At 63.7% G+C, this 57113-nt stretch carries 52 protein-coding genes, 1 tRNA gene and 1 pseudogene (1 of these 54 only partly in view); 29 read left to right on the forward strand and 25 right to left on the reverse strand.

The window, feature by feature from the left end:
* Positions 1-254: 254 nt before the first annotated feature.
* Positions 255-2690: a TonB-dependent receptor gene (locus tag HL653_RS21360; protein WP_171746284.1), complete on the reverse strand. Its 2436-nt coding sequence runs from the start codon at positions 2688-2690 to the stop codon at positions 255-257.
* Between the two features lie 189 nt (positions 2691-2879).
* On the opposite strand from HL653_RS21360, the gene HL653_RS21365 reads away from it, so the two are divergent.
* Both HL653_RS21365 and HL653_RS21370 read left to right on the forward strand, forming a co-directional pair.
* Positions 2880-3707 carry a glycerophosphodiester phosphodiesterase family protein gene (locus HL653_RS21365; RefSeq protein WP_171746285.1) on the forward strand — a complete coding sequence of 276 codons (828 nt, stop codon included), beginning with the start codon at positions 2880-2882 and terminating at the stop codon, positions 3705-3707.
* Between the two features lie 23 nt (positions 3708-3730).
* Entirely contained in the window at positions 3731-4852 is a 1122-nt protein-coding gene (locus HL653_RS21370) for an ROK family transcriptional regulator (protein ID WP_171746286.1), read from the forward strand.
* Here the strand turns inward: HL653_RS21370 and HL653_RS21375 are convergent.
* The gene (locus HL653_RS21375) at positions 4826-6094 is read right to left on the reverse strand and encodes a hypothetical protein (protein WP_171746287.1); all 1269 of its coding nucleotides are present in this window, start codon (positions 6092-6094) and stop codon (positions 4826-4828) included. The genes HL653_RS21370 and HL653_RS21375 overlap by 27 nt on opposite strands.
* 526 nt (positions 6095-6620) lie before the next feature.
* Here HL653_RS21375 and HL653_RS21380 point away from each other — a divergent pair.
* The 4 genes from HL653_RS21380 to HL653_RS21395 all read left to right on the forward strand — a co-directional run bounded on the left by HL653_RS21380 (position 6621) and on the right by HL653_RS21395 (position 11304).
* The gene (locus tag HL653_RS21380) at positions 6621-7556 is read left to right on the forward strand and encodes a LysR family transcriptional regulator (protein WP_171746288.1); all 936 of its coding nucleotides are present in this window, start codon (positions 6621-6623) and stop codon (positions 7554-7556) included.
* 107 nt (positions 7557-7663) lie between these two features.
* A complete protein-coding gene (locus tag HL653_RS21385; protein WP_171746289.1) occupies positions 7664-8287 on the forward strand; it encodes a sugar dehydrogenase complex small subunit in 624 nt (207 codons plus the stop codon).
* 1 nt (position 8288) lies between these two features.
* Complete coding sequence (locus HL653_RS21390; RefSeq protein ID WP_171746290.1) at positions 8289-9878, forward strand: GMC family oxidoreductase; 1590 nt, start codon at positions 8289-8291, stop codon at positions 9876-9878.
* Positions 9879-9882: 4 nt separating this feature from the next.
* Positions 9883-11304, forward strand: coding sequence for a cytochrome c (locus HL653_RS21395; RefSeq protein WP_171746291.1), 1422 nt, complete (start codon positions 9883-9885; stop codon positions 11302-11304).
* 322 nt (positions 11305-11626) lie between these two features.
* Here HL653_RS21395 and HL653_RS21400 read toward each other — a convergent pair whose 3' ends face one another.
* The 3 genes from HL653_RS21400 to HL653_RS21410 form a co-directional block, all read right to left on the reverse strand.
* Positions 11627-12376, reverse strand: coding sequence for an enoyl-CoA hydratase/isomerase family protein (locus HL653_RS21400; RefSeq protein ID WP_253717234.1), 750 nt, complete (start codon positions 12374-12376; stop codon positions 11627-11629).
* A gap of 100 nt (positions 12377-12476) precedes the next feature.
* The gene (locus HL653_RS21405; protein ID WP_171746293.1) at positions 12477-13292 is read right to left on the reverse strand and encodes an alpha/beta fold hydrolase; all 816 of its coding nucleotides are present in this window, start codon (positions 13290-13292) and stop codon (positions 12477-12479) included.
* A gap of 24 nt (positions 13293-13316) precedes the next feature.
* Positions 13317-13997, reverse strand: coding sequence for an alpha/beta hydrolase (locus HL653_RS21410; protein ID WP_171746294.1), 681 nt, complete (start codon positions 13995-13997; stop codon positions 13317-13319).
* A gap of 117 nt (positions 13998-14114) precedes the next feature.
* Here HL653_RS21410 and HL653_RS21415 point away from each other — a divergent pair, with 117 nt between their 5' ends.
* A complete protein-coding gene (locus HL653_RS21415; protein ID WP_171746295.1) occupies positions 14115-15074 on the forward strand; it encodes a GlxA family transcriptional regulator in 960 nt (319 codons plus the stop codon).
* 398 nt (positions 15075-15472) lie between these two features.
* Positions 15473-15928 carry a hypothetical protein gene (locus HL653_RS21420; protein ID WP_171746296.1) on the forward strand — a complete coding sequence of 152 codons (456 nt, stop codon included), beginning with the start codon at positions 15473-15475 and terminating at the stop codon, positions 15926-15928.
* 490 nt (positions 15929-16418) lie between these two features.
* Here HL653_RS21420 and HL653_RS21425 read toward each other — a convergent pair whose 3' ends face one another.
* Entirely contained in the window at positions 16419-17165 is a 747-nt protein-coding gene (locus tag HL653_RS21425; protein ID WP_171746297.1) for an SDR family NAD(P)-dependent oxidoreductase, read from the reverse strand.
* A 98-nt stretch (positions 17166-17263) separates the two neighbouring features.
* Here HL653_RS21425 and HL653_RS21430 point away from each other — a divergent pair, with 98 nt between their 5' ends.
* Positions 17264-17713 (forward strand): MarR family winged helix-turn-helix transcriptional regulator, encoded by a 450-nt coding sequence (locus tag HL653_RS21430; protein ID WP_171746298.1) that lies wholly within the window; start codon positions 17264-17266, stop codon positions 17711-17713.
* 441 nt (positions 17714-18154) lie between these two features.
* Here HL653_RS21430 and HL653_RS21435 read toward each other — a convergent pair whose 3' ends face one another.
* The 9 genes from HL653_RS21435 to HL653_RS21475 all read right to left on the reverse strand — a co-directional run bounded on the left by HL653_RS21435 (position 18155) and on the right by HL653_RS21475 (position 25769).
* Positions 18155-18493, reverse strand: coding sequence for a hypothetical protein (locus HL653_RS21435; RefSeq protein WP_171746299.1), 339 nt, complete (start codon positions 18491-18493; stop codon positions 18155-18157).
* 72 nt (positions 18494-18565) lie between these two features.
* Positions 18566-20470, reverse strand: coding sequence for a rhamnogalacturonan lyase (locus HL653_RS21440; RefSeq protein WP_171746300.1), 1905 nt, complete (start codon positions 20468-20470; stop codon positions 18566-18568).
* 156 nt (positions 20471-20626) lie between these two features.
* Positions 20627-21253 carry a PEPxxWA-CTERM sorting domain-containing protein gene (locus tag HL653_RS21445; RefSeq protein WP_171746301.1) on the reverse strand — a complete coding sequence of 209 codons (627 nt, stop codon included), beginning with the start codon at positions 21251-21253 and terminating at the stop codon, positions 20627-20629.
* A gap of 43 nt (positions 21254-21296) precedes the next feature.
* The gene (locus HL653_RS21450) at positions 21297-21761 is read right to left on the reverse strand and encodes a hypothetical protein (protein WP_171746302.1); all 465 of its coding nucleotides are present in this window, start codon (positions 21759-21761) and stop codon (positions 21297-21299) included.
* A gap of 390 nt (positions 21762-22151) precedes the next feature.
* Entirely contained in the window at positions 22152-22490 is a 339-nt protein-coding gene (locus tag HL653_RS21455; protein ID WP_171746303.1) for a hypothetical protein, read from the reverse strand.
* 146 nt (positions 22491-22636) lie between these two features.
* Positions 22637-23365, reverse strand: coding sequence for a TorF family putative porin (locus tag HL653_RS21460; RefSeq protein WP_171746304.1), 729 nt, complete (start codon positions 23363-23365; stop codon positions 22637-22639).
* Positions 23337-24545: a S8 family serine peptidase gene (locus HL653_RS21465; protein ID WP_171746305.1), complete on the reverse strand. Its 1209-nt coding sequence runs from the start codon at positions 24543-24545 to the stop codon at positions 23337-23339. The genes HL653_RS21460 and HL653_RS21465 overlap by 29 nt, the downstream gene beginning before the upstream one ends.
* Positions 24542-25135: a zf-HC2 domain-containing protein gene (locus tag HL653_RS21470; protein ID WP_171746306.1), complete on the reverse strand. Its 594-nt coding sequence runs from the start codon at positions 25133-25135 to the stop codon at positions 24542-24544. The genes HL653_RS21465 and HL653_RS21470 overlap by 4 nt, the downstream gene beginning before the upstream one ends.
* Before the next feature lie 19 nt (positions 25136-25154).
* Entirely contained in the window at positions 25155-25769 is a 615-nt protein-coding gene (locus HL653_RS21475; RefSeq protein ID WP_253717236.1) for an RNA polymerase sigma factor, read from the reverse strand.
* Between HL653_RS21475 and HL653_RS24390 the strand changes: the two genes are divergently transcribed.
* On the forward strand, positions 25751-26593 hold the full coding sequence (locus HL653_RS24390) for a PEPxxWA-CTERM sorting domain-containing protein (protein ID WP_253717238.1): 843 nt from the start codon (positions 25751-25753) through the stop codon (positions 26591-26593). The two genes, HL653_RS21475 and HL653_RS24390, sit on opposite strands and share 19 nt — an antisense overlap.
* 147 nt (positions 26594-26740) lie before the next feature.
* Here the strand turns inward: HL653_RS24390 and HL653_RS21485 are convergent, their stop codons facing one another.
* Positions 26741-26881, reverse strand: coding sequence for a hypothetical protein (locus tag HL653_RS21485; RefSeq protein ID WP_253717240.1), 141 nt, complete (start codon positions 26879-26881; stop codon positions 26741-26743).
* Positions 26878-27807, reverse strand: a complete 930-nt coding sequence (locus HL653_RS21490; protein ID WP_171742675.1) for a hypothetical protein — start codon at positions 27805-27807, stop codon at positions 26878-26880. Before HL653_RS21490 ends, HL653_RS21485 begins: the two co-directional genes overlap by 4 nt.
* Between HL653_RS21490 and HL653_RS21495 the strand changes: the two genes are divergently transcribed.
* The 6 genes and pseudogenes from HL653_RS21495 to HL653_RS21520 all read left to right on the forward strand — a co-directional run bounded on the left by HL653_RS21495 (position 27712) and on the right by HL653_RS21520 (position 33092).
* Positions 27712-27915, forward strand: coding sequence for a helix-turn-helix domain-containing protein (locus HL653_RS21495; RefSeq protein ID WP_171746307.1), 204 nt, complete (start codon positions 27712-27714; stop codon positions 27913-27915). The genes HL653_RS21490 and HL653_RS21495 overlap by 96 nt on opposite strands.
* A 579-nt stretch (positions 27916-28494) precedes the next feature.
* A complete protein-coding gene (locus HL653_RS21500) occupies positions 28495-29532 on the forward strand; it encodes an acyltransferase (protein WP_253717242.1) in 1038 nt (345 codons plus the stop codon).
* 868 nt (positions 29533-30400) lie between these two features.
* A pseudogene (locus HL653_RS24705) lies at positions 30401-30754 on the forward strand (recombinase family protein); the annotation flags it as partial.
* 238 nt (positions 30755-30992) lie between these two features.
* The gene (locus HL653_RS21510) at positions 30993-31892 is read left to right on the forward strand and encodes a protein-disulfide reductase DsbD (RefSeq protein ID WP_171746309.1); all 900 of its coding nucleotides are present in this window, start codon (positions 30993-30995) and stop codon (positions 31890-31892) included.
* Between the two features lie 53 nt (positions 31893-31945).
* Positions 31946-32470, forward strand: a complete 525-nt coding sequence (locus HL653_RS21515; protein ID WP_216599912.1) for a sigma-70 family RNA polymerase sigma factor — start codon at positions 31946-31948, stop codon at positions 32468-32470.
* The gene (locus tag HL653_RS21520; RefSeq protein WP_171746311.1) at positions 32463-33092 is read left to right on the forward strand and encodes a DUF1109 domain-containing protein; all 630 of its coding nucleotides are present in this window, start codon (positions 32463-32465) and stop codon (positions 33090-33092) included. The genes HL653_RS21515 and HL653_RS21520 overlap by 8 nt, the downstream gene beginning before the upstream one ends.
* Here HL653_RS21520 and HL653_RS21525 read toward each other — a convergent pair.
* Both HL653_RS21525 and HL653_RS21530 read right to left on the reverse strand, forming a co-directional pair.
* The gene (locus HL653_RS21525; RefSeq protein WP_216599913.1) at positions 33089-34450 is read right to left on the reverse strand and encodes an ATP-binding protein; all 1362 of its coding nucleotides are present in this window, start codon (positions 34448-34450) and stop codon (positions 33089-33091) included. The two genes, HL653_RS21520 and HL653_RS21525, sit on opposite strands and share 4 nt — an antisense overlap.
* Positions 34451-34503: 53 nt before the next feature.
* Positions 34504-35217: a response regulator gene (locus HL653_RS21530; protein ID WP_171746313.1), complete on the reverse strand. Its 714-nt coding sequence runs from the start codon at positions 35215-35217 to the stop codon at positions 34504-34506.
* A gap of 140 nt (positions 35218-35357) precedes the next feature.
* On the opposite strand from HL653_RS21530, the gene HL653_RS21535 reads away from it, so the two are divergent.
* Both HL653_RS21535 and HL653_RS21540 read left to right on the forward strand, forming a co-directional pair.
* Positions 35358-37625 carry a TonB-dependent siderophore receptor gene (locus HL653_RS21535; RefSeq protein ID WP_216599914.1) on the forward strand — a complete coding sequence of 756 codons (2268 nt, stop codon included), beginning with the start codon at positions 35358-35360 and terminating at the stop codon, positions 37623-37625.
* A gap of 52 nt (positions 37626-37677) precedes the next feature.
* Positions 37678-40221 carry a sulfite reductase flavoprotein subunit alpha gene (locus tag HL653_RS21540; RefSeq protein ID WP_253717248.1) on the forward strand — a complete coding sequence of 848 codons (2544 nt, stop codon included), beginning with the start codon at positions 37678-37680 and terminating at the stop codon, positions 40219-40221.
* 360 nt (positions 40222-40581) lie between these two features.
* Here the strand turns inward: HL653_RS21540 and HL653_RS21545 are convergent, their stop codons facing one another.
* The gene (locus HL653_RS21545; RefSeq protein WP_171745610.1) at positions 40582-41604 is read right to left on the reverse strand and encodes an IS110 family transposase; all 1023 of its coding nucleotides are present in this window, start codon (positions 41602-41604) and stop codon (positions 40582-40584) included.
* Between the two features lie 285 nt (positions 41605-41889).
* Here HL653_RS21545 and HL653_RS21550 point away from each other — a divergent pair, with 285 nt between their 5' ends.
* From HL653_RS21550 to HL653_RS21575, 6 genes are all read left to right on the forward strand, one after another.
* Complete coding sequence (locus HL653_RS21550; protein ID WP_171746314.1) at positions 41890-45771, forward strand: hypothetical protein; 3882 nt, start codon at positions 41890-41892, stop codon at positions 45769-45771.
* A 569-nt stretch (positions 45772-46340) separates the two neighbouring features.
* Entirely contained in the window at positions 46341-46487 is a 147-nt protein-coding gene (gene yhhA, locus HL653_RS21555; RefSeq protein WP_171746315.1) for a YhhA family cyclophane-containing RiPP, read from the forward strand.
* The gene (gene yhhB, locus HL653_RS21560) at positions 46484-47638 is read left to right on the forward strand and encodes a cyclophane-forming radical SAM/SPASM peptide maturase YhhB (protein ID WP_253717250.1); all 1155 of its coding nucleotides are present in this window, start codon (positions 46484-46486) and stop codon (positions 47636-47638) included. The genes yhhA (HL653_RS21555) and yhhB overlap by 4 nt, the downstream gene beginning before the upstream one ends.
* 14 nt (positions 47639-47652) lie before the next feature.
* Positions 47653-47826, forward strand: a complete 174-nt coding sequence (gene yhhA, locus HL653_RS21565; protein WP_171746316.1) for a YhhA family cyclophane-containing RiPP — start codon at positions 47653-47655, stop codon at positions 47824-47826.
* Between the two features lie 25 nt (positions 47827-47851).
* The gene (gene yhhC / locus HL653_RS21570; RefSeq protein WP_253717251.1) at positions 47852-48424 is read left to right on the forward strand and encodes a cyclophane-containing peptide 2OG-Fe(II) oxygenase YhhC; all 573 of its coding nucleotides are present in this window, start codon (positions 47852-47854) and stop codon (positions 48422-48424) included.
* A gap of 76 nt (positions 48425-48500) precedes the next feature.
* The gene (locus tag HL653_RS21575) at positions 48501-49220 is read left to right on the forward strand and encodes an HEXXH motif-containing putative peptide modification protein (protein WP_171746317.1); all 720 of its coding nucleotides are present in this window, start codon (positions 48501-48503) and stop codon (positions 49218-49220) included.
* A 21-nt stretch (positions 49221-49241) separates the two neighbouring features.
* Here the strand turns inward: HL653_RS21575 and HL653_RS21580 are convergent, their stop codons facing one another.
* The 3 genes from HL653_RS21580 to HL653_RS21590 form a co-directional block, all read right to left on the reverse strand.
* The gene (locus tag HL653_RS21580; protein ID WP_171746318.1) at positions 49242-49994 is read right to left on the reverse strand and encodes a hypothetical protein; all 753 of its coding nucleotides are present in this window, start codon (positions 49992-49994) and stop codon (positions 49242-49244) included.
* Entirely contained in the window at positions 49991-51313 is a 1323-nt protein-coding gene (locus HL653_RS21585) for an AAA family ATPase (protein ID WP_171746319.1), read from the reverse strand. The genes HL653_RS21580 and HL653_RS21585 overlap by 4 nt, the downstream gene beginning before the upstream one ends.
* A gap of 431 nt (positions 51314-51744) precedes the next feature.
* The gene (locus HL653_RS21590; protein WP_171746320.1) at positions 51745-51951 is read right to left on the reverse strand and encodes a hypothetical protein; all 207 of its coding nucleotides are present in this window, start codon (positions 51949-51951) and stop codon (positions 51745-51747) included.
* A gap of 234 nt (positions 51952-52185) precedes the next feature.
* Between HL653_RS21590 and HL653_RS21595 the strand changes: the two genes are divergently transcribed.
* Genes HL653_RS21595 through HL653_RS21605 form a run of 3 tightly spaced genes read left to right on the forward strand, consistent with a single transcriptional unit; the run spans position 52186 to position 54786 of the window.
* Positions 52186-52704, forward strand: coding sequence for a DUF3489 domain-containing protein (locus HL653_RS21595; protein ID WP_171746321.1), 519 nt, complete (start codon positions 52186-52188; stop codon positions 52702-52704).
* Positions 52704-53123: a DUF2924 domain-containing protein gene (locus tag HL653_RS21600; RefSeq protein ID WP_171746322.1), complete on the forward strand. Its 420-nt coding sequence runs from the start codon at positions 52704-52706 to the stop codon at positions 53121-53123. The genes HL653_RS21595 and HL653_RS21600 overlap by 1 nt, the downstream gene beginning before the upstream one ends.
* Entirely contained in the window at positions 53116-54786 is a 1671-nt protein-coding gene (locus HL653_RS21605) for a recombinase family protein (RefSeq protein WP_171746323.1), read from the forward strand. Before HL653_RS21600 ends, HL653_RS21605 begins: the two co-directional genes overlap by 8 nt.
* A 292-nt stretch (positions 54787-55078) precedes the next feature.
* On the opposite strand, the gene HL653_RS21610 is transcribed toward HL653_RS21605, so the two are convergent.
* Both HL653_RS21610 and HL653_RS21615 read right to left on the reverse strand, forming a co-directional pair.
* Positions 55079-55165: transfer RNA gene (locus HL653_RS21610), tRNA-Leu, on the reverse strand.
* A 139-nt stretch (positions 55166-55304) separates the two neighbouring features.
* Positions 55305-56006, reverse strand: a complete 702-nt coding sequence (locus HL653_RS21615; protein WP_171746324.1) for a zinc-ribbon domain-containing protein — start codon at positions 56004-56006, stop codon at positions 55305-55307.
* A 167-nt stretch (positions 56007-56173) separates the two neighbouring features.
* On the opposite strand from HL653_RS21615, the gene ftsE reads away from it, so the two are divergent.
* Positions 56174-56887, forward strand: a complete 714-nt coding sequence (gene ftsE, locus HL653_RS21620; RefSeq protein ID WP_171747189.1) for a cell division ATP-binding protein FtsE — start codon at positions 56174-56176, stop codon at positions 56885-56887.
* A protein-coding gene (locus HL653_RS21625; protein WP_171746325.1) for a cell division protein crosses the window boundary here: on the forward strand, positions 56884-57113 show its 5' portion. Its footprint extends 625 nt past the window's final position; only the first 230 of its 855 coding nucleotides appear in the window; its start codon is at positions 56884-56886; its stop codon lies beyond the right edge, outside the window. The genes ftsE and HL653_RS21625 overlap by 4 nt, the downstream gene beginning before the upstream one ends.

Here is a 57113-nt window from a genome sequence, read left to right on the forward strand (position 1 = left end):
CTGAGAGATTCCTGAGTGGGCGAACTGGAAACTGTCGGGGCGGCGGAGCCCGTAAGCACCGAGCAATAGATGACGAGGAGGACCCATTTGCGGCCGTTCATGGGCATCCGCCCGTCGCCCGGAAGCGGACACTTGCTCACTCACTCCTGGGCGTGAGACGGCGCGCCGCATCGGGCTCGGCCGAGCATCCACGCCAAGGGAGAAACGCGAGGGGGACCGCCTTCGAGCGGCGGTCCCCCTCGCGTCCGCCATTCTCAGTAGTCGACGCGGATCCGCACCGAGGTGAAGCGGGGCGCGCCCTGAAAATAGGTCGGTCCGTTCGCGGCAATGCCGTTCACCGCCACCGCGTTGCGCCCATAGTTGATCGCACCGAGATAGCGCTTGTCGAACAGGTTGGAGACGTTGACGCTGACGCCCACTTTCGCGCGCCCGGTCCATTCCTGTGGCAGGTTGTAGCCTGCAGCGAGATCGACCGTGGTATAGCCCGGCACCTTCTCGTCGTTGGTCAGCGTCGCATAGCGAAGGCCGTTATACTTGAGCTGGGACTGCAGGAAGATGCGCCCCGTGTCGTAGCGAACGAAGCCGCCGATCGTGAACTTGGGCACGTCGGTAAGCGTCTTGCCCTCGGTGGGGAGCAGGGCGTTGGTCGTCTGGCCGGCAATGCCGACCGGCAGATTATCGAGCAGCTTCGATTCGTTGTACGATCCCGAGGCGTAGACCGAGACGTGATGGAACGGCTTGGTGCCGAGTTCCGCTTCCACGCCCTGCAGGCGAACGTCGCCGATATTGCGGGCGACCGTATTCGAAACGGCCACGTCATACACGGACTGCTGCCGGTTGCGGTAATCGATGTGATAGTAGGTCACCGAGCCGTTCAGGAACGGGCCCGAATAGCGATAGCCCGCCTCCACATCGATCGCGGTTTCCGGCTTCAGCGTGTCGAAATTCGTGCCCGGCTGGAACAGCGGCGCATTGTCGGTGGCGCGGAAGGTCTTGGCGACCGACGCGAACAGCGAGTGTTCCGGCGCCACGTGCCAGACCACGCCGGCATTGGGCAGAAACTTCTTCTGCTCGGTCCGCACCGATTCCGGCGCGATGAGACCACCCGAGGTACGGAGCGCGAGCGGCAGATAGTTGGTGCCGTGCCGCTTCACGATCGGGAACTGCGCGCCAATGGTGACGAGCAGCTTATCATTGGCGAGATGGATCACGTCCTGCGCGAACGGGCGGATGGTGGTAGTGATCGTCCGCTGGTCCTGGTTGCGGACGATACTGCCGTCGGCGCGATGCAGCGTCTCATATTGCTCGCTGGCCCAGGTGCTGGTGGGAAAGCCATTGGCATCCACTTCGATGAACGGACGCCACTCGTGCAGGTTCGCGCGCTCGAAATGGAAGCCGGCGATTAGTTCGTGCACGCCGGTGGTCAGCTTCGCGCGGGTGATCACGCCAGGGCGATACTGCTTCTGGTCGAACGGGTTCGAATAGAGGCGGGTGTCGAGCGTGTCGCCGTCACCGTTGATGTCGCGTGCGCTGCCGAGCAAAGCAGCGTTGGTTTCCGACAGATAGGTGCCGACGCCGCCTCCAGGGCCGCGCCCGAACCAGAGGTAAGGCTGGATATCGACGTGCAGATTATCGGCAACGTTGAGGTTCGCCTTGGTCGAGACGATCACATTCTCGAACACCGAGCGCTGAAGGCCCCAGAAATTGGAACGCTGCAGCTGGCCGGCGGTGGCGCTGTTATTGTCGTTCTGTACCGTGCCGCTCTGCGCGGCGGCGGTTGCGGCGTAGGTTGGCGAGCTGTTGAAATAATAGCCGAGCTGCGAAATCTGGTCCTTCGTCATCGCCTGATACGGGGGCATGTTCTGGCGGTTGTAGAAGACCGACGCCGAGAGCGTGCTGCCACCGCCAATGTCATGTTCGAACGAGGCGTCGACATGATCGCGGCGGTTGGATCCGACGCCGCGCCACTGGCCCGCAGTGCTGTGCGAATAAGCGATGAAGGCGCGGTTACCGCCGAAATCACCGGTATCGACGCGCAGGAAACTGCGCTTGAAGTCGGTTTCGCCGATCGCGAAGCTGGCCGACGCGTGGAAGTCGGCCGAAGGCTTGCGCACCGTCATGCCGATCACACCGCCGGTCGCACCGATATTGGGCGTCTCGGCATCGCCGGCCCCCTGTAGCACGAAGATCTGGCTGAGGTTCTCCGCATCGACATATTCGTGCGGGAAGGTGTTGAACGTGCCGCTGTCATTGATCGGCACGCCATCCAGCGACAGGCCCAACTGGTTGCTCTGGAAACCGCGGATCGAGATCTGGCCGCGATCCAGACCGGTCGCACCGCGACCGTTGGTGTTGATGCCAGGCGCCAGGGACAGGAGGCCGAACGGATTGGCGCCAGCCGGCTGATCCTTGATGAACGCATCCGAGATGATCGATACGGACTTGGGCAGATCCACAGGGCTCATCGCGCCGCCGCCAAGCGCTGTCCTGCGCCCCGAAACCACCAGTTCGGGGTTGGTGCTGGAGAAGGCCCGGCCCGAGCCCTGATCGTCCGCGTCTTTCTCGGTAGCGGCCGGAGGCGATGCGTTCTGGGCAGCGGCAGCGGTCGCCGCGCTTATCGCTATCGTTGCTGCCGTCACCAGCAGCATCCGTCGGCCTTCATTCTCGCGGCGGGGAAACCACTTCATCATAGCGCCCTTTTCCTGTGCGACGTCCCGGCAGCTAGCCGGGCAATAAATTACGTATGGAAGGATAAATTTGACTCGATGCGACCTATCAGGGTCATTCTCGTTAGACGGATGATCTAAGCCGCCTCGTCACAAAAGGGGCATTAAACTACTTTATGTAGCGAAATGATGACAGCCAGTATGAGGATTGGAATGAAGCATATGCTCTCGGCTCTGGCGACGATGCAGGTGGCGGTGATAGGGGCAGCCATGGCCGCCGCAGCCTCCCCGCCCGCGCCGCGCGTGGTTGCCCATCGCGGCCGGACGGATCTGTCCGAGCCGGAAAACAGCCTGCGGACAATGCGCCACAGCATCGCGCAGGGCGTGACCATGGTGGAGATGGACCTGAAGCCCGGCCGCGACGGTACGCTCTATCTGCTGCATGACGAGGATCTGGACCGCACGACCGACGGCCATGGCCTGCTGGCAGCCCTCGCCGATGCCGACGCCGCGCGGGTTCATCTGAAGGATGGCACCGGACGAGTTACTGACGAAACGCTGGTATCCTTCGACTCCGTCGCGCGCTGGGCTGCAGCGGAACCGCGCGCCCATCTGATGCTGGACATCAAGAAGACGTCCCCCGCAGCGATCATACCGATCGTCCGCGCACACAGGCTGACCGATCGGGTGCTGGTCCTCACCTTCGATCCGGCCATGGCGCGTGCCGCGTTCGCCGCCGATCCGGACTGGCGGGTCTCGGTCTTCGTGCCCGATATCGACGCATTCTCGACCTATCGGGCGATGGCCGGCGGCCATCCGATGACGGCCTATATCCCGACCTTTGCGCCTGCCTCCCTGTTCCGGGCGGTCCATGCGGCTGGCGTGCCGATCGTGACCGATGCGATGATGCCGGTTCCCACCGGCACGCTGGACGATCATGCCCGGAAGGCAGGAAGCGGCGTCTATCGTGATTATCTCGCCGGCCGGCCGGTCGACATTTTCGTGAGCGATCGCGCCACCCACGTGCTTGCGTCCCGCTAGCGGGCGTGCACAGGTTGGCGGGCATGCGGCCGCATCCCCTTCCCTCCCCGCTTTCCACCAATGAACGGCAGATTCTGGATCTGATCCGGCGGCGGGAGACGATCCCGCGCGCGCGCATCGCCAATATCACCGGGCTCACCAGCGCCTCCGTGACCCGCATCACGCAGGGCATGGAGGAGCGAGGGTTGATCGAAGAGACCGAGGCGACCCGCAACGGACGCGGTCAGCCGGCCAAACCGCTGCGGTTGCGGGCGGCGGGAGGCTGCGCCATCGGTCTCAACTTCTCTCACTCCACGGTCGATGCGGTGCTGCTGGATCTGGCAGGCAACATCCGCGCCGTTATCGACGCCCCGCTGGCCAATACGGCACTCGAGACGATCGTCGAAACCTCGCAAAGCCTGTGCCATGATCTGCTGGCTCGCCATCCGGGAATCGGCGCGGCGATGGTCGGCGTCGGTGTCTCCGTGCCTGGCTATCGGTCTGAACGGCCCGACCGGTTTGCGCTTCATCCCACCTTTTCGTCGCTCCTGACCCGCAATCTGACGGAGGAGTTTCGCGGCTCGCTCGCCCAGCCCGTGATGGTGGAGCGCGATGCGATCAGCGCGGCGGTTGGCGAGAGCCTGATCGGACATGGCCGCAACCGGACGAGCTTCGGCTTCGTCCATCTCGGCCACGGCATCGGCGGCGCGCTCGTCCAGAACGGCGCCCCTATCTACGGAGCGCACGGCAATGCCGGTGGCATCGGCGATCTGTTTCCGCGTGATCGCCCGCGCCCGTCGGGCAGCGATTTGATCGAGGCGCTGCGGGACGCGGGGCTCGACGTGAGCGACTTCCGCGATCTTACCGCGTTCGTGCCGGGCATCTGCGATCCGCTGGATCGCTGGATCGAGCGGGCGGCGCGGGAATTGCGCGATGGGCTTGCCCTGTTCGCGCGGATCTTCGATCCCCACGCGATCATTCTCGGCGGTCGCCTGCCGCTGCCGATCTGCGAGCAACTCGTCCAGCGGATCACGGATCTGCCGCAACCAGCGACCTACACTGACAACCTGCCGCAGCCGGAGATCAAGGTCTCAACCCATGGGCCGCTTTCCGGCGCGATCGGGGCGGCCTGCCTGCCGTTATACAGCCAGTTCTTCCTGCTGTAGACTAGGCGTCCTGCCACGGCCGGCCTCGCGGACCAAGCGTTGCCAGAGCAGCACGCTGCCGATGGCGCCGCCGACGATGAGGGTCAGGATCGCCGACCGGCTCGCCGCTTCGCCTGCTACATACCCCTCCAGCACCCGGCCGGTCAGCCAGCCGCCGACGACCATGCCCATCTTCGCTGCGAAGGCAAACAGCGCGAAGGCGGTGCCTCCGCTCCGCTGGTCCGGGTCGCCCGACCTGCGGACACGCTCCGCCAGCACGTGCCACAGCAGCGTTGCAGATGCCGACAGGCTCGCCCCGTAGAGAGACGTCGTCGCCATCCGCACGAACGACAGGCCCGGCAACCATAGTGAAATCAGCGCCGTCACGACCAGCAGGGACATGGTCACCGCGAACCGGGATTCCTTGAGCCCGGTGGTCACGCGGGCGACCGCCAACGGCCCGATCGTCATTCCTACCGTCAGCGCCACCATCAGGATCGGCGTGCCAGGAGACGGCGTGAAGATCAGCAGTCGCGCCAACAGATAGAGCAAGGCTGCATGCAAAGCGATGCCAAGCGCGAGCAGCAGGAATCCCTCCGGCAGATCAGTCTCTACCGGAGAGCCGGGAGACGATACCGCTTGGCGCTCCCCGGATATCGCTGCCAGATGGTCCGCAGAGAGGATAGCCAGGCCAGCGACGATGCCGGCGAGCAGGGCCTCCCGTCCTTCGAACGGCATTTGGTAACGGCCGATAATGGTGAAAGTCAGGCCCGCCGTTGCGAGACGTGCTGCCGCGCCCATCGCCGCGTTCAGGGTGACGAGCCGCCGCACGCCGCCGGCATCGCCCGGCAGCCACGCCATCAACATCGCTTGCGGCACGGCGACGCATTCGAAAGTGACCCTGAACAGGATGCTCCAGACGATCACCCAACGCGCATCGTGGACGGGCAGAAACTGCAGGACGAAGAAGACGCCGCAGAAGAGCATTGCATAGCGCTGCCAGGCGAGAGCCGCACGACCTCGAATGCCAAAGCGGCGCATCACCCAGCCGACCGCCAGATCGCTGACCGCGCCTGCTCCGGCGACGATCGCCAGCAGCAAGCCAGTCAGTTCTCCCGCCAGATCCAGTTCGGCATGGGCGTGGAAGCCGAGTACCATGTCTGAGAAGCACCAGACGAGGCTACGGAAGAACGCCGCCGCCGCGAACCAGCGGACATGGGATGCGCCCCCGAAACGGGCTGAGCGGCGTCGCCACGGGATCATCGCGCCCGCCTATCCGAACAATGCGGCAGGATTCTTACCTATGTAGGCCATTCGAGTTGCGATGCGGCCGAGATTTCCGCGCACGACATGCCGGGCGTCGCCTGCCCGTTCGATCCTAAATGTCGATCGGGCCCAGGGTCAGCCCCCGGACAATGGAGACTGCTCTCACCAGAGCGGCACCTATCGGAGGCGCGAACTTCTGCGGCGACCGGCGCTAGATTAGCGGCCTTCCGCTGCAGGATAGCCGCCACAAAGACCCAGGATCCGACAGTCCGAGCCCTCTATCGACTTCCCAACTTCGGCCGCTCGTTCACCTCTCTGGCGGCGGGCGCGTTTGCGCGCGCCATCGAGGAGCTTGACCGAGGACGTGGCGCGATCACCGCTCCCATCCTGTTTCCCGCTCTAGAATATCCGTTTCAGCAGACCTGCGTTGGTCTTGCAGAGTCTGCCGCAGCCGCGTTCTCCACGGCATCCGCGAACGCCGGCTCTTCTCGCCGGACCGACGCGCGCCTATCGCGTGTCGGCGATGACCCATTTGGAAGATCTTGCGGTTCTCGTCCGCATAGAAGCTTCGGGCAGCCTATCGCAGGCGGCTCGTGATCTCGGCATTTCGCTCACGGTCGTATCCAAGCGGCTTGCCCGATTGGAACAGATGCTGGGCGCTCGACTGGTCAACCGATCGACCCGCAGCGTAAGTCTCACGGCAGACGGCCAGACTCTGCTTCCCCGCGCTCTGGATATCCTCGCGCGCGTCGAGGAGGCACAGGCTGCCGTCCAGTCCGGTCGCACCGAAGCCTCGGGCATTCTGCGCGTCACGGCGACGGTGGCTTTCGCCTGCGGACAGATCGCTCCGAGACTGGGTCGCCTGATGGCGCTCAACCCGGATTTGCGGATCCACCTCCTGTCTACGGACAAGATGCTGGATATCGTCGAGGACAATATCGACGTGGCGATCCGGCAGGCGATCCTGCCCGATTCCAATCTCATCTCCCGCGTGATCGCTCCGGACCGGCGCGTGCTGGTCGCATCGCCCCTTTATGTCGATCGTCATGGCGCGCCCGAGCGACCGCAGGATCTGGCGCATCATCGTTGCATCGTTCTCGGCGATCCGCCGGTGACGATGTGGCGCTTCCAGCGTGGCGGCACCAAGATCACGGTCGAAGTGGGCTGGACGATGCTCGCCAATGATGGCGCCGCCGCCCATGCCGCCTGTCTCGGCGGCGCCGGCATCGCGCTCAAGTCCATCTGGGATTCGCGCGAGGACTTGGAACAAGGTCGGCTGATCGAATTGCTGCCGGGCTGGACCGCCCCCTCGATGCCGATCCGAGCCGTGTTCGCATCGCGCGGCCACCAACCAGCCCGTATCCGCGCCTTCACCGACTTCCTGCAGGAAGAATTGCGCGCGGAAGTCCTCAAACATCCGACGATCGAGTTCGCGCTGGATCGATCCTTCGCGATTTGACGGAACACAATCTCCAAATCGAGAAGGATGCCGGTCTGGCAAGCTGAGAGCCGCAGGCCTATGGCCCCCCGGCCCTTTTTGGGCGAGACAAGATCAGGACACATTTCATGGACCAGACTGCGGCGGTGCCTGCAGCGTCTTCGCTTTCGCTGAAGCGACGCAGCCTTTTTCTCGGCATCGGCACCACCGCCCTGATGGCCGGAATGGGCCTGAGCATCGCCACGGCCGCTCCCTCGTCCGCCGGTGCGCCCAGCACCGCCTTCGTCGAGATCAGCCGGTTCGTGACCGGATCGCATCTCGACGATGCCAGTGCGGTCGGCCGCGCGTGGGAACAGCTCGTGAAGCTGGATGCGGACTTCCCCGATGCCGTGCAGAAGCTGTCGGACGCGATAAAGCAGGCGCAGCTGGCCTCGATGGCGGCCTTCATGGCCTCGCCGCTCGCCAAGAATGACGCGCTGACCAAGACCGCCTCCACGATCGTCTCGGCTTTCTATCTCGGCTTCACCGGCACGCCCGTCGCGCACCGCGCCACCGACGATACCGGCTTCGTCACCTTCGCCGGCGCACTGATGTGGCGCCCGACGATCGACAATACGGTAATCCCCACCTTCGCGCGCGGCGGCACCGATTACTGGGTCCAGCCGCCCGCCGGCATCCCCGTTCCGAAGGGGCCGCAGGGCCAGCCCGAGTGGCAGGGCTCCGCCTCCTCTCCGAAATCCTCGAAAGCATAACATGGCAGAGACCTATGATGCCGACGTGATCGTCGTCGGCTCCGGCGCTTTGGGCTCCAACGCCGCCTATGAGTTGGCCAAGGCCGGCAAGTCCGTGATCCTGCTGGAGGCGGGCATCCGCATCCCGCGCTGGAAGATCGTCGAGAACAGCCGCAACAGTTCGCGCCGCGACAATTACAATGCGCCCTATCCGAACATGGCCTGGGCCCACACCTCCTATGAGGAGGAGTATCTCGAGAATACCGGTCCGTTCGATTTCCGGCCCGGCATGCTCAAGCTCGTCGGCGGCACCACCTGGCACTGGGCGGCGGCCTGCTGGCGCTATCTGCCGAACGACATGAAGCTGAAGACGCTCTATGGCGTCGGGCGCGACTGGCCGATCGATTATGATACACTGGAGCCTTACTACCAACGCGCCGAGGAAGCGCTCGGCGTGGTCGGCTCGAACGAGCAGGATCAGAGCGGCCAGGGCGGCTCGGCTTTCCCGCCGCGCTCCAAGCCCTATCCGTTGCCGCCCGAGGGCAAGACCTATCTGTTCCAGCGGATGGAGGCGCGCCTCTCGCCGCTCGGCTTCAACTTCGTGCACGAACCCAATGCGCGCGTGACCGAGCCCTATGACGGTCGCCCAGCCTGTGCGGGCAACAACAATTGCATGCCCGTCTGCCCGATCGGCGCCATGTATTCCGGCAATTTCCACGCCGATCATGCCGAACGCGCGGGCGCCAAGCTGATCGTCGACGCCACCGCCTACAAGCTGGAGAAGGCCGCCGACGGCAAGATCGCGGCGGTCCACTACAAATCCTCCAAGGGCGACGATGTGCGCCTGACCGCGCGCTACTTCATCGTCGCCGCCAACGGCCTCGAGACGCCCAAGCTGCTGCTGATCTCGGACGTCGCCAACTCGTCCGATCAGGTCGGGCGCAACCTGATGGATCATAGCGGCATCGGCATGCACTTCCTGGCCGACGAGCAGCTGTGGCCCGGTCGCGGTGCCGTGCAACAGGGCGGCATCTTCAACCGTCGCGATGGCGAGCATCGCAAGCATTATGCCGCGATCAAGCATGCGCTGGCCAACAACGCGCCCAATCCGGCCGTCACCGCGCGCCTCATCAAGATGGGCGTGATGGGACCGGAGCTGGACCGCCGCATCCGCGACGAGGCCTCGCGCTGGGTGGACGTCTCCACCGTGTTCGAAATGCTGCCCCACGCCACCAATCGCGTGCAGGCCCATGCCGCGCGCCGCGACGCGCTCGGCATCCCGACGCTGACCGTCCACTATGATTTCGACGATTATGTGCGCGCCGGCCGCGCCGTGGCGGTCGATGACTTCCACACCTTCGCCAAGACGATGAACGGCGAGATCATCGACATCAGCGACGGTTTCCAGAATCGCGACCATATCATGGGCACGGTGCTCATGGGCGCCGACCCCAAGGACTCGGTGGTCGACGGCGATTGTCGCACGCACGACCATTCGAACCTGTTCCTGGCGACCACGGGTGTGATCCCGGCATCCGGCGTCATCAATCCCACGCTGACCGGTGTCGCGCTCGCGATCCGGGCGGCCGACATCATTGCGCGAGAGATCTGAGCCCATGCGTATCTCCGCTCTTCCTCTCACCGTCTTCGCCGGTTTCCTGCTCGGCGCGCCGGCCCTGCAGGCGCAGGCACCCGATCCGCAGATCGCGCGCGGCGAATATCTCGCCCGCGCCGGCGATTGCGGCGCCTGCCATCGCGAGCCCGAGGCCGGTGGCCCGGCCTATGCCGGCGGCTATGCGATCGCCTCGCCCATGGGCGATATCGTCGCGCCGAACATCACGCCTTCGAAGACGGCGGGCATCGGCAACTGGAGCTTCGCGGATTTCGATCGCGCGATGCGGAAGGGCGAGCGACCCGACGGCGCCAAGCTCTACCCGGCCATGCCCTATACCGATTATCAGGGCCTGACCGATGGGGACATGCACGCGCTCTACGCCTATTTCATGAAGGGCGTGGCGCCGGCGGACAATGTCCCGGCCAAGACGAAGTTGCCCTTCCCGTTCAATCTGCGTTTCATCATGGGCCCGTGGAACTGGATGTTCCGATCGGACAAGCCGTTCAAGGCGACCGAGGGGCTCAACCAGCAGGCGCAGCGCGGCCAGTATCTGGTCGAGACGCTCGGCCATTGCGGATCCTGCCACACGCCGCGCAACCTGCTGATGGCAGAGAAGGGCGATCAGGCCCTGTCCGGCGGCGAGATCGGCGGCTGGCATGCCCCCAACATCACCTCCGATCCCGTCAGCGGCGTCGGTGGCTGGAGCCAGGACGAGATCGTCACCTATCTCCGCAACGGCCATGTGCCCGGCAAGGGCGTCGCCGCCGGCGGCATGGGCGAGGCGGTCGAGCATTCGCTGCGCCATCTGTCGCAGGACGATCTGGCCGCGATCGCGGCCTATCTGAAAGCCGGCAAGCCGATCCGCGATCCGCGCGAAACCCGCCCGGCCTTCGGCTGGACCGGCCGGGGCCCACTGCCCGTCTCCGCTTATGAGGTGGGCGACAAGCAGGATCAGGCCGCGCTCGCAAACAGCAGCACGACCGATGGCGCCACACTGTATGCCGACGCCTGCGGCGCCTGCCACCAGCTGAACGCCAAGGGCACGAAGGACGGCTTCTATCCGTCGCTTGCCAACAGCACCGCGACCGGCGCGATCAATCCGTCGAACCTGATCATGACGATCCTGACGGGCGTGAACCGGGAGGGCGCCGACGGCCATGCGTTCATGCCGGCCTTCGCCGCCGATCTGAACGACGCGCAGGTGGCCGCCGTCGCCAATCACGTTCTGACGCGCTTCGGCCGCCCCGATACGAAGGTGACCGCCGCAATGGTCGCGGAAGCCCGCCAGGGCGGCGCGAAGCCACTGCTGCTGAAGATCATGCCCTGGCTGTTCGTGGCGGGCGCGGTCATCCTCGTCCTGATCGCAGCGGGCGTCATCCGCCGCCGCGGCGCCGCCGCCCGCCGTTCGGGCGCAACGGTCTGATCGACGTGCTGCCCTTCTCCGTCGATCAGGGCGTTCACGAAATGGCGGAAGAAGTCGTGTGGCTATTGAACAGCCCCGCACGGCTTGTCACGTCGCAGCGCAGGGATTTCCGGCTGATCGAAGGCGATACGACACGACCGCTCCGGAAATAGTGGCGACGAAAAAATGCGTCGAGTTCGTCTGAACGGTGCTCCGACCGGCTCGACCCAATTGCGGACGTTCAACAACCCCTATCCGCTTCCCGAAATCGGACATTCGTTAATCCGATACGTATCACCGACGCTAAAGCTGCGCTGCGTCGAGCTCGGGGCTTCAAGGAGTTTCAATCAGGCAGATCTCCAAGCAGTTTCCCCATATCAATTTCCGCCTCACGCGACTGGAATCCGCGTCCGATCGCATCATGAATGCGGCGCTGGGCGGTGGTCTGGGTCACACCTTCACCAAACAGATCGGAATCGCGCCGGAAATCCTCGACAGGCGCGAGCGAGATTGCATTGACCCGCTCTTTTACGATGACGTGACCAGAGGCGGGCATGCGTGCGATGCGATGCGCGAGCCTCGTGACGAACGATCCAATCTCGTCCTTGTCGAGGCTACGATTGAGCCAGCCATAACGCTCGGCCAGATCGGCGTCGTAATCGTCGGCGCTCAGCAGGATCTCCAGCGCACGGCCGCGCCCGAGCATGCGGACAAGATGCTGCGCGCCACCCCCGCCGGGGATCAACCCGAACCCAGCTTCATTCTGCGCGAGTATCGCCCGGCCGCGCGCGCCGAAGCGCATATCACAATTGAGGACGAACTCGCTGCCCGCGCCACGCGCACGGCCTTCGATCTGGGCGATCGTGACTGCCTTCGTCTCGGCAAGCCTGCGGAACAGCAGCGCGATCGAAGCCTCACCCGTCAGCTTTGCCGCTTCCGCCCGATAGGCATTCACCTTCGTGACGTCGACATGCGAGATGAAGAAGTCCGGATCGGCGCTACGGAAGACCGCGACACGGTAAGGCTCGCCGCGATCCAGCACCTCGATCAACGAAACAAGATCTCGCACGAGTTCAGGCCCGATCAGGTTCATCGGCGGCGCATCAATGGTGACGAACAGGACGGCGCCCTGGGCTTCCAGTCGGAGAGTTTGATAGTCGTGCATCGATAGACTCCTCGCCCAGTGTATCGGCTCAGCGGCCCGTTGCGGATGTCAGGGCAGCCCGGTCGGACATCACGGCGCGCGCGAAGGTGCGGATAAGATTGGCGATTGCGCCCGGCGCTTCCAGCGGCGAGAGATGGCCTACACCCGGCAGCAGGTGAAGCTGTGCCTGCGGAATGCAAGGCAGAAGTTCGCGCCGAAGAATCTCCGGCGGATCGACGCGGTCATTCTCTCCAGAGATGACGATCGTAGGACTCTCGATCTGCGATACCAGGGTGGCGATGTCTTCCTGGCTGGTGGCAAGCGGCCATGCCTCGGTCGCCGCCGGAACACCGCACAAGCTGTCCGCGATCACCATCTCAAGATCACCGGCGCCAAGGCCATCCGGGGCCAGCGCCTGCTCGACAGTCGTGATGATGCTCTCACGCGTCGCATAGGCGCTTACCATCGCTCGCCGCACGTCCCCTGGTAGACCGAGCGGAGAAGGCGGAGATGGAGCGACCAGAACCAACCCCTTCAGCCCATCGGGCCTCTGGGAGGCGATCAGTTGCGCGACCTTCCCGCCCATCGAGTGACCGACGAGGATATAGCGTTGCAGTCCCAGCGCCGCGATCACACCCATGGCATCCATCGCCAGATCTGCGAGCGCGTAGCCGCTGTTCGGCTTATCGGATTGCCCCCACCCACGTTGATCGATGGCGATGGTTCGGAAGTCGGCCTCCAAGGCTTCGATCACATGATGCCAGGTTCGCGAGGAGCCACCCCAATAATGCAGGAAGACGAGAGCGGGCACGCCCGCGCCTCTTTGCCGCACATGAAGTTCGATGCCGTTCGAACGGATGAACATGGCGCGTCTCCTCGGGATATCGGATCAGGCGGCAGCACTCAGGATGAAGTCGGCAACCGCCTGCGGCTGCGACAGCATCGGAACATGGCTGCTATCGACGTGCATGATGGTCGCGTTCATCCGCGTCGCCATGCGCGCCTGCTCGACGGGCGGGATCGCGTGATCCTGATCGCCAATCATGTAGAAGACCGGCCGATCGCGCCACGCAGCTGCAGTCAGTGTACCGCCGAGCGCAGCACCGTTGATGGGGCCCTGCGTCGCGTAGACTGCAGCTTTCTCACGCTCGTCGAGATCCTGCGCGAACAGATTGAAGGCACCATCGTGGCTCAGCTTCAGGAAGCCTTCAGCATCGGGGCGTAGTTCGGCTGCGAGCGGCGCCGTCTCGAACTGGGCGAACAGCGAGCCCGCGGACTCGCCGGCATCGGGCGCGAAGGCGTCGATATAGACCATGCGGGCGACCTTCGGATCATTGCCCGCCTCACCGATCACCGCGCCGGCATAGCTGTGCCCGACTAGGACGACCTCGCCTTCCGCCAGAGCAATCGCGCGGCGGACCGCAGCGACGTCGGCGTCGAAGGCCGTGAGAGGAAGCTGAACCGCCGTCACGGTCATACCTTGCGCCGCCAGCAGCGGCAGGACTTTCACCCAGCTTGAGCCATCGGCCCAAGCGCCATGAACCAGAATGATGTTGGAAATTTTCGCCATCGTCTTGCTCCCACGGAATGAGCGAAAGTCCGCTCGCTTTCGGTGGTGCCGATTTAAGCACTGTTCTTTCTGTCAGAAATGACATAGAAAACGCATATTCTGCCATGATAAACTGCCATGATCGAAGCGGTCGCCCTGCGTGTCATCTGGTTCGTCGTTTTCCCGGGCTTCGAATTGCTCGATCTTGGCGGTCCGCTTTGCGCGTTCAATCTGGCGGTCGACTTTCACGCCGGCCCCTATGAGATCCGGATCGTCTCGACCTCGGACGGCCTCGTGCGGGGCTCCTCAGGCGTTGCGATAGATACTGTCCGCCCGGATGAGAGCGGCCATATCGACACACTCATCGTCGTCGGGGCCTCGACGATCGACGCGCTCGAAAGCCAACCAGACACGGTCGCCTTTCTCCGCGCAGCAGCCCCGCGCGCCCGGCGCATCGCGAGTATCTGCACGGGCGCATTCCTGTTGGCGGAGGCTGGCCTGCTCCACGGTCACCGCGCAACGACGCACTGGCGTTACGCGGGGGAACTGCAACGGCGCTATCCTTCGCTGAAGGTTGATGCGGATCGCATCTTCATCCGCGAAGACGAGGTCTGGACCTCGGCCGGGATCACGGCCGGAATCGATCTCGCACTCGCGATGATCGAAGAGGATTGCGGCACCGAGACATCCAAGATCATCGCCCGCGATCTCGTCGTCTATCATCGACGCAGCGGCGGACAGTCGCAATTCTCAACCTTGCTCGATCTGGAGCCACGCCCCGGTCGCATTCGCGAAGCGCTCGCCTATGCGCGGGCGCATCTTCGCGAACGGCTCTCGGTCGAACGGCTTGCCGATGTGGCCTGCATTAGCCCGCGCCAGTTCGCTCGGCAGTTTGTCGCCGAAACCGGAGAGACACCGGCACGTGCGGTCGAAAGGCTCCGCTGCGAGGCCGCGATCCCGCGTATAGAAAATTCAAGTGAGACGCTCGACCAGATCGCACTTCACGTCGGTTTCGGCGATCTCGAACGAATGCGTCGGGCGTGTTTACGTATCTATGGGCATCCCCCGCAGGCTTTGCGTCGGCAGCGGCGAGGCTGATTGTTGGTCGGCGTTCGCGGTGACAAGCAAAAGCCTTGGGGCTGGTTTCGGAAATGCAGCTGGGAAGAGGGAGCCGCAAAGTCTCGGCCCGCACCTGTACAGTAACTCCACGGACGTCGAGACCCATTTGCGGACACTCAACACCAACGGAGCGCTTCCCGAAGCCGGGCGCCTATTCATCGGTCGCGAATGTCAGGTTTCAGATTCTTGGGGCCAATCCACGGGACAGGAGGGCCATCGCTCGATATGCTGGCGGGCTTTCAAAAAGGTCCGATAAACTGACAGCTATTGGAATCGTTTAGTCTGTCACCGCTACGCCGCCGTCTACCTCCGATACCTGCGTAAGCTTTCGTTTACCACAGATGGGTAAATGTTTCTGACACAATGAGGAGCGGGCTTTGCACAAATGTTTCGCAGCTTGGGCTGCGCTCTTCGTGGGAATGGCAAGTCTGCCAGCGCATGCCGGTCTACTCGACGGTATTGGTACCTGTACCCTTACAGTAAATGCCTCCGGCACTATGAAACTAGCGGGCGACGGCAAAACGCTCAGCACCACCGCGGTGGGTGGGCTTAGTGCGGGAATGCTACTGGTGGGCGTCAATATCACGCCAGAGCTTGTATTCTCGGCACCGACTGTGGTCGGACCCACAGGTTGGCCCGGATCTCCCAAGACGGAAATCTCGATAGATACGCTGAGCGGCACTCGAACAGGATTCACCAGCAACGCGATCACTGTGCGTCCAGGCGTTCTGATCGACACGCTGACTTTTCAGGCACGCGTCACCAGCAACGATGGCTTCAAGGCCGGCAATTATACGGTCAATACGACCGTCACTTGCCAATCGACTACATAGGCCAGCGTCGAATGTCCGCTACTGGGGCGATTGCGGCCTGACGACTTCGTAGTCGAAAGGACCCATTCCCGGTCATTCAGGCAGCCTGCCTCCCTTCCCAACTTCAGACGTTCGTTCATCGTGCCCGTACAACCGACAGCGACTGCTGAAAACGGGACTTTGCGCCCGGGCCGCTTTTGGGCGGCAATCGGAGATTGCTGCCGGATCGCTTTCGCGATTGCGGCCCCGGGGCTTTCGCCCCTGAGTATGTTTTACACAATACCGTCGTCCATTCCCGAAGCCGACCGTCGGCAGAACTGCGGCGGGAACAAACGAGTTTGCGTTCGCAAATGCGCCTGAGACAGGTGTGGGGAAAGCGCCTTTTCGGGCACTGCATTAGTTCCGTTTTTGCAAAGCATCACGACCAAAGCGGAGCCCGATCTTCACGATGGAATAGGCCGCCGTAAAACCCGGCTGGGCCGGTGCTTCACGGCGAGCTTCTAACGAGGGCTTATTGCGCGAGCATCCCGGCATCGACCAGATGCTCGGCGCCAGTAATGTAGGAGGCCTCGTCGGAGGCCAGGAACAGCACGAGGTTGGTGACCTCGCCAGCCTCTGCCAGGCGACCGAGCGGGATCTGCTTCAACGCTTCGCCGCCATTCTCATCGGTGCCTTCGACCATCATCGGCGTATTGATGAAACCGGGGTGGACCGAGTTGCAGCGGATGTTGTCGGGGCCGTATTCGATCGCCGTCGCCTTGGTCATGCCCCGCACCGCGAACTTGCTGCCGACATAGGCCAGGCTCGGGAAACCGTAATTCGCGGCGATGCCGGCGATCGACGAGATGTTGACGATCGAGCCGATCCCCGCCTTCAGCATCGAGGGGATGACCGCCTTCATGCCCAGGAAGACCGCGGTTTGGTTGATCGCGCAGACCTTGAGATAATCGGCTTCGGAGATATCCGCGGTCTTGGCGATCGGCCCCAGCACGCCGGCGTTGTTGACCAGGATCGTAACCGGCCCGAACTTTGCCTCAGCCTGCGAGACAACGTCAATCCAGCCATCGTAGCTTGCGACGTCATGGCGGATGAACAGCGCGTTCTCGCCGAGCTCGCCAGCGAGCGCATTGCCGCCATCGGCATTGACGTCCGTCAGCACGACCTTCGCGCCTTCCGCGACGAAGCGTCGCGCATGCGATGCCCCCATGCCCTGCGCCGCGCCGGTAATGATGGCCACTTTTCCGTCGAGTCTGCTCACCGTATCATTCTCCTCTTCTTCTGCCGCTCGGGTCGTGGCAACCCAGCCGTTCCAAGCGCCGCCGACAGGTAGGAATTAGATGACGCGTCAACAATAGCATGTCGATCAAGGACACGGATAATTGGGCGTTGGCCCTCACATGGATGGTGCTGCCGGCGGGCCGGGCATGGCAGCAGGCGGCGGGCGTGGCGCTTTCGCGAATGGGCTTATCGCTCTCTGCTGCCGCCCCGCTTCTCGTGGTCGCACGGTTGGGTGACGGCGTGAGGCAGCGCGACGTGGCCGAGGAAGCCGCGATCGATCCGGCGGCGATCGCGCGGTCGGTATTGCAGCTGGAGAAGGACGGCTTGCTGCTTCGACGCACCGACGCACATGACGCACGCGCTAAGACGTTGCATCTGACACCGCCAGGGCAAGAGCTCGTCGTAAAGTTGGAGCGGGCGCTCGACACGCTCCGCGACGAACTCTTGAAGGGAATCAGCGACCGCGACGGCAAAGCTGCCGTGCGCGTGCTCCTTGCATTGGAGACGGCATATCCACGGCTATCGTAATTCTAGACGGGCAAAGCAGTCTGGCAGCCAAGCCCTCGTATTGGCCACAAACCGAAGTAAAGCCACCAAGCCTTGGCGTGGATCGACGGCGTTAGATGCGGCGCGAGAAGCTGCCGATCGGGTATCAGGATCAGCCACTGGACGGCGGAATGGCAATATCTGGTCGCAAGCTGCCGCGATCACGCGACAGCCGCCAGGACCCATTTGCGGACGTTTCGCCAAGGATTAACGCCCACCATAAGCGGACGCCTGTTCATAGTCATAAACCTACCGCCCAACGATGAAGTCAGCGGATCGAGCGAAGCGGAACAAGGAAGCGTCACGGCCTTTGCGGATCGCAAATCAGGCACGTATTGCAGACACGGCTCATACAAACTCACGGCAATTAACGGGCGGCCGAGGGGGTGCCACACTATCCGACTGACCGTCCCAAGAAGGTCATCATGCCCATTCCATCGCCCATCGAACGCCGCCCTCACCGCCGGGAATTGATCGTGGCGCATCCATGTTCGCATCGGCCATTCCGATCGGGAAGAACAGATCGCGCCGATCGCGCCGGCCGATCTTCAGGCGCTCACCGCATGGCAGCGCCACGAACTGCTGTTCAGCGGCCAGTCGCTGGCCGAGTCCGTCGCCGAATATGATCGCTACCTGCCCGTCCCGATTCGGCTGGCCGACCCCAGCCTCGCGTCGGTCCGGCTCGGCGGCCGCTATCGCTCGGGCGACGTGACCGAATTCCTGGCCGCGCTGGACGCGAATTACGGCATTCGCATCGAACATACCGCAGCGGCGACCCTGTTGCGCCGCTGAGCGAGCATTGCGGGGCTCGCCGAAACGAGCCCCGCTCTACTCTTACTGCGGCGCTGCTGCCGGATCGGTCTGCACCTCGTTGGGGAGGTAGAAGCTGGTGTGCGGCGGCTGGTTGTAAGCCGTGTTCTGCCAGGCAACGCCCTCGCGATAGACGCGGTCGTGCATCAGCGTCTTGAGCTTGTAGACCGTGGGATAGGGCGTCGCGAAGATCCTGAGCTTCGTGCTATCCGCACTCGCCAGGATCAGTTCCTCCCGCCAGTCGCCGAGAATGTCCGCCTGCAGCGCCGGGGTCGCCTTGGTCCCGTTGGCGGAGATCGAATCCGCCGCCGTCATCAGCAGGTCGGTCGACTGGGTATTCCAGTTCCACTTGCTGATCGAGACATTGTCTTCCAGTTCGCGGAGCGTGTCCCCATCCCAGTAGATGGCGAAGTTGGTGGAATTCGGCTTCTTCGTCGCGGAAATCACCTGACCGGTCGCCGTCCGCAGTGCGGTGTGCGCGGACCAGTTTTCGTCGCCCGGATAGGTAGGATCGATGTCGGCCGAGACGCCACGGCCATTGTCCGAGGTGTCGGGCGCGGACCACAGCAAGGCGCCGGTGCGCGCATCGAGCATGGCCGCGCCAATGCCGCCATTGCCCTTCACATCTTCATGCACGCCGAATTTTTCGAGTCCGGGCCGCGACGGGTCGAGATCGCCGACATGCATCGCGTCGCCATGGCCCAGCTTCTGGCCACCGGGCGCATGCCCGGCCCAGAGCGGCTGACCGTTATCGTCCAGGGCCATCGATCCGTAGAGGATCTCGTCCTTCCCGTCGCCATCGACATCGGCCACGCTCAGATTGTGGTTCCCCTGCCCCGCATAGTCGGCGAGGCTCGGGCTGGATGCTGTGTCGAACAACCAGCGCTGGGTGAGTTGCCCGTTACGGAAATCCCAGGCCGTGAGCGTGGTGCGCGTATAATAGCCGCGCGCCATGATGATGCTCGGCCGATCGCCATCGAGATAAGCGGTGGCCGCGAGGAAGCGATCGACGCGATTGCCATAGCCGTCGCCCCACACCGCGTTCAGCTGCGCGCTGGTGGGGTTTTCGGTGTCGGGGTGGCGGCCGACCACATATTTCACCGTGGACAGCGCCTTGCCGGTGGTCCCCTGGAACACGGTCAGGAATTCCGGTCCGGCCAGCACATAGCCAGCCGAGTTGCGCCAGTCGGCATTGGCATCGCCGATCACGCGGCCCTGTCCGTCCGTCGTCCCGTCCGCCGTCCGGCAGACGATTTCGGCCCGGCCGTCTCCGTCGAAATCATAGACCTGGAACTGGGTATAATGGGCGCCCGCGCGGATGTTGCGGCCGAGATTGATCCGCCAGAGCTTCTTGCCCGCCAGCGTATAGGCATCGAGCAGAACCGGCCCGGTGATACCGGACTGGCTGTTGTCCTTGGCGTTGGACGGATCCCATTTGAGCACGATCTCATATTTGCCGTCGCCGTCGAGATCGGCCACGCTGGCGTCATTGGCGCTGTACGTATAGCTGCTCGTCGATCCGTCCGAATTGGTGATCGTGCCGCCTGCCGGCTTGTCGAGCGGGATCACCCCGAAACCCTGTGCCCAGACCGTGGCGGTGAAGGGCCGGTCCTGCTCCACGCCCCCCACGATCGCCTTGATCACATAGGTCGCGCTCGCCGAGCCGCCGGCATCGACATAGTTGGTCGCGCCCGTCAAAGGCTGCGGATTGAGCCGCGTGCCATTGCGATACAGGTTGAAGGCAGTTGTGGACGTGTCCGTCCCCAGCAGCCTCCAACTGACGAGGATGCCACCGTCCTTGGCCGGCACGGCGACGACGCCGCGATCCAGCCGCTCCATCTGCCAGGCCTGCGCCGGCGACCCCATGAGGGCCATGACCCCCAGCGCGATCAGTGACGTGCCCGCAATTCCGATACGCTTCCGTGTCATGACCCACCTCTCCTCATGATGTGGACGACCGCCTGCCGGGCGACATTCTTCTGGCTGCCCTCGTGCAGGTCGGTTTCGGCAGCGGCCGGTCCTGCCGGCCACCGCCGCTTATGATCGATGGAGGAACGCACAGTCGGCCCGCGCGTCCCGTCGCGTTCAGATCCTCGCCGGAAGGGCCACCGCGCTCCGCCGCCGGGAGACAGCGCCGGCCGCGCCGAAGCCGACGATCATCATCATCCAACTGGCCGGTTCGGGAACCGCACTGAAATTGACCGCGCCGTTGAAGGCGCGATCGGACGTGGCGCCCGCGAACGGCGCCGCCACGCCATAGCCGACGCGCAGTTCCAGCGGGCCGCTCGTCGCCTGCACCGAACCCGACGGCGTCAGGCTGTTGCCATAATTGATCGAGAAGGCTCCGCTGTCGGTGATGTAGAAGCCATAGAGGCCGCTGCCGAGGCCCAGATCGGCGATGTCGAGCGTGGTGGCGCTGCCGAGGCCCGCCGTCGTCAGCGCATCGAACGAGCCGAGCAGCGACCAGCCCGAAGGATCTTCCTGCGCGCCGCTGACGCCGCCTGCCCGGTAATAGACCGAATAATCATAGGTACCGAAATCGGCATTGATGTCGAAGGATTGGATCACGACGTCCGACGAGGCGAACAGATCAAACATGATGCCGTCATTGGCATTGCCGCCCGCATAGCCTGCCTCCAGCACCGCCGCCGGCGCCTGTACCGCAAGTGTCGCCGCGCACGCGCAGGCCAGTGCCCCCAGAACCTTCCACATCAGTCTCTCCTCTCGCTGACAAACGGAAACGGACAGGCCGCTCTCACCATCGCGTGGTGGGCAGTTCGCCCGCGCGGGCGGCCTCTTGTTCTTCTGGTGTCATCGCGGCCGGCACGCCGCCCGAAGCCCGCGCGACCTGCGCCGCGACCTCGACGCCGCTCCGCTCGCCCGAGGCCGATTGCCGCTCGGCCCGAAGCCCCCGATCCTGCGGCGCGACCGTCTCACCGGACCCTCCCAGACGCGGTGGCAGATCGATGCGATGCAATTGCCCGCTCTCGGCCAGCAGCACATGCCCCGCCCCGATTTCGGCGACGGTCAGGCCAGGAATGATCGTGGCGCCCTGCGCGAACGGCGTTGGAGAGCCATTGTGCGGGGTCAGCAGCGCGACCGTGCGCCCCTGCAGGACGGTGATGCCATGCAATTCATAGCGACCCGCATTTCCGCTCGTCGTCAGGCCGATCGATGGAGGGGGGATCAACGCCATGTCGCCGGACCGGGCAATCGGCACCGGCAAGGCCAAATCGGCCGTTCGCTGCCCGATCAGGAAAAGACCGCAGACAAGCCCCGTCAGGGCAGCACCCGTCCAAACGACAGGCCTAGGCGCACGTTTACCGCCAGCCACAGCATCCTCCGATCCGATCCCGCCTCCTTCTTTGGGAAGCCTTTCCACTATGTGATATCAGACCGATTTATATGATCTATCATCCCTGATGAACTATACTGCGACACGTTCTCAAAACGCGACCAGACGTTCAGCGGCGGCAGAGACTTCGGGGCACTCGAAGCAAAAAAGAGCAGCCCCGCTCCGGGACTGACTGGAATGGCGCCACAGGATCATCGACTCCGTCGGTGGCCCAAAGAGGCAAGCCCCAATCTTCGTCGATGGAATCGCAGTAGGCTACGGCGCCCTCGCCAGCCCGCCGATACCGACATGCAGCACGGCCTGCGCGCCATCCTCAATCTGCAAGATCGTGACCTGCGGCGCATCGCCGGCCAGATCGCCCCCCTCGAACGGCACGCCCCCGGCGAGCAGTCCTCGCCGAATTCGCAGCGTCACACCGCGGCTGCTGACGAGGATGTCTCGCTCCGGGGCCAGCCCGGCGATCCATGAACGCAACCGCTCGGCAATGTCCGGATACCATTCGCCCTCGGGCGGCCGCACCGAGAAGATATGGTGATCGGGGCAATGGATCGGCCCGATCTCGGCCACGACGAGGCGGTCACCGAGGACGCTCATGAGCCTTATGCCACCTAGAATCGGACACTCGTTAATTTAGGTGGATCGGCGGCTATAGGTCGGCAATTCGAAGTACCGAACAACGGAAAGTGGGACAATGAAGCAAAATTTGAACGACCACTAATTATACAGCCCAACGTTGACTTTCAGAACGGTAAGGACGCGGCGATCGTCAGGATATGATGCCCATGCTCGTCGCCCCGATAGCGATCCATGCGCGGCCCGCCGACGACCCATCCTGCTTCAAGCTGGGCGCGCCCAAGGCGGCGGGAAAGGCCGATCCTGATATCGTAACGCAGCCTCGGCGCGGTCTGGGGCAGATTATCACTGAGCCAGAGCAACAGGCCACCATGCAGCGTGGCGTTCCACCGGTCCGACAACGGAATCAGGTGGGTGATCTCGCCATAAGCGGTGACATTCCCCCGTCCCAACCAGTTCGGCGAGATACTGATCCGTGCGCTGGAGCGCTTGTTCGCAAGCCCCGCAAAGAGTTCGCTATAATCGGTTTCGCGACCGAAGCCCGAATAGTGCGAGAAGCGGGTGTGAGTCAGGCCTGCATCGACTGTAAGATCCAGGCCTATGCGCCTGGCGAAGCCGGCATAGCCCCGCGCACTCAGGAAATGCGGCGTCGCATCGCCGTCCAACACCCCCTCCACCTGCGTCCCAGCATAAGGCCCGCCTCCATCGTCATAGGCAAGATCGAGACCGATCGCCGACCGGCCCGCGCTGATCGATCGGCCGCGAAACGTCTGCTCGCTCGCGATCGTCACCTGTCCGCCGATGCCCGCTATGCCGGACGAGGCTGCCGCCACGGCGACGGCGAAAGTGACGACAGATCGGCCCGTTCTAGCAGCCCCCGTCGCACAGACATTCATGGGCGACGCGTTCGCGCGTCAGGCTGAGGCAAGCATTGACGACCCCGCCGCCGGCCGTGGCGAGAGCGAAGGATCGGGACGATGGCTGCCCCTCGCGCAGCAGAGCCAGCAGCCCGCTGACATGCGCCGCGGAATAGGAACTGCCGTTGACCATCGACCATAAGCTGCCCGGCTCCGTAGTGGGGATGTCGCGACCCGGCGCTATATAGACCGGATTACGGCCGGCATGGACAGACCGATCGCTGACCGCGATCACGCCTGCCATCGAGGCGGGAAAGCCTCCGTCCGCTGCTGCCGGGTCCACTGCGGCGACGATTGTCCTGCCCCGCGCCAGACCGGCTTCAATCAACCGCTCCAGCAACAGATCAGGCGGACCGCTCAGGCTCATGTTGATGATCGGGGCATTATGATCGAGCGCGAAATTGAGAGCCTTGGCCAAACTGAAGCTGTCGCAGACTGTGGCGTCGCGCGCGGTGGGGCCGATCTGCCAACAGGCGCGCAGGGCCAGCAGTCGCGCCTCTGGAGCCACGCCCACAATTCCCGCGCCGTTACCGCCCTTCGCCGCGATCACGCCTGCGATGCCAGTACCGTGCCATTCGGCTTGCAGGGGCAGCCTGCCCGTGAAGTCGTGATCGATCGCGATCCGGCCCTGAAGATCCAGATGCCGCGTATCCACGCCGCTATCGATCACCGCTATCGTGACGCCCTTGCCCGTAGCGATGCCATGCAAATCCGCCAGCCGCCACGCCTTCGCCGCCGGCTGGGCAGGAAACAGGGGATCGTTGTAGGTCTTGGCGACGCCCTGGGCATGATAGAGCCGTATCGGCTGCGACCAGGCGACGTCCCTGTCCTTGGTGACGTCCGCAGCGACATCCTCGGGCAACCGATCGGGCTGGGTTCGCATCACGAAGCAGTCGATGCCGAGGATCGGCATAGGCCAATTCTCGATCACAGCGAGATGATGGCGGCTGGCAATCTGCCGCGCGGTCCGCCGCCGCGCGCTCGCGCCAATCGCATCTCCATAACCGCCGCCATAGCTTTGATCCGGTCGGTAATGCACCGGCCCGGCGCGCAGCATGACGAGAATGATATGGTCGGGATCGGCCGGTGCCGCGCGGACGGGAATCGCCACGAGCAGCCCAAGGAAGACCGTCACCAGCGCCGGCAGTTTTCCTCTCATGGATCGATCGGTTCGGCCATTGCCACAGCACGCTGCGCCCGCAGACGTGCCAGCGCGTCCGTCCTCCCGCCGGGCGCCACATTCGCAATCCAGGCCCCCGCCGCGGTCGGCCCATCGACGACCCGCACGCCGGTCGCAGACAAGGCGCGCATCAGTTCCTCCGCTTTGGCGTCGGGTCGGAACATGACGAGGGCATTACCGCGCGTCGCCGACGGCGTCGTGCTCAGGACATGATAGGAAGCGGGCCGCCCCACCGGCGCAAATGCGACAATCGCGGTCACCAGCAACAACATCTGCGCGGCCAGCGCGAACCCGATCCAGCGCGGCAAATGGCTCATCCTTGCCCCGATGCTGCTGCGCCGTTCGCCCATTCGCCGATTCTTCAGCTTGCGGCGCATGTCGTCCCAGCCCAATTCGGTGTCCAGCGACAGCCCCGTCACGCGCCGTCCCATCGCCTGTTCGACGACCAGCGCCGCGCGACACGCAGCGCAGTTCGCCAGATGCGCGTCCACCAGGCAACGATCAGCTTCGTCTAGTTGCCCGGTAGCATACCAAGGCAGCAGCATCTGGGCCTCGCCGTGCGCGGCCATTCCACTCTGTCCGCTCATTTCAGCCGTCCCACAACCAGTCCTCTCGCTCTCCTGCCATCAACGCTCGCAGCCGGCGACGAGCGTGAAACATGCGGGTCTTCACGGTATCGACCGGGCATTCCATAACCACCGCGATGTCACGGTAATGAAGCCCGTGAAAATAGGTGAGATCGATCACCGCGCGATGATCCGCCGAAAGCATCGCCATTGCTTCGATCAGGCGCCGATGCGATTGGGATTGCCCTAACGCCTGATCGGGCGCGGGCTCGTACGCGTCGTCCAAGTCCGCCACGCCCGCCTCTACCGGAATATCCTGTCGCTGCAGCGCTCTCAGCGCCTTGCGATAGGCGATGGCAAAGATCCATGTCTCCAGGCGGCTCTCACCCCGATAGGCGTCCGCTTTCTCCCAGATCACCACCATCGTATCGTTCAGCACCTCCTCGACGATCGTCGGTCGATGCGTGACGCTCAACAGAAACCGCATCAGCCGAGGATGGAACCGGCGGTATAGCTGCTCGAACGCCACCAGATCGCCACCTCCGATCCGCACGATCAGCGCGCGTTCGAAATCGCGATCGAACGCGTCCGCGGACGCATGCCCGCCTCGGCCCAAAAATGCCTCCGGTCCGTTCAAGGTCGCATCCACATGGATCGGTTAGTGCCAGTCCGTCCTGCTTTGGTTCACTGGCCGTCGAAGTTTTTTCGCCGCAACGCCGACAGCCTCATTTCATCGGCCTCTGGGCACATTTCGGCGCTCCGATTGAACCTTCCCGTCTTGGTCCGAAACCAACCGACGAATGCAACGACGGGAGGTGGATCATGCGGAAATCCTTTAGCATCATCACGGCAGCAACCGGCTTATTCATGGCAAGCGGCGCCCTTGCCGTCGCGGTTACCGACCCGGTCGGCGATTTCGCCGCCGGCTATACTGGCCCGCATCAGGCGGATCTCGATGTCACGGGTTTCAGCGTCTCCTATAACAGCGGCACCTCCTCGTTCCTGCTTGAAAGCACGATGGCGGGCGCAATCGATGCCAGTCTTCCTGGCTTTTACGCGATCGGCGTGAACACGGGCACCGGGGCGAACAGTTTTGCAGCGATCGGCCTGGCCGGCGTCCGCTTCAATCAGGTCATCGCCGTTCAGAAAGCCGGGACCGCCGCCGTCAGCGGCAGCAGCCTGCCCGCCGGATCGGTCACGATCGCTGGCAATCTCCTGAGCGTCGTCGTTCCGCTCTCTCTGCTGCCCTCCACCGGTTTCACTCCCGAGACTTACGGCTTCAACATCTGGCCGCGCAGCGGGGCCGGCGGCACCGAAGTGATCAGCGATTTCGCGCCGGATAATGCCACGGTCTCCGCTGCGGCGGCCGTTCCGGAGCCAGCCAGCTGGCTGATGATGATTGTCGGGTTCGGGGCCCTGGGTGCCCGGATGCGCCGCCGGCCTGTCCTCAAGCCTGCTTGATCGGCCACGCCCCGGTACGGGCCGGGTCCAGATCCCCCCATCATCTGTGACCCGGCCCAATCAAATCAAAGGATCTATCGTGAGGGTGCTGTCAGTCTAATGTGAACTCATCGCTACCGGATGCGCTTCGGCCTTTGAGGCCCGTGTTCAGCTGAAAAGCGCCTGCCACTCCGCCAGCGCAGCGGAACGACGTGCCTTGTATGTCTGGCGGTCAATAAGATGGCGTTCGAGATTGAAGTGGTTGCTGATGTTGGCGTGGACCGAAGCGAATTTCTGAAGCGTCTTCATCCGCTGCGTATCACATGGCGCTCAATGATCGCCGTCTGCGCCAGCACCCGCGGCTGCAACATCACATGCTCGCCACCGGCACCATCCGGCACACGATATTCGGCGATCTCAATCAGTCCGAAGTCGAAAGCGAGCCCGGGCTGATCGCGAAGATACTCGCCAATCCGGCGGGTGCCTTCCGTGATTCCGTCTCCGACCACCAGCAACAGAAACCGCCCCGATGCCAGATCTCGCGAGACCCGGTCGACAAACGCCCCCTCGTCGAGGGTACCTCCGACGCTCGTCGCAAGCGCATAGAGGACATTGCCCTGCCGCTTCGTCGCGATCGACACCTGCCGCTGCAGATCCTCGTAGCTATAGCGGGCGAGTTCGCGCGCATAATCCAGGATCTGGCCGACGACCTCGCGGCGGGCCTGCGGGTTCCGCCAGAGTTTGCATTCGACAACGATCAGCTTGCCCCGCTCGTCCATCAGAAGGACGTCGATGAAGCCGACACCCGGTATATTGAGTTCCTTCGCGACGGCGACCAGTCGGCCATAACCTGGATCGAACTCGTGAACCGGCACCGCATCAGGGTTGTCATAGAGGAGGTCGCGCAGCGTCTTCTCCAGCCGCGCTTCGCCTTGGGGAACCCGCCGGAGCAACTGCGTCGGGGCCGTCTCGTCGATCAACACGAGGGTCATCGCGCCCCTCTCCCATTCCCCACCTTCGCCATACCGCCTCATGCTATCAGTGACGGTCGCACCAACGCTCTGCGTCGAAGCGAAGTCAACTCGAATGTCACTGATCGTCTGTAGATCGATCGACGACAGGCGCGTCTTTAGACGGCCGTGGATATCCGGCAGCGCCTTGCGAAAAATCTGCGGCGGCTTCGCGAGGAAAAGGGCTGGAGCCAGGAGGCTTTCGCGCACGAAGCCGGCATCCACCGGACTTATGTCAGCGACATCGAACGCTGTGCTAGGAATCCGACGATCACGGTTGTCGAGAAGCTAGCTGGACCGCTCGGGGTCAGCGCGGGAAGGTTGCTGGATTAACATTGCTGCTAGCGCCTGTGGCATTCTCGAGGCGCTTAGTTATGGGCAGGGGCATCTCAGCGAACCTTAATATAGGCGGCGCCGGGGCTAATTTTCGTACGGGATTCGCGGCAATAAACAGAAGCTGTTGCCCGGAGATCGCCGGGTGGCGCGCCGCGCCGGGGCGGCCGTTTTCTTGCCGGCCTGTGGGCAGAAGCTATGATCGGCGGTGGCGTGGTGGCGGGCCAGCCCCGTTGATCTGAGCTGCGTGCAGGTGGCGGCAGGCCAATCCATCCGCTGGATTCGCTATGATGGTACTGCCGCCTGCCGCCCGTAACGCGCGCAAATAGATCGATTTCGGATCGATTTCGCAGCCACTGGGCCGGAAGTGGAAAATCTCTCGCAGAATCCATTGGGCAACGACTTGTAAACCCGCCGACAATGCTGCATCGCGGCAATTGGTAACCGGGGGCGGCCTCCATGCGTAATAGTTGGCTTCGACAGTCGTTCGCAGATCAAACGATTTCGGATCGTTATCGAAGTATCGGCGGATTTACCCACGGATTCGACTATTTACGGATCGGCCTTGCCGCAGCGGTGGTGCTGCAGCACAGCATTCTGAGCAGCTACGGCGATTATCTGAACGTCATCTGGGGCACCTGGTGGCGAATCGCCTTCGCGCCGATCCTGCTGATGTTCTTCGGGCTGAGCGGCTTCCTCGTCTCGGGGAGCCTCAAGAAAAACCCCACCGCAACATCCTTCCTCACGCTACGAGCGGTGCGCCTGGTGCCGGCGCTCGCGGTCGAGGTGCTGCTTTCGGCGATCCTGCTGGGATCCATCTTCACGCGGCTTCCGCTGGCGGACTATTTCACGTCGGAAGGTTTCTGGCTCTACCTGGGCAACATGGTGGGGTGGGTGCATCGCGACCTGCCCGGCGTGTTCGACGACCTGCCCAACACGCTCGTGAATGTGAGCCTATGGACGCTTCCGTTGGAGCTGGAATGCTATGCGGCGCTGATGCTGCTCTATGTGGCGGGGTTCATTCGCAAGCCGATCCTGCTGCTGGGCGTGATCGCGGTCGCGATCACGGTGGGGAGCGCCCTCGCCTTCCAGAATTATGATCCGTTCTGGGCGCATACGCGGCCGCTATCCCGATCGCTGGTGGTGGCATTCCTCGTGGGCGTGGCGATCAATCTCTATTCGGACCGGATCCGGCTGAGTAAAGGGCTGGCACTGCTGGCGGTGGCTGCCCTCATCGCGACGACGATCGATTACCGGACGATCTATCTGGCCGCCGTGCCGGCTGTCTATCTGTGCGTTTATTTGGGAATGACGCATCCGCCGAAGGGGGGATGGCTGTTTTCCGGCGACTACAGCTACGGCTTGTACCTGTTCGCCTTCCCGCTGCAGCAGACCTATACCACGCTCTTCCCGCACGCGCGGATCTGGTATCTCAATTTCGCGTTCACGATCGTCTTCGGCCTGCTCTACGCAGCCTTCTCCTGGTGGTTCGTCGAGAAACCGATCCTTGAGCGAAAGAAGGGCATCGTGCTGGCGGCGGAAGGCGTGAAGGATCGCTTGCGCCGCGCGATCCGGCTGGCGGTGTGGAAGCCGGTCACCGGCACCCAGCAGATCTGATCGCGATCATCTCGCGATCGCGTCCAACTGGTCCACCGCCGCGGCGATGCCCCGCTTGTTCGCCGCGAAATCATCGGCGAGTGCGATCTGCGCCAGCGTGACGGCGCCCCTTCATGGGGGAACTACTGCCGGGTTCGGCCGATCGCTCGGCCAGCCATTGTGCAGGATAGCGAGCTGAGCCGCAAAACGTTGGCCGCGCACTGGAGCAATCGTAGAGCAACTCGCGTTAGGTGACCGTTACTTCCACGGCGTAGATAGCCGCCATTTAGCCTGGGGCAAGCGAGCCGCATCCTATTTTCTGTGATCATTCTGGCTACTGGATAAGGCGGGGTTCAGCGGCTGGAATAAGCCTACGCCAATTTTTCGACGTGGGTTCCGTTGACGTATGGACAAAAGCGCTCCGGAATATCAACCGACGTCAGTCGGAGTGAGGCAAGCCATTCCCTCGGGGTGACCCGCGAGTCCATCGTTCTCCATATGTTCTTTTCTTTCCTACACTCGTCGACCCTGCCAGATGGATCGACGGAGGTGCCCCATGATCGATTCGGCGATGATCCTCGCGTTGTCCGCGTTTCTGACCAGCCTGTCTGCCGTGATCTGGTCGATCCGGAGAAAGGCATGATGCCCAACTCTTTGCACAGCACATCGGTCAATGGATGACGGCAACGGACACCTATCGACCGTCAGCAAGAAGCCCACACGTCCGAATTCCATGCGTAGCCTCGAATACGATATTTGACCATGCGATGCATTCTCCTTGGTTCGATCCGAGGAGACGAAAATGCGTAGAAACGAAGCGCCGGCTCGCCGGCCCATCAGATGCGCGATTTACACGCGAAAGAGCGTCCGAGATGGTTTGGAGCTCGAGATGAACAGCCTCGAGGTTCAACGAGATATATGCTCAGCCTATATTCGATCGCAGCGCCACCGCGATTGGGCCGAGGTTGCCGAGCACTATGACGATGGCGGCTTCACCGGTGGTGATCTGAACCGGCCAAATCTCACCAAACTGCTGAGTGCGGTGGAGCAGGGCCTGATTGACGTGATCGTGATCTACAAGCTGGATCGCCTGACTCGCTCCCTGTCGGACTTTATCCGACTGATCGACCTCTTCGACCAGTTCGATGTGACGTTCGTAAGCGTAACCCAGGCGTTCGACACGCAGGACAGTCTCGGGCGGCTCGTACTCAACATCCTGCTCACCTTCGCGCAGTTCGAGCGCGAGATGCTCGCGGACCGGATCCGCGACAAGGCACATGCTCTCCGGAGAGCCGGCCGGTGGATCGGCGGAGCCGCACCCTACGGCTACGATCTTGTGGAGAAGCGGCTCGTGCCTAACCTGGGAGAGGCGGCTATCGTTCGCCTGATCCACGAGCGATATCTTATGCTGGAGAGTTCAAACCAGGTCACGCGCGAGATGAGGGCAAGCGGCATGGTGTCCAAGTCCTGGGTCACCCGGGATGGCCGACAGGCCGGGGGAGGACGGGCGGGAGGGGCTGGCAGGCGCGGCTCTGACCGGTGCGCTTGCGATCATCGTGGCGACGCCCTGCACCGCGCCGTTCATGGCGGGCGCATTGGGCTACGCCCTCGTCCAGCCGCCGCTGGTCGCGGTCGCGATCTTCGTGACGCTGGCGCTGGGTTTCGCGGCGCCGTTCACGGCGGTCGCGCTGCTGCCGGGTCTCGCGACCCGCATCCCCCGGCCCGGCGCGTGGATGGATGTGGTGAAGCGCGTGCTGGCCTTTCCGATGCTGGGCGCGGCGGCGTGGCTGGTATGGGTGCTGGACCAGCAGGCGGGATCAGGCGCGCTGGCGGTTGTGCTGGCCGCTGGCATCGGGCTGGGCTTCGCTGGCTGGATCTATGGCATTGCGCAGCGGCGGCATATGATGGGAGACGGTGCCCGGCCGCTCTACCTGCTCTCCGGGGTGGTTGCGGCCGGGCTGGTCGCGGCGGTGGGCGCGCTGATCGCACCGACAGCGGCGGAGGCGCCGCGCACCGTCGCGCAGGCCGCGTCGGAGGGGCCGGTTGCCTGGTCGCCCGAGCGTCTCGCTGTGCTGCGAAAGGAGGGCAAACCGGTGTTCGTGAACTTCACGGCATCGTGGTGCATCACCTGCCAGGTCAACGACAAGGCCGCACTTTCCACCGCCGAAGTGCACGATGCGCTGTCCCGCACGGGGACGACCTATATGATCGCGGACTCGACACGCTATGATCCGCGCATCGATGACGCGCTTGCCAAATATGGCCGGGGAGGCCTGCCGCTCTATGTCGTCTATCCCGCCGATGGGCGCCCGCCGGTGATCCTGCCGCAACTGCTGACCCGCGCGAGCGTGGTAGCTGCGCTGGAGGCGGCTGCGGGGTAATGGGGGCCGCCGCCCACCCGACGCCCATCGATCCGGCGGCATGGCCTGCGCTGATGGTGCGCGCGCAGGACGGCGACGGCGACGCGTATAACCGGCTGCTCAAGTCGATGATCCCGGCGATCCGGCGCATGGCCGGGCGCCGTATCGGAGACCCGTGTCTGGTGGAGGATGTGGTGCAGGACGTGCTGCTGGCGGTCCATCGTGTCCGCCATACCTATGATCCGGCGCGGCCGATCCTGCCCTGGCTGCAGGCGATCACGGCGGCGCGCGCCATCGATGCGCTGCGGCGGTGCGGGCGCCGGGCCGGCCGCGAGACAATCGACGAAAAGGCGCTGGCTGCCGAGGCAGATCCCGCCGCGCTGACTCGCATGGAGGACTTTGCGATGGCCGGCGAGTTGGACCGGTTCCTTGGCGTGCTCCCCGATCGGCAGCGCGAGGTGGTGGAAATGGTCCGCCTGCGCGAGATGAGCTTGGCCGATGCCGCCGAGGCGAGCACCTTGTCCGTCCCTGCCATCAAGTCCTTGTTGCACCGGGCTTTCCTCAAACTGCGTCAACACGGGATCCAGGACCATGGGTGATCACGATGCGCTGATCGATCGACTGAGCCTGTCGGTGGCTCCGGTTCGCCGGCTGCCACCGGCCTGGGTGCGTGCGATGGGGTGGGCTGTCGTGGCCCTGCCGTGCGGATTGCTGGCGACGGGCCTGATCCGCCATTCCTGGCTGGACTGGGCGCAGCCGGATGCCTGGCTGGCGGCAGTGGAGATCCTGCTCTCGTTCCTGACCGGTGCGCTGGCGGTGACGCTTGCCTTCGACAGCAGTGTCGCCGGGCGACCGCTGCGGGGTGGCGGCTGGCTGGCAGTCGGCGGGCTGGCATGGCTCGCCGCGAACATGATCGGGATCGGACTTTCCGCCCGCCCGCTTGGGCGGATCGGGGCGGGAACCTTCTGCTTCGGCTTCATGATGCTGGCGGCGCTGCCGATGATCGGGATCGGGATCCTGGGGCTGCGGCGCAGCCCGTCGCTGAACCCACGCTGGACGCTGGCGGTGGCGGGGCTCGGCATCGCGTTCATGGCGCTGGCGTTGCTGGCCTTCTGCCATCCTGTGCATGGCAATCTGATCGATTTTCTCGCGCATATCGTCGCGGGCGTCAGCATCGTCGGCCTGACCACCCTGTGCGGACGGCGCTGGGTGGCGCTCTAGGCGGTCGCAGGAAGATCGATCGTCACCTCCAGGCCACCCGTCGACCTATTGGCGAGCCGCAGATGCCCGCCGTGTGCGCCAACGATGTTGGCGGCGATGCTGAGACCGAGCCCTACCCCGCCCGATGCGGAATTGCGCGATGCCTCGATGCGGTGGAAGGGCTCAAGCACGCGCTCAAGCTGATCGTCAGGAATGCCGGGACCGTCATCCAGCACGCAGATGCGGGCGTGGTCGCTCCCGGCTGAAAGCAGCACGTCGGCCTGGCCCGCATAGCGCAGCGCATTCTCGATGATGTTCTGGACGCACCGGCGCAGATCCTGCGGACAGCCGGTGACCGCGTCTCCCGCCGAGCCCTTCACGCGGATCACACTGCCGGAGATAGAGAGATCGCCGGCGAGGTCCGCTACGAGCCGGTCAAGATCGACGAGCACGCCATCACGTCGCTCAGCGCCGGTGCGCAAGAAGTCGAGCGTAGCGTCGATCAGCTCTTCCATTTCCCCAAGATTCCGGCGGAAATTTTCCTTCAGCGCCTCGGTAGGGAGCATTTCGGTGCGGAGGCGCAGGCGTGTGATCGGCGAACGAAGATCGTGCGAGACGGCGGCCAGGAACCGCGTTTTCTCTTCTATGTCCGAGACGATCCGCGCCTGCATCGCATTGAAAGCCTCGGCGGCGGCGCGCACTTCGCGCGGGCCGTCCACGTCCAGCGGCGGCCTGTTGATGTCGCGGCCCAGCGCCTCGGCGGCACCGGCCATGCGCTTCAGCGGCGTCATGGCAAGGCGGACCGCAATCAATGTCAGCACCGCCACGATCACGATGCGAAGCAAGTAAATGCGCAGCACATAGTCAGCGATAGTCCCCAGCCGCCCGAAGTCGGCGCCATTCTCGTCCTCGCGCCCCATCGCCAAGAGCCAGGGCTGGTCCGGCGCGAGGCGTATTGCGACCCGGAACACAACTACGGGATCGCGGGCACTCATCATTGCCCAGCTGCCGGCGGGGCGGCTCCACTCGTCCTGCAGCTCGGCGCACAGGATGACGATCTCGGCCGGGCGGCCAAGGTGAAGCCGGATCACCTCGGAGAGCAAAGCCGTCACGCGGTCGAGGTCCGCATTTGATCGCTCGGGTGGCGGTAGCTTGGCTGTGAAGCGCAGGCGGAAGCCCGGCACGCTGAGCGCCTCGACCGCCTCATCGCGCGCTCCGGCCGGCCGCAGTGACAGGATGCGCGCGGCGTCGGCGACCCGTGTGGCGAACACGCGCGTCGGTATCTCCAGCATCTGTCGACGACGACTCTCGAACCAGATGGTACTGGTCAGCGCCTGCGCGAGCAGAAGGCCCGCCACGAGAATTGCCGCGATCCGCATCGACAGCGAGTCCGGCCAGAGCCGGCTCAGGCCTCGTACCGATCTGTTCACCGTTAAGCGACCGCAACGTCCACGGTGAGAGCGTAACCACCGTTGCGCACCGTGCGGATCATGCGAGGGTTTTTGGGATCGTCGCCCAGCAGGCCGCGCAGACGGCTGATGCACATGTCGATGGCCCGGTCGGACGGATCCCGCTCGCGGCCGAACACCTGCGCGGCGAGATAGTCGCGGCTCAGCGTCCGGTAGGGGTGGTCAAGCAAGGTGCGCAGCGCGAGATAGGTTGAACCATGGATAGGGAGAGGCTCACTTCCGTCGCTCCCGCTCAGCACGTTGCGCTTTGTATCAAGCGCCCACCCCGCGAACCGGAGCGTGTTCGAAGCGGCAGGCTCCATAGACGTGGTCGCTCGCAATGAACGGCGAAGCACGACCTTGATGCGAGCGAGGAGTTCGCGGGGATCGAACGGTTTTGGCAGATAGTCGTCAGCGCCCATCTCCAGGCCGACGATGCGGTCGATTAGCGCACCGCGCGCCGTCACCATGATCACGGGAATGTCCGATCGCTCGCGGAGCGACCGGCAGAGCGTCAGGCCGTCTGTTCCGGGCAGCATGAGATCGAGGATGATGAGGTCCGGGCAATGTCCGTCGAGGTGACGCCACATCGCCTCCCCATCTGCCACGCCTTCGGCATCGAGCCCCGCCTCGCCGAGATAGGTGCAGAGGAGCTCCCTGATCTCCGCATCGTCGTCCACCACCAGAATGTTCGCCATCGTCCGCCCGTTACGTCCCGTTACAAAGCCGGCCTCTCCGTGACAAAATCGCACAAATCCGCTGTTTTATTGCGCGCGCGACATGAATAGCCGCTGCCCCACTTATTGCGAATGATCCGCACTATACGGGGGTATCGACCTTGAAACCAATCCTTTTCGGCCGGCTGATCCACGCGCCGCTGCCGGCGCTTGCCCTCTGCCTGGGCTCCGTCCAACCCGCTTTGGCCGAGGCGCCCGACGAGCAGGACGTAGTCGTCATTGCCCACCGCACCGAGAACACTAATTCCTATACGGGCCAGGAGCAGACCTCAGCGATCGGCCTGCCGCTGACCTTGCGGGAGACCCCGCAGACCGTGACGATCATGACCCGGCAACTGCTCGATGACCAGCAGATCACCACCATTGACGACGCGCTGAAGACCACGCCCGGCATCACCTCTTACCAAAACGACAATGCCGGCCGGACGACCTATCGGGCGCGCGGTTTCGACATCACCAACTACCGGATCGACGGGATGCAGGTCGATGGATCGACCAGCCTCAGCGGCCTTGGCTCGTCGATGAACCTCGACCTGTACGATAGCCTCCAGATCGTGCGTGGGGCCAACGGTCTGCTTGGCGGCACCGGCGATCCGTCCGCGACTATCTACCTCCAGCGCAAGCAGCCGACGACCAAGCTTGGCGCCAACGCGATGCTGATCCTCGGTAACTGGAACCGGCGCCGCGTGATGGGCGACCTCAACACGCCCATCGTCGCGGACGGGGCGGTGCGCGCGCGCCTGGTCTTCTCGGACGAGGACACCGACACGTTCCGCGACCGCGAGCATGTGAAGCGGCGCGGCGTCATGGCGAATATCGCCGCCAATCTCGGGCCGAATACCGTGCTCAACGGCGGTATCCAGTATGAGCGCACCCGCAACGACGGTGCATCCTGGGGCGCCAACGTCTCGATCTGGTACGCCGATGGCTCGCTCGCCAACCTACCGCGCAGCACGAACCCGGTCACCGACTGGAGCGTCGCGCGCCGTGCGGCTACCACAGGCTTCGTCAGCCTCAACCACGCATGGGAGAATGGCTGGAAGCTCCGCCTCGGCTACGCCCGGACCTCGACAGACACTTATAACAATATCGGCGTCGCCAAGGTCAACAACGCGGCCCGCAACGTCGGCGGCTTCGCGGGCTTCTGGCGGCAGGACGGCACCGGCGCGTTCCTGAACGCGCTCCACTCCGAATATGAGAGCAGCCGCGACAACGTCGACGTCGCCCTATCCGGTCCGCTGCACCTGTTTGGGCGTGACCACCAACTGATGTTCGGCTTCAACGGATATCGCGACAAGGTGACCGAATTCGCGTTCAGCAACGCCATCGGCAACTGCAACATCGCGGGCGTCGCCCCCTATAGCGCCTGCCAGTATCGCTCCGCCGGCCTGCCCATCGCCGACTGGCGCTCGTGGGATGGCAGCTACGCCAATTATGCGACGTTCCGCACCGACGCACGCGCGGTCGACAAAACGCGCAACGTCGGCGGATATGCCGCCGGTCGCTTCAGCCTCGCCAAGGGCCTGACCGCGATCCTCGGCGGCCGTCTGAGCGACTACAAGGCGACGGGCGGCGACTACAATGTCACCAACGTCTATACCGCCGACACGGTGACGACCCACGAGAAGGGCGTGTTCACGCCCTACGCCGGCGCCGTTTACGATTTCAGCCGGAACTTCTCGGTCTATGCCAGCTACACCGACATGTTCACGCCGCAGCCCGGTCTGCGCGACGAGAGTGACGGCCTCCTGGCACCCGTAACCGGTGCCAGTCTGGAGGGCGGCATCAAGGCCGCCTTTTACGACGGACGGCTCAACGGATCGCTCGCCTTCTTCCGCAACAAGCAGAGCAACGTTGCGGAAAGCACCGGCGCGCTCAACGACGTGACCGGGCAAGCAATCTATCGGACGGTCTCCGGCGTCGTCTCCAAGGGGATCGATTTCGACGGATCGGGCGAGGTGCTGCGCGGCTGGCGGATCTTCTTCGGCTACAGCTATCTGACCGTGAAGGGGCTGAGCTATCAGCGCGATCCGCACAACGTCTTCCGGCTGTCGACCAGCTACACACTGCCGGGCGCGCTCAACCGCCTGACGATCGGCGGCGGCCTCTCGGCTCAGACGAAGACGGAATGGGCGACAAACCCGGGCCGTCCGCTGGGCGGCGGCCGCTACGATGCCACAAACCTGACGGTAGCCGGCTACACGCTGGTCAATCTGATGGCGCGCTACAAGCTGACTGAGCAATTCGAAATCGCAGCGAACGTCTCGAACCTCACCGACAAGACATATTACCGCCAGTACGGCTTCTACGATGGCCTGATCTACGGCGAGCCGCGCTCTTACAGCGTGACGCTGCGCGCGAAAATCTAAGGCCTATCTCCGCCCACATTCCAATAATGCAAATGATTGTCATTAGCGTTAGATGGACTATCAGCCGGGCTGGCAAGGATCGGATTCGTTGACAAAACGCGTACTTTTTCAGGTTCATTGGTTTCTCGGCATCACCACAGGTCTTGTGCTCGCGGTGATGGGCGTCACAGGAGCGACGCTGAGCTTCGAGGACGAGATCCAGGCCTGGATGGCGCCATCCGTGTTCGCGCCCGGCATTCCTCTCATACGAGACCTCACACCCGATCAGATCATCGCCAGCGCGGAGACCGATCACCCTGGCTATCGGGTCACCTATCTCGACTGGCAGGTGTCGCGGGAGAAATCCCACGCCGTGTTCCTGACGGCGATCTCGGGGAAGGACCGCGTGCGCGGTCATGTCGATCGCGCAGAGGGGACCTGGCTGGGGACCGGCAATGCGGCGCCCGTTTTCGAGACGCTGACGCGGCTGCACCGCTGGCTGGCACTGCCGGGCAACGGCAACGGGATCGGCCGGCAGATTACCGGCTTCAGCGCGGTCGCGTTGATCTTCTTCGCTCTGTCCGGGTTCTATCTCCGCTGGCCTTCCCGCCCGCTCGACTGGCGGAACTGGTTTGTGCTGGATTGGCGTAAGACAGGGCGCAATCTCTGGCGCGCGCTTCATGTGACCATCGGCACCTGGGTGCTGCTCTTCTATCTGCTGAGCGGCTTCACCGGCCTTTGGTGGAGCTATGGCTGGTATCGGCAGGGGGTTACCTCCGCCCTGACCGGGAAGTCCTCACCTGGTGGTGGCAACCGTCGAGGCGAGGCCTCGGTGGAGGCGGGTCCCGCGATCGACGCGGCCTGGCGCGCCTTCGGGCGTGAGACCCGAGGCCGTTATGCTCAGGTCGGCATCACCACCTCACGTACCTCGGAAGGCGCGTCGGTCCAGTTCGACGCCTTGCCGGCGAACGCACGCCATATGCGCCAGATCGACAAATATACGTATGACGTGACGACCGCCGAGCGCACGTCCTTCGAACCCTATGACCGGCGACCACTCGGGGTGGTTGTTACGCAGAGCGTCTACGAGTTGCACCGGGGCGCCTTCTTCGGGATAGCCGGACGCATCGCCTTGTTGTTGACCAGCCTGTCCATGCCGTTGTTCACGGTCACGGGCTTCCTGCTCTACCTTTCTCGCAGAAAGAAAAAGCCGAGGAGACAGCACAGGTTAGCCGGTTCTGAAAGGCCAGCGGATCTGCTGGTCGCCTTCGCAAGTCAAACCGGGACGGCGGAACTGGAAGCGCACAATGCGGCAAGCGCCTTGGCCCTGGGCGGCGTGCGAGCGGAGGTGGTCCCCGTCGGCAAGCTGACAGCGGAAAGCTTGGTCGCCGCCGGGACGGTCCTGTTCGTCGTCAGCACGTACGGCGACGGTGAGCCGCCGGACATGGCGCGAGGCTTCGCCAGCCGGCTGATGGCGAATGCGGATGCGGATCTCACCGACTTGCAGTATGGCGTACTCGCGCTGGGCGATCGGGAATATGACGATTTCTGCGCTTTCGGTCAGGCGATCGACACTTGGCTAGCACGGGCCGGTGCCTCGCCGCTGTTCGCTCGCATCGACATGGATCGGGACGACGACGCCGCGCGCGAGAACTGGCACGTGGCGCTGCGTGGCTTGGGGGCTGGCGAAGGAACGCGCGGGCAAGCCACCATAGCCTATGAGCCGTGGACACTCGTGGCACGCCATGCCCTCAATCCTGGAAGCGATGCGGCTACGGCCTTTCACCTCCGGTTCAAGCCACCCTCCCATATCGAGCCGGACTGGCAACCCGGCGATGTGGTCGAGATCCTGCCGTGCAACGATCCTGGGCGTGTCGAAGCCCTACTCGCGGCGCGACCGTCCGATGATGAGGTGGCTACGATATCCGGCACGCTCCGCGAACAGCTCGATCGACTTATTCTCCCGAAGCTTTCGGTAGGCCTCGACCAGATCGACACAACCGCTCTCCATCCTTTACCGCCGCGCGAATATTCGGCTGCCTCGATCGTTGCCGACGGATCGCTGGACCTCGTCGTCCGTCAGGTGCGCGACCCGGAGGGCGAACTGGGAATCGGATCGGGGTGGTTGACGGCACATCTTCCACTCGGCGCCACGACAATGCTGCGGGTGCGCCCCAATCCTGCGTTTCGTGTGCCGAACGATGCCGGGCCACTCATCCTGATCGGGAATGGCACCGGCATCGCCGGGCTGCGCGCTCATCTCAGGGCCGCAGAGCATCAGGGAGCATTCGGCCATTGGCTGCTGTTCGGCGAGCGGTCGCGAAGGCATGAAAGCTTCTTCGACGATGAGCTGAGCGCTTGGCAGGCGACGGGCGTGCTCGAACGGCTCGACCGTTCCTTCTCCCGCGAGTCTGCCTGCGGGCTCTACGTACAGCATCTCGTGATTCAGCATGCCAGCGAGATAGGACGATGGATCGAAGGCGGCGCGAGTGTCCTTGTCTGCGGCAGTCTCGACGGGATGGCCCAGTCCGTCGACGTAGCGCTTTCCGACATTATAGGCGAAGATCAACTTGCGAGCCTCAGCGAGGTCGGAAGATACAAGCGCGACGTCTACTAAAGGCAACCAAAAGCTTGCCCTACGGCTTTCGATCGCAAAACGCCGATCGCTCCCAACCATGGTCGGCTTCGTCGAGCACGCAAACAAATAGACCCATGTGTGGACGGCCCTCCGTTGGCAAGTACGAGCATTCGCCTAGCGTTGCTGGTTGGTGCGGCCATGTGTCCGACCTGTTGGTGCGGCGCATAGTGCCGCTGGCCGTAATGCCATTCGCGCGTCTCGGGTCCCGATCAATCCCGCGCACTCGAGGTGCTTGGGTCATAGTGGGTTTTCCCGATCCGGCGGTTCAACCGGCTTGTTGCATTAGCTCCTGATCGCCCTTTCCAACCTCGTCAGGCGCGGTCGCCCGCGCCGTGTTCCTTATGCCACCAGCGGCTCACGATACCGCTCACCGCTGGCCATCATCGCCCAGATCATGCGCGCGTTCTTGTTGGCGAGCGCAACCGCGGCGACCTTGGTCTTGCGGCGGGCGAGCAGCTGAACAAGCCACGGCCGCTTGGCGCCGTTACGTTCGGCAAAGCGCACCACCGCCATGGCGCCGACGATCAGCATCTGGCGCAGGTACTGATGGCCGGCCTTGGTGATGCCGCCGAGCCGCTCCTTGCCGCCGCTGGAATTCTGCCGCGGCACCAGGCCGATCCACGCGGCGAGGTTGCGGCCTGAGCGGAAGATCGCAGGATCGGGAACGGTGGCGACGATGGCGCTGGCGAGCAGCGGCCCCACGCCGGGTATCTCCATCAGCCGACGGCCAAGCTCGGTCTCGCGTGCGCTCGCCAAGATGCGGCGGTCGTTTTCCAGGATCTGCTCTTTCACAATGCGCAGCTGAGCCGCCAGCATCTCCAGGCAAAACCGCGCATCGGACGGCACCCGCTCGTCGGCAGGATCGGCGATCACGTCGAGGAGCTGCTCGATGCCGTTCCTGCCGATCGGCGCCGCAACCCCGAACTCGGCCAGATGCGCCCGCATCGCGTTCGACAGCTGCGTCCGTTGGCGGTTCAGGATCAGGCGGACACGATGGAGCATCATCGCGCTCTGCTGCTCAGGCGACTTGATGCCGACAAAGCGCATCGTCGGCCGGGTCACCGCCTCGCAGATCGCCTCGGCATCGGCTGCATCGTTCTTGCTGCGCTTGACGTACGGCTTCACGTACTGCGCCGGCATGAGTTTCACGTCATGCCCGAGCGCCACCAGCTCGCGTGCCCAGTAATGCGAGGTTGCGCAGGCCTCGATGCCAACCAGGCACGGCGGCAGCTTGGCGAAGAACTTTAGCATGCGGCCACGGGTCAGGCGCTGGCGAACCACCGCAACACCCTCCGCGTCGACCCCGTGCACCTGGAATACGTTCTTCGCGAGATCGAGACCTATCGTCGTGACGTTCCCCATCGTGGCTCTCCCTTCCGGCTCTCCGCAGATCATTCTGCGGGAGGGTTGGAGAGCCGTCCACGTCATCAGTCCCGGACGTTCAGGTCGCCTTGCCCGCTCTCCAATTACAGACATTCATTCATCGCGCTTGATCGATCGATGAGCTCAGTCTCACACGTCGAGCCTGTGGAGGCATTTCGAAGGGTCGTTCCGGGAGAAAGATCGGCAGATGCCTACCGAACCGACTGTCGATGAGGTGATCCAGCAGGATATCGACGCATTCCCGTCTTTAGGTAACGTGCGCATATGTCCGGCTCTCTCCTGATCAATCCTGAGCTCTGGACTTCGAGTCGCGCAGGTGCACGGGCGGGGCGCGGCTTTCGTTTTCAGGATGCAGCCGGCGCCTGGCTTGCCACCCGCATCTGGTCGGGTGACGTGCCTTTCACGGCATTGGTCGCTGAAGGCGTCGACGATCTAACTCTGCACGGCCCGGACGGCGAATTACGGGTTCAGGTCAAGGCACGCCACGACCCCCGAGGTCGTTTCAGCACGGCGGAGGTGGCCGGTCATCTTTTGAAGTCCCTTGGGACGATGGACGCCACTGCTGTGCGCGCTGGCACCTGTAGACTAATGCTACTGCTCGAACGCCCTCCCGAGGACCTGGTAGAAAGTCGATCCGGTCCTGTGATCGACCAGCCCGGGAACGCCGCGCTTCTGGCGCCGTATCTCGCCGGTATTTGTGCTACCTTCCGGATGAATCTCGAGGAACTTCTCGACCGGGTAAGTTTGGTCTACATGGCCGATCCTGTCGACGCCGTCGTCGAAATGGTCTGCAACCGCCGCTCGACCGCTGATGCCATCGCCAAGCTGATCGCCCATTGCCTCCGCCACCTCGTCGGAGCGCAGTCCGACCGCAATTATCGGGCGTCACCGGATCAGACCGCGACCATCGATGCGACCGATGTCGAGCGGATTGTCGAAGACGTCCTGCAACTTGTCGACCCGAACGCGCTTTATCCGGCTGTTGCGGAGGGGCTGTGCGAACCGGTGTCTTTCGATCCCGTTCATGAGGGGCGCTTCTACGAAGGCGTGGATGCGCTGCCCGGCCACGTCGCAGCCGGCTTGGTGCTGGATAGGCCCGCTCTTATCGAGGAAATCGCAGCCGGCTTGCAGCGACAACGGGCAGCTCTGGTTGCGGGACCTTCGGGCTCCGGCAAATCGGCTGCAGCTTGGCTCTTCGCTTGGCAGAACCGACATGCGGTGCGCTGGTATCGCCTTCGTCGGGCGAGCGCCGATCAGGCGCACCTGCTGGTGCAACTGGCCAGAAGCTTGGAAGCGTCTGCCGATCGGCCGGTGGGGTTCGTCCTCGACGATGTTGGCCGCGATCTTGGCGGCATCTGGGAGGCGCTCTCGACCGAGCTCGGCCATGTGCCTGGCATCGTTCTGCTCGGCACCGTCCGGGAAGAGGATCTTTTCGTCATCGGCAATCTGGCATCAACGGCGATCGCAAGGCCTGAACTGGACGCCGAGCTAGCCGAGCGGATCTGGGCGGCGCTCATAGCGGATTTCGAACCTGCCTTTTTGCATTGGCTTGAACCGTTCGAACTCTCGCGGGGCCTTTTGCTAGAGTACAGTCACCTGCTGACGAGCGGGCAGCGGATGCAGGACACACTGGATGCTCAGGTGCGGCGACGTCTTTCCGAAGGCCGGGACGATGAGCTTGCCATTCTTCAGGCGGTCATCCCCATCACCCGGTTTTCCGGTACGATAGATGCAGAGCATTTGCGCACGCACTTGCAACTCGCGGCTGGCCCCTTCGCACGTGCCCTCGCACGCCTCGTTGACGAGCACGCGATCCGCCTGACGCCGGATCATGCGCTCGCAGGTCTGCATCAAATACGCTCCGCCGGACTCCATGTAGCGTTGAGCCAACTCCTTCCACGTTCGGCAGAGGACGAACTGACAGAGACGATCCTCCTTCTGCGCGCGCAGGATTTCGCTTTCGTGCTGCCGCAGCTGCTAAATGCACTGGAGGGCATGGACAATGCGCTGATAGATGCGCTGGCCGCCAGATTCCCGTCCCTGTCCGTACGCCAGCAAGCCGCGATCTTTCACGGCCTCGGCCTTGCAGCTTGTGATCGCGTTGCTGCCGCGTGGACGCAGATCGTGGAGGAAGAAGGACTTGAGGCTCGTCAGGCGCCCTTTGCCTTCGCCTGCGGCCTCGCCGGGAGCAGATTCGAAATTCCGGCTCTCGCGAAACTCGACGCTACCTCCGCCAGATTCGGACAGGCCGCCCGCAACGATCTTCGAACGGCGCTACTCGCCCGGCTTAGTCCCCTGCCCGACGAGCTAGACGTGGATCTTGATGACTTTCACGAACTTGCGGCCGCCCTTGTACCATTACCATTCCTGACCCCAGCGCCCGCGTTCCGGTGCCAGCCGGGCTGGGCCGACATCACCGCGCCGCTGGAGCAGGCACTGGGTCTGGCTGCGACGATCCGCGAGTTCGGAATAGAAGCCGCGGAGGCGCTGGTCGCGCGGTTCGGTGGCACCGCCTACCTTTTGACCCGCCTGTATCAAGAGACCGCTTGGGTAACCGCGCCGACGTTCGATGCGGACGGGACCGAGCTTGTCGTTTCATCCAACGTTCGGTTCATTGGTGGGCCGGTTCACGAACAAGCGAATGACATCGTTGTCGGGTACTGCGCCCGTCTTCTGGCGGCGGCGCCCGGTGCGGAGATCGCCGTATCGACGATGATCGGCTGGGACGGCAGCCCGGCCGGGTTCAACGGCTATCCGATTGCGGACAAGAGGATCCCGCGCGAGAATTCCCCGTCGCCAACGCGGCTGGCATGGAACCGGGCGGCGCTACGCGCAATCCAAGCCCGCAACGGGCCGACGACCGAGAGCGGACGCGCCAATGCACTTTCGTCCGCCATCATCGAACTATCCGAAATGCTTGCCGATGCCGCAGAGCATTATTGCCGCGGACGTCCTGCGGACGTGAGACTTAACTCACTGCTGGCGATCCGCGGCCTCCTCAATTCCCACATCGAGCCACCATCCCCCGGCGTCGGTACAGGATCGGCTCGAGATGCCGGCGAATACCGGGTGGCGGATCAGGCCTATGATTTCGTGGCGGCGGTTACAAAGCTGGCCGGGGATCTCGCGATCGGGGTCGAGCGTCCCTTGATTAGCTCGACCGAAGCTGCGGAACTCGCGGAGACGGCCTCGGCGCTACTGGAAGCAGACACCTGGCGTTGGCTCGAAAGTCCACCCTCGGAAGCGCTCCGGAGCCTGCTCCTCATTTTACGGGACCTTGATGCGATCCTTGGTGACGCATTCGCGTTTCCCGATGCATTTAGGCGATCACAAATCCTTGCTGATCGCACTTCGCGTACCAGGCACGCGCGTATCCGCTTCGGGAAAGACAGTCGCGCTAGGGCGCAACGGGCGGGCGAAAACATGGCTGACCGTATCCGCGCCGCCCTGGCCGCGCGGCAAATCGAGGCCATTGTCATTGCCAAGCCACTAGATAATCAGACCGAGCCTTATTGGCCGCGAATAGAATATGCCGTCCTGCTACCCGTCGATCATCTCATTGCTTTCATGCACCTGGCAGAGGAGTTTATCGACGTGGTGCGGAGCTTCTCCGATGCTCCCAGGATCACGATCGTACCGATGCGCGAGGGGATGATCGTGACTCTACTGGCGGGTGTGATCCGGGACAGTTTCCTCCCGGCGCCCGATTTCAAGGGAAGATGGGACGGCCACCTCCCGCATCCCTTTCTGGAAGAAGAAGCGGCGGGTGCATTCTGTGAGGCGTTCACCGTACTGGTGGAAGCATCGACTGTGCTCGCGAATGCCGATCGTCCGCTCAACGAGGAGGAAATGGCGCACGCGCAAGGCTTAATCGACCGAATTCGGGAGAGGCTCGCAGTTCTGAGCAGGCTCCGTGACGAGCAATCGGACGAGGACGCCGCGCTCGCCTGCGCGTTCACCGCCGAGGTCCTGAACCGGCTCGTCACCGAATTTGACGGCGATCCTGAGGGATCACTGTCGGCCGAGATCGCCAGGATGGGGAACGGTCAGCCTTCCGGATTCACAACTCAGGTTATCGCCTATCGCATCGGCCTTCTGGAGCGGGACATCCTCTGCTCACGGGCAAAAGCTGGAACGGGCCCCTGAACCCGCCTTTCCGGAATGTAGAAGATTCCCGGGATCCGAACAGTGAATAGGATCAACGCCATTTCGGGCTTTCTCGCATCGCAATGATCATCGCGAAGAAAGGCCGGCCGGCTGGCGTCGGCACCAGCCCCCATCCGCTGCAGGTTGTGCAGTCCGACGGACCCATTACACCGGGTTTCCGGTTCTGCTTGGCGGACGGCATATCGAACCAGCGCCCGCTCCCCGAACAATCGGGGCATGCCGTGATCATATCATCCATTTGTCATCACACTCCCCTTGCTACCTCGCGAGTCGATAGGGCGTTTTTCTATGTAGCCACTGCCCATGTCGCATTCACCTTATCACGCCATAGCCAAGTAAGATCGACTGATAGAGACAGAGTCTTCAGATAAAACTCTATCTTTCACAATGGAAATACATAAAATAACGAGAATTAATTTCTCTTTATCGAAAAATTTGCCGATTCACTGCCAGCCCATCGCTCGGCGAGCGCAAATCGACTTGCGCAATAAATTCTATCAGTCATGTGCAAGAGATGCTACGATAGAGGATAGCGAAGGAGATTGGCAATGGACAGCAAGGCGTTGACGACCCCGACGGCGCTCGACCTTCCCCTCGACAGCGCGGCGCTGCGCCGACTGATCGACGAAGTGGCGGGCGGCCAGCATTCCGCGATGCGGGGATATAACCGTACCCATAACCGACATAATCGGTGACCCTGGCCAATAGCGGCAACGACCTGCGGACACTCGACACCGTTCTTCTCAAGGTCGCGAGCCGGTGCAATCTCGATTGCGGCTATTGCTACGTCTACCACATGGGTGACGAGGCGTGGCGCGATCAGCCTAAGCTGATGTCGCAGCGCGTCGTCGACAGGGTCGCCGAGGCGCTCGGCGCACAATATCGGCGCCAGCAATCGCCGTTCAGCGTGGTCCTGCACGGCGGCGAACCGCTGATGCTTGGTGCCGCTCGACTCGATGCACTGTGCAAAGCATTGCGATCGGCCTTGCCGCACCCCTGCGGTCTGCATGTGCAGACCAACGGTCTGCTCCTTACCGACGAAATAATCGACGTCTTTGTCTCTTATGATGTCGGGATTTCGGTCAGCGTCGATGGCCCGGCCGAGGTCCATGACCGCTTCCGCGTCGATCATCGCGACCGCGGATCGTATACACGCGTTGTGCAAGGCATTGCACGGCTCACCGCCCGCGCCGATGCGCGTCCGCTCTTCGCTGGCGTGCTCGCGGTCATCGATCCGACCAGCGATCCTGTCGACGTCTATGCAGCGCTCAAGGCGACCGGTTCTCCGAGCATCGACGTGCTTGTGCGCGACGGTAACTGGGATCAGCTACCGTTCGGCAAGGCATCGCCCGGCTCTACGGAATATGGCGACTGGCTGTCGCGTCTGCTTCGCGTCTATCTCGCCGATCCCACCCCTCCGCGCTTGCGACTCCTGGACGACATGATGAGGCTGCTGCTGGGCGGTTCGGCCCAGAAGGAGGGTGTCGGCACCACCGATTATGGCATCCTCGTGATCGAGCCCGACGGCCGGATCGACAAGAATGACACGCTCAAGGTTGCCCATGCCGCCGCCGACCAGTTCGAGCGTCCCTGGTCGATCCTGCGTGATGCGCTCGAAACCTTTCTCGATAATCCGGCCTATGACCGATATTATCGCCAGCAGCACGATTTGAGCTCAACGTGCCTCAGCTGCCCCGACCTGACGGTGTGCGGCGGCGGAATGGTCGCCCACCGCTGGCGCGAAACGAGCGGCTTCGATAATCCGACGATATTCTGCGCCGACCAGCGCCGCCTCATCGCAAATATGCGTGGCTTGCTCAGGCAAATGTCGGCAAAGGCCGCCTGACTGAGGACATTTTGATGCTCGAACGCCCCTTAAACACGAACGACACCGAGGCAGATTGCCCACCCTTGGAACTCGACCTGATCGACAGCGTCGCGCTCCAACGGCTCATCGACGAAGTTCGCTGCGATCCGACCCACATTGTCGGCGCGACGGCCTATAACCGGACCTATCATCGCCATAATCGATAGGCCGGGAGAACCGTTCGCACATACCATGCAGATCACCGAACGGGCGACCGAGCCCTTTCCCTATTTCCTCGCCCAAGACTGCGTTTCAGCCGAGGCCGGCGAGGCGCTTCTCGACTGGTTCGAGAGCGATGCTCCTTGGCGGCTGGTGTCCCAGGATTTCTACGATCAATATGAGTTCAGCCTGTTCGACGCTCGGCTGCCCGCCGCAGCCGCGATGCTGGTTGATCCCGATGCAATGGCAGACCTTCGGCGTCAGATCGAGGTCGAGTTTGGCGAAGCGCTCAGTGAGACCATGGGGATCGTCGCGCACAAGCTCGTCGCCGGTCAGCGCATTGGAATCCACAACGACTTTCTGCCGGGACACGAGACGCACCGGTTGACGGTGCAGCTCAACCGAGGCCTTACCGACGCCGATGGTGGCTATATGATGCTGTTCAACAGTGACAATGCAGCCGATATTCATCGCATTCTGCGGCCGGTGACCGGCACTGGGCTCGGTTTTGCGATCGGCCCGGCGTCGCATCACGCTGTTTCGCGAATGCATGGCGGCGAGCGCTTCACCCTGGTCTATTCCTTCCATGCCAATGGGCGTGCCTAACGCGCCAATCTGGTCGCCCGGACTTGCCGCCCGGCTGGCGCGGGGGTTTCGTCGCGACCCGGCCGCCAGCAGGGGGGTGCTGGCCCACGAAGGTCGCTATGGCAGTTGGGCATGGCTGACCGAAGGCGCTGCCGAAGGCCGTTATGCGTCGCCCGCGAACCACCCTCGGCGTGCCCGGTTCGAACTGCTCCCGGAAGACGGCCGACGGCGCTATGCGGCGATCGGTCTTGCTATCGCCACGCACCTACCCGGTGCCGACGAGATCGCACTCGTTGACGAAGCAATCGGGTGGCTTGCTCCGGCACCCGGCCTGATCGACGCGGTCGACGCACTGGTCCGCAGCATCCACAAGCTCGATAGCCAGGGACCTGGCTATGATGTCAGCCATTCGGATCCCGAGCTGCCCTTTTCGATCTTCCTCAACCTGCCCGTCGGCGAGACCGATGCGACACTGCGCGTCGCAGAGGCGATCTTGCACGAGACGATGCATCTTCAGTTGAGTCTGATGGAGCGGCTCCGCCCGCTTGTCGCCGATCCGGCAGCGACCACCCTCTCGCCCTGGCAGGGTAAGGCCCGACCGCTACAGGGCCTGATCCACGGCTTGTTTGTTTTTCGGGCAATCGACCAGTGGCTCACGATATTGCAGACTGCAGACCCGGCCGCCCACGGCCATCCTTACGCCGACAGGCGGCGGCTGGAGATTGCGGACGAGATTGCGAGCATTGAGAACTTCACCGCCTCGTCCGCGCTGACGCTGCGCGGGCAGCGCTTCGCAACGATGCTGATCGCCCGCTAACTCATTCGTTTGCCCGACAGGTCAGGCCGCCAGCGCGTCCTGCGCCATCGCGCTGAACTTCGCGGCCGGCAGGACCGCAGCGGCCAGATAGGTCTGAGCCTCGAGAATGACCGCTTCGACATCGGGCGACGTTGCTTGTAGCGCCGCAACGTGCCGCAATGTCTCGAGCCGCTTGAAATGTTCGAGTCGGGCTTCGATCAGGGGGAGCCGGTTCAGGCCGCAATAGTCGACCGTGGCGACGCCTTCGTCGGTGCCGCCCACCGCGATTTCGTTGTTGAAAAAGATATGGTCGCGCGGATCGGCGGGCCCGGCAGGGTTGAGGAGCAGCGGCGCTTCGCCCGTGAGATCGCCGCCATGATGACGCACCCTTGTCGTCGGATCACGCAGGGGAAAGAAATTCTTCTTGTGGCTGCGGTTGCAAACCTGACAGCAGTAGAAGAGATTGTCCCACGCATAGCCGCGCCAATAATAACCCGGATAGACCTTGGGCTGTCTGCGGCCCTGTTGCGAATATTTCTTCGGGCGATAATGTTCGACGTCGGCAGCGGCATTGGCTTCGAACATACCTTCGCAGAAACAGCATTTGCTGTGCTGGGCGTTGCGTAGCACATCCTTGACGTCGGCATGACCGTAATTGGCCGAGAGGATCTCGAACGTCGTGTCGCCTCGGTCATAGCGCGCCCGATCAGCATCGTGCGCGGCGCAATGCCCAGCAGTGAGATCGGCGAATTCGGCGAGCTTAGCGGGAGCGTTTGGCTTGGCGACGAGGATCATGAGGCTTTGCCAGACTCCACGAGCGCTGCGGCGCGACGGATAATGTCCATCGCCTTTTCGTCCTCGGATCGCTCGGCGGTGGGTAGTCCATGTACCTCGGCGTTGAGCCGGGCGAGTTCGGCACGTTCCGCATCGGTTGGCTTCTTCTTCAGCGTAAGTTCGGTACGGCGCAGAAGCATGGTCTCGACCGGTTGCGGGCGAGCCGACGGCAGCCCGAACAATTCGCTGGTGAGGATCTGGTCGAGCCGCCAGCTTTTGACGACCGATGGGTCGCTAACGATCCGCGCCTCGCCGTCATCGTCGTGGAGCACCGCGAGATTGGTCTCCAGCGCATCCTGCGCCATGAGCGGGCTGTGCGCGGTAGCGATGAATTGAACCGCCGGAAAATGCTGGGTGAGATGCGCGCGCATCGCGCGCTGCCATTGCGGGTGAAGGTGGAGGTCGATCTCGTCGACGATTACGATTGCCGGCTCGACCAGCGGATTGGAGCAGTCGGGATAGTGATTGAGCAGCCGCCAGGCGATATCGGCGGTCCAGGCAAGCACGGTCTGATAGCCGAGGCTGAGGCTTCCCATCGGCACGGTACCGAACGGGGTCCTGATCCATACGCCGCCATCCTCATCCGCCGATCCGGGCAAGCGCGGCCCTCTTATGTCGATCGCGTCGGGTCCGTCGATATAGGGGAGGATCTCGGCAAGCATCGCCTTTAAGCTCGCCAGTTGCTCTTTGGCGTTGGGCCGCTTCTTGAGCCGAAGATAATCGAGCCGCGAGAGGGTTTCCTCGGGATCGAACAGTTCGGCGGCGGCATCGAACAGCGAGTCGGTCGCGCCGTCCGAGGCGCGTTCGAGGTTGCCGGCACCGCGATGCCGCCCCGCGCCATAAGCGAGCACCAGCGGTTCGACGGCCTTTCCTTCGAAACTGGCTTGCGGATTGACGTCGCGGATGCGCCCTTTCGAGCGCGTGATCTCGACAGAGGTGCTGATCGCGCGCAGTTTACGGCGGCTCGCACCGTCGAAGGTGGCGCCTGCGACAAGGTCAGCGCTCAGACGCACCGTGCCGTCGGTGCCCGAGCGGGTCAGCGCTTTGAGGATCGCGTTATCCTCCTCGCGCACCAATTCGGGTTCAACTGGCTGGGCAAGGCTATGCCCTTCGTCGGGCATCTCGTTGAGAACCGGGCGCATACGCGCGAGGCACTGGAGTAGGGTAGTCTTGCCGACGCCATTGTCGCCGAGGATCAAGGTCCATTGCGCGGGGCGGCCGTGCTCGTCGAGCAGGTCGAGGCACTGGGGCGCCCCGAACGACCGGACATTTTCCAGCACGAGGCGCGTGAAATAGACGGGTTGGCTCGAACGACGCATCTCATGTCTCGGCGATAAAACAACACGCGGGCGATGCCCGGACGGACCATGAGATTATGGCCCGGCCTTTACGGGCGCAATCGCCCATGTTGTCCGCCCAGTGCTCAATCCTCAGCAGACTTTGATCCCATCGCCGGGTGCCAAGTAGAAGTTGCACTTCGTTTTGCCGGCGCCCGCGTCGGCACAAGTGCGCAGAGCGGACCGATTGCTCGCAGAAGGCGAAGCGTGCGGCGTACATGTACGCAATTGAGGCGCGAAGCTGCCTCTACAAGAGGGGCCAACGAACGTCCGCTTACCTCAGATCATTGCTCCAAACCGGCCATTCCGTTCTCCACCCGTCGATCACCGTTACGGACAACCCATTAGCGTTTGGCGTTCGATGCAATTGATGCTCACTTCCTGACGTGCTGATCCAGAGCAACGGCTGCTGCTATCAACGCCTGTATCGTGAAGGCAGCGCCAGACAATGTGATCAATGACGGTGTACGCGCTCCTTCGTCCCGTCCGATCATCGTCACGGCCAGCAGGCTGGTATCTTCCATGATCATCCCCGCACGCGTGCAAAGTCGGGTGATCAGCTCAGCGTCGTCTTCGTCCACGGCAGTCTCCTCTGCCTCACGACGCGACGACCCCGAGACGAAGTCCAGACGCAGCTTTGGGTCCCTCACGAAATCGCCCGGCGCTGCCACATTCCATTCGACTTCGTGTCCGAACCGAGCATGGGTGTCCGGGAGCCGCGGCGCTGACCGACGCGGCAAGCGCCCCGCGGACGATCCGCGGGGCTCTGGGTGGTGGGAGCGGCACGGCGCTGCTCCGGACAAGGAGCCACCTTTATGTTTCGACCCAGCGATCTCCAGCTCGTCCTGCTCACCACGGCTGCCCAGCGCGGTGACGGCAGTCTCCTGCCCCCACCCGAGACCATCGGCGGTCAGGCCGTCCGCATCCGCCGCTCGATCCCACCGCTCATCAAGAACGGGCTCGTCAGCGAAAGCGTCGTAACAGCCATTGGCCTTGCCTGGCGCGAAGACGGTGACACCCATTATGGCGCCTTCATCACAGACGCTGGTCGGGAGGCCATCGGCGCGGAGCCCCTGCAGGGTTCAGACGAAGAGAATGTAGCCGACGTGAAGGCGGCCTCGCCCACAGAGCCTAAGGCATCGACCAAGACCGGCATGGTCCTCGACATGCTCCGCCGAGATGACGGTGCAACGCTGGAAGAACTCGCCACCGCCACTGGCTGGCTTCCCCATACGACGCGGGCTGCGCTGACCGGCCTGCGCAAGAAGGGCCACCACATCGCCCGCGGCAAGCGCGGCGAGACCACCTGCTACTCGCTGAAGGTCGCCGCCTGATGGCTCGCCTTGATGATCAGATCTTCCGGCTGGAGACGCTGTCTCCAGCCGCCCTGCAAGCCGCATGGGCCGAGGCCTATGGCAACGCGCCGCCGCTTCTCTCCCCTGCCCTCCTCCGCATGGGCATCGCCTGGCGTCTCCAAGAGGCAAAGCATGGCGGCCTGCCAGCTTCTATCCGGCGCGAACTGCAGCGGATCGCGGCTGGCGAGCCCGCGCCGACGCGACCCGTAGCCCCGGACCTGCGGCCGGGGACCCTGCTCGTCCGCGAATGGCAGGGGCGGACCATTTCGGTGCAGGTGGAAGAGAAAGGTTTCCTGTTCGACGGACAGCTTTATGCATCGCTCAGCGGCATCGCCAAGACCGTGACCGGAGCCCATTGGTCAGGACCACGCTTCTTCGGCATCACCGCCCGTGCGTAAGGCCGCATCGGTCGCCAGGGTCCGCGCGGCGATCTATACACGCAAGTCGACCGAGGATGGGCTCGAGCAAGATTATAACAGCCTCGATGCTCAATATGATGCCTGTGCCGCCTATATCCTGAGCCAGCGTCAGGAATGCTGGACGCTGGTTCCCAACCGCTATGATGACGGTGGCTTTTCGGGCGGCAATATGGAACGCCCTGGCCTGCAACGGCTGCTGGCAGACGTGGCAGCCGGGCGCGTCGATACGATCGTCATCTACAAGGTCGACCGGTTGACCCGCAGCCTTTCCGACTTTGCCAAGATCGTCGAGGTGCTGGACGACGCCAAAGCCAGCTTTGTGTCGGTCACCCAGGCCTTCAACACGACGACCAGCATGGGACGGCTGACACTGAACATGCTCCTGTCGTTCGCACAGTTCGAGCGCGAGGTGACCGGTGAGCGCATCCGCGACAAGATCGCCGCCTCCAAGCGCAAGGGCCTGTGGATGGGCGGGCCGGTGCCGCTGGGCTATGATGTCCAGGACCGTAAGCTGGTGGTCAACGAAGCAGAGGCCTCGCTGGTCCGGCACATCTTCGAGCGCTATCTCACCGTCCGCTCGGTCAGTGAGCTTGCCGCTGAACTTAATCGCGATGGCTATCGGACGAAGATCCAGAACCGGGCGAGTGGCCCGCACCGGGGCGGCTGCCCGTTTCGACGCGGCACGCTCTATCATCTCCTCGCCAACCGCATCTATCGCGGCGACATCGTCCACAAGGGTGATGCGCATCCCGGTGAGCATCCTGCCATCATCGACGAGCCTTTGTGGAATGCGGTCCAGGCAAAGCTCGCAGAACGAGGACCGGGTGCCATCTCGAAGACCCAGCAAGAGCGGACGTCGCATTTGCTTGGATTGCTCCATGATGGACTTGGCCGACCGATGACGTCCACCCACACCAGCAAGGGCAGCAGGCGGTATCGCTATTATGTGAGCCGGGACGCATCTGCAGAGCAGCCAGCGTGGCGAACTTCCGCCCATGACTTGGAGCAGCTGGTCCGCGATCGTGTTCGGGCGCTATTGCTCGACCGCAATCGGATCGCCCGGATGGTCATCCGGGTCGATCCCGCAAGGATGGAAAGCGCCGTCCGGGCAGCGATACAGGCTGCTGACGATGCCAGGCTTCTATCCCGGCTGAAGGAATTCGGCGTAGCAGCCATCGACCTGGAGGAAGCTCGAATCAGTATCCGCATCGACGAAAGTGCGCTGCTGGGGGCATTGGGTATCGAGGCGTCTGCAGAAGCCGCTGAGTTTCTCACGCTTGATGCACCCATCCAACGCGTCCGCCGAGGACACGAACTGCGGCTGGTGATCGCGAGCGCGGATGCACCACCGCCCACTCAAACCATGCGGGATGAAAAGCTGGTCGGGTTGCTCGCTGAGGCCCAGGAGGCGTTGGCACTCGTCCTCGCATCGCCGGGACAGTCGCTGATGGCGATTGCCAGCGGCGCTGGGCGGTGCCGGAAGCGGCTCACCAAGCTGCTGCGGATCGCATGGCTCGCGCCAGACATCACGACGGCGATCGTAAAGGGCGTTGCACCGGCCAACCTCACCACCGCCCTGCTGCTCGACAGGGAGCTTGCATCCGGGTGGGCAGACCAGCGCAGGCAGCTCGGGTTGCTCTGACCGAAGCGCCAAGTGGATCGAAGCCCGCCTCGCGCGGGCTTTTTTGTTTCCGGCTCTGGTCAGTATGCCGGCCATGCAGTCACGAGGTCTTCTCCCCGCCTCAAGGGCCAGGACTGAGGTCAGGAAAACCGGCCCTAGAGACACAGGCGAGAATGCCACCGGAATGGCCGCCTAACAGAGACCAACACCGCCTCAGAGCACACTCCGCATATCGGCAAAGCGCCGGAATTGCGGGGATAAATCCCCGCAACCCTGACCTCTTTCTCAATTGGATCAGCCCCTTCGGACTGAATGGTGCGGTCGAGAAGACTCGAACTTCCACGGCCTTTCGGCCACAACGACCTCAACGTTGCGCGTCTACCAGTTCCGCCACGACCGCACATCGAGAAGAATGCCCCGGAAGCTCCGGGGCGCTGGCAGGCGCGAGCCCCTAGCAGGGCTTTTCCGGGTCCGCAACCGCTCGCTTCGCTTCTTGTTTGAGAAGTGCGTCTTTCTCCGCGCACGTCGGAGACAGGCTCTCAGTTCCCGCCCGTCCCCGCGAAGCTGACGGCGATCTTGGAGGAGCTGCGCGGCACGTCGACGGCGGCGGCATCGAAATCGATGCTCTTGCCCGCGCCCAGCCGCGCCTGCGGGCGCGTGATCGTCCAGGCATAGACGGTCTTGCCCGCCGCATCCTTCAGCTCGGCGCGGATATCGGGCACGGGCTGCTCCGTCTGCGTCGGGTTCCAGATCCGCCCGGAGACCGCGAACAACTCGCTCCCTCCGGCGATCATGCGCCAGTCGGGCTGCTTGGTGATCGCGATGCCCAGCGGCACGCGCCGATCGGACAGGCCGAGCCCGGTCGCCACCTGATTGGGACCGAAGGTGATCAGCGCGATCGCGCCACCCAGCAGCAGCACGAGGAAGACGAGGCCCAGCGCGACCAGCGGCCCCTTGATGCCCCCGCGCCGCCTGCGGGGGGGCGCGACGGGCTCGAACGGGACGTGCGCGGCCGGCTCGGAGGGCGCGGCGTCCACGGTCGCCGGCGCGGCAACCGATGCGCTCGCCGCCTCCGGCTTCGGCGCGACCGACGACACCGCCGACGCGGACGCGCCCGCGTCCATTCCCGCCTGCATCCAGCTGGAGCCGCAGGCGCGACAGCGCACCTTTCGTCCCGCAGGCCCGATCGCATCGTCGGGCACGTCATAACCACTGGAGCAATTCGGGCAGGTGATCCGCATGCTCCTGTCGTTAGTGCCTGATCGGGTGCGGTGGAAGCACGAAGCGCGCGCCTTCCGATCAGGAATCGGGCACTCCCAATTGGATGCGCCGGTATCTGCGGCAAGCGGCCCGAATGGCGACCCCGCGCGCTTGCCCGCCGCCCGCGCGCCTGCAATGGTCGATCGCGATGTCCGGGATCGTCCACTTCGAGAATGTCGGCCTGCGATACGGCACCGGGGCCGAGACCCTGTCGAATCTCACCTTTTCGCTCGCGCCCGGATCGTTTCACTTCCTCACGGGCGCGTCCGGCGCGGGCAAGACGTCCCTGTTGCGCCTGATCACGCTGGCGCAGCGGCCCAGCCGCGGCATCATCCGCCTGTTCGGCGAGGATGTCGTCACGCTCCCGCGCGAGGCGCTGCCGATGGTGCGGCGACGCGTGGGCGTGGTCTATCAGGATTTCCGGCTCGTGCCGCACCTGACCGCGTTCGAAAATGTCGCGCTGCCGCTCCGGATCATGGGGCAGGACGACGCGGCCGTGTGCGCCAGCGTCAACGAGATGCTCGACTGGGTGGGCCTCAGCGCGCGCGCGGAGGCGCGGCCGCCCACGCTCTCGGGCGGCGAACAGCAGCGCGTCGCCATCGCCCGCGCCGTGGTCGGCCGGCCCGATCTGATCGTCGCGGACGAACCGACCGGCAATGTCGATCCCGAAATGGCCGAGCGCCTGTTCCAGTTGTTCGAAGGGCTGCACCGGCTGGGCACGACCGTGCTGGTCGCCACGCACGATCTGCCGCTGGCCTCGCGCTTCCCGTCCGCGCTCACGCTGCGACTGGGCGGCGGTACGATCGAGGATCCGTCCGGCCTGCTGCGCCGCCCCGCCGCCCCGCGCCGGGCCTATCGATGAGCGTGCTGCCCACCGATCTGCTGCCGCGCCCCGGCCGGCGCAGCGCCTTGCCGTGGCTGATCGCGGCGGTCGCGTTCCTGATGGCGCTGGCCGCCGCCGCCGCGCTCGCGCTCGGCCGCAGCGCGGATACGGTGGGGCAAACGGCGGCGGGGCGCATCACGATCTCGATCGCCGAGGCCGATCAGCCCCGGCGCGAGGCCGCCGCCGCCCGCGCGCTCGCCATCCT

Source organism: Sphingomonas sp. AP4-R1 (assembly GCF_013113735.1).
In the GTDB taxonomy this organism is placed as follows: Bacteria; Pseudomonadota; Alphaproteobacteria; order Sphingomonadales; family Sphingomonadaceae; genus Sphingomonas_I.

What these genes read in the sequence shown, in the direction of transcription:
- HL653_RS21360 (WP_171746284.1), bottom strand. Translation starts at nt 2,690, where the DNA reads ATGATGAAGTGGTTTCCCCGCCGCGAGAATGAAGGCCGACGGATGCTG.
- HL653_RS21365 (WP_171746285.1), top strand. Translation starts at nt 2,880, where the DNA reads ATGAAGCATATGCTCTCGGCTCTGGCGACGATGCAGGTGGCGGTGATA.
- HL653_RS21370 (WP_171746286.1), top strand. Translation starts at nt 3,731, where the DNA reads ATGCGGCCGCATCCCCTTCCCTCCCCGCTTTCCACCAATGAACGGCAG.
- HL653_RS21375 (WP_171746287.1), bottom strand. Translation starts at nt 6,094, where the DNA reads ATGATCCCGTGGCGACGCCGCTCAGCCCGTTTCGGGGGCGCATCCCAT.
- HL653_RS21380 (WP_171746288.1), top strand. Translation starts at nt 6,621, where the DNA reads ATGACCCATTTGGAAGATCTTGCGGTTCTCGTCCGCATAGAAGCTTCG.
- HL653_RS21385 (WP_171746289.1), top strand. Translation starts at nt 7,664, where the DNA reads ATGGACCAGACTGCGGCGGTGCCTGCAGCGTCTTCGCTTTCGCTGAAG.
- HL653_RS21390 (WP_171746290.1), top strand. Translation starts at nt 8,289, where the DNA reads ATGGCAGAGACCTATGATGCCGACGTGATCGTCGTCGGCTCCGGCGCT.
- HL653_RS21395 (WP_171746291.1), top strand. Translation starts at nt 9,883, where the DNA reads ATGCGTATCTCCGCTCTTCCTCTCACCGTCTTCGCCGGTTTCCTGCTC.
- HL653_RS21400 (WP_253717234.1), bottom strand. Translation starts at nt 12,376, where the DNA reads ATGAACCTGATCGGGCCTGAACTCGTGCGAGATCTTGTTTCGTTGATC.
- HL653_RS21405 (WP_171746293.1), bottom strand. Translation starts at nt 13,292, where the DNA reads ATGTTCATCCGTTCGAACGGCATCGAACTTCATGTGCGGCAAAGAGGC.
- HL653_RS21410 (WP_171746294.1), bottom strand. Translation starts at nt 13,997, where the DNA reads ATGGCGAAAATTTCCAACATCATTCTGGTTCATGGCGCTTGGGCCGAT.
- HL653_RS21415 (WP_171746295.1), top strand. Translation starts at nt 14,115, where the DNA reads ATGATCGAAGCGGTCGCCCTGCGTGTCATCTGGTTCGTCGTTTTCCCG.
- HL653_RS21430 (WP_171746298.1), top strand. Translation starts at nt 17,264, where the DNA reads ATGTCGATCAAGGACACGGATAATTGGGCGTTGGCCCTCACATGGATG.
- HL653_RS21435 (WP_171746299.1), bottom strand. Translation starts at nt 18,493, where the DNA reads ATGTTCGATGCGAATGCCGTAATTCGCGTCCAGCGCGGCCAGGAATTC.
- HL653_RS21440 (WP_171746300.1), bottom strand. Translation starts at nt 20,470, where the DNA reads ATGACACGGAAGCGTATCGGAATTGCGGGCACGTCACTGATCGCGCTG.
- HL653_RS21445 (WP_171746301.1), bottom strand. Translation starts at nt 21,253, where the DNA reads ATGTGGAAGGTTCTGGGGGCACTGGCCTGCGCGTGCGCGGCGACACTT.
- HL653_RS21455 (WP_171746303.1), bottom strand. Translation starts at nt 22,490, where the DNA reads ATGAGCGTCCTCGGTGACCGCCTCGTCGTGGCCGAGATCGGGCCGATC.
- HL653_RS21460 (WP_171746304.1), bottom strand. Translation starts at nt 23,365, where the DNA reads ATGAATGTCTGTGCGACGGGGGCTGCTAGAACGGGCCGATCTGTCGTC.
- HL653_RS21465 (WP_171746305.1), bottom strand. Translation starts at nt 24,545, where the DNA reads ATGAGAGGAAAACTGCCGGCGCTGGTGACGGTCTTCCTTGGGCTGCTC.
- HL653_RS21470 (WP_171746306.1), bottom strand. Translation starts at nt 25,135, where the DNA reads ATGGCCGCGCACGGCGAGGCCCAGATGCTGCTGCCTTGGTATGCTACC.
- HL653_RS24390 (WP_253717238.1), top strand. Translation starts at nt 25,751, where the DNA reads ATGCCTCCGGTCCGTTCAAGGTCGCATCCACATGGATCGGTTAGTGCC.
- HL653_RS21485 (WP_253717240.1), bottom strand. Translation starts at nt 26,881, where the DNA reads ATGAAGACGCTTCAGAAATTCGCTTCGGTCCACGCCAACATCAGCAAC.
- HL653_RS21510 (WP_171746309.1), top strand. Translation starts at nt 30,993, where the DNA reads ATGGCCGACAGGCCGGGGGAGGACGGGCGGGAGGGGCTGGCAGGCGCG.
- HL653_RS21515 (WP_216599912.1), top strand. Translation starts at nt 31,946, where the DNA reads ATGGTGCGCGCGCAGGACGGCGACGGCGACGCGTATAACCGGCTGCTC.
- HL653_RS21520 (WP_171746311.1), top strand. Translation starts at nt 32,463, where the DNA reads ATGGGTGATCACGATGCGCTGATCGATCGACTGAGCCTGTCGGTGGCT.
- HL653_RS21525 (WP_216599913.1), bottom strand. Translation starts at nt 34,450, where the DNA reads ATGCGGATCGCGGCAATTCTCGTGGCGGGCCTTCTGCTCGCGCAGGCG.
- HL653_RS21530 (WP_171746313.1), bottom strand. Translation starts at nt 35,217, where the DNA reads ATGGCGAACATTCTGGTGGTGGACGACGATGCGGAGATCAGGGAGCTC.
- HL653_RS21540 (WP_253717248.1), top strand. Translation starts at nt 37,678, where the DNA reads ATGGACTATCAGCCGGGCTGGCAAGGATCGGATTCGTTGACAAAACGC.
- HL653_RS21545 (WP_171745610.1), bottom strand. Translation starts at nt 41,604, where the DNA reads ATGGGGAACGTCACGACGATAGGTCTCGATCTCGCGAAGAACGTATTC.
- HL653_RS21550 (WP_171746314.1), top strand. Translation starts at nt 41,890, where the DNA reads ATGTCCGGCTCTCTCCTGATCAATCCTGAGCTCTGGACTTCGAGTCGC.
- yhhA (WP_171746315.1), top strand. Translation starts at nt 46,341, where the DNA reads ATGGACAGCAAGGCGTTGACGACCCCGACGGCGCTCGACCTTCCCCTC.
- yhhA (WP_171746316.1), top strand. Translation starts at nt 47,653, where the DNA reads ATGCTCGAACGCCCCTTAAACACGAACGACACCGAGGCAGATTGCCCA.
- yhhC (WP_253717251.1), top strand. Translation starts at nt 47,852, where the DNA reads ATGCAGATCACCGAACGGGCGACCGAGCCCTTTCCCTATTTCCTCGCC.
- HL653_RS21580 (WP_171746318.1), bottom strand. Translation starts at nt 49,994, where the DNA reads ATGATCCTCGTCGCCAAGCCAAACGCTCCCGCTAAGCTCGCCGAATTC.
- HL653_RS21595 (WP_171746321.1), top strand. Translation starts at nt 52,186, where the DNA reads ATGTTTCGACCCAGCGATCTCCAGCTCGTCCTGCTCACCACGGCTGCC.
- HL653_RS21600 (WP_171746322.1), top strand. Translation starts at nt 52,704, where the DNA reads ATGGCTCGCCTTGATGATCAGATCTTCCGGCTGGAGACGCTGTCTCCA.
- HL653_RS21615 (WP_171746324.1), bottom strand. Translation starts at nt 56,006, where the DNA reads ATGCGGATCACCTGCCCGAATTGCTCCAGTGGTTATGACGTGCCCGAC.
- ftsE (WP_171747189.1), top strand. Translation starts at nt 56,174, where the DNA reads ATGTCCGGGATCGTCCACTTCGAGAATGTCGGCCTGCGATACGGCACC.